Consider the following 57,671-nt stretch of genomic DNA (forward strand, 5'->3'; position numbering starts at 1 on the left):
ACGGACAGCTTCACCTACACGGTAGGTGACGGTAACGGAGGCTCAGCAACTGCAACGGTTAACGTTGAGGTTGCCGCAGTAAACGATGCGCCAGTTGCCGAAGATGACACAGCAACGACCGATGAAGACACCGCTGTTACGGTTGATGTGCTGGCCAACGACAGCGACGTAGATGGTGATGCCTTAACGGTTGCCAGCCTTGGCGCAGCCGCCAACGGTGAGCTGATCAACAACGATGATGGCACGGTGACGTACACACCGAATGCCGATTTCAGCGGCAATGATAGCTTCACCTACACGGTAGATGACGGCAACGGCGAAACCGCGACCGCTAAGGTGAATGTCGAAGTAGCGCCTGTCCCAAATCCGATGCCGGAACCGGAACCGGAACCAGAGCCGCAACCAGAACCAGAGCCGCAACCAGCACCGGAGCCGGAACCAGAACCAGAGCCACGCCCTGAGCTACCTGGCATCACTCCGCCGGTTTCAGTAACGCAGAATGTGGCACCTGTAGCGGGTGATGATGCCGTGGCTGGCAGGTTCGGTTGGCTGATGAGCGGTAATCTGCTGGCTGACAACGGTAGCGGGGCGGATCAGGATGGTGATGGTGACACCATTGCCATCACTCAGATCGAAGATCAGGCGGTTGTGTTTGATACCGAGATGGAGCTGGAGTCTGGCGCGACAGTGATTGTGCAGGAAAACGGTGACTTTGTTTACGACCAGCGTTCAGCGTTTGAAGGGTCGACTGAAGCGTCAGCCGTGGATACCTTCGAGTATTCCATTGAAGATAGTCAGGGAGAAGAATCATCAGCCACTGTGTCCGTTGAGCTAGCGGATGTGATTAATAGCGTTGAGGTATCAGCTGTTGAGGCGCTTTATCAGGAAGCATTTGATCGCGAGGCGGATACTGGCGGGCTGGAATACTGGACCGGTATTCGTGACGAGGGTAGCAGCATCTTCGAAGTGGCAGACTACTTCTTTGGGTCGGAGGAGTTTGTCAGCGAGCACGGAGATAGCCTGAGTGATGATGACTTCCTGACGCTGCTCTATGACAACGCCTTTGACCGTGCGCCGGATGCAGAAGGATTCGAACACTGGTCGGAAGGGCTTGAAACCGGACAGCTCGACCAAGGCGATGTGATGGCATATTTCGCCTCATCCGATGAAATGCAGACCAAGTACCTGGCGGAAGGTTTTATCTTCGCCTGATAGCGAACCTTAGGTAGTTAAATGTAGCAACACATAAGTGACTATTCTTCTTTGGTGTTTGTAAAAGCCAAGAAGGGTAGTCATTTTTTGCTTAGATCAGATAGTCGCAATAATAGCGCCGATGGCTAAACGCTGGGCGTGGGTATTCAGGAAGTATTCAGATAAGGAGTAGGGCTGGGAAGTGATGCAGCGGTAAAAAAATAAGAGACAGACTATCTAGGAGCGCGGTGATAGTGCTTACAAGCGTCGTGATTGAAGGATAATGCTGGGAAGGATGCTTTATGTCTCAACAGTATTGGTGCCCAGGAGAGGACTTGAACCTCCACGACCATACGGTCACTAGCACCTGAAGCTAGCGCGTCTACCAATTCCGCCACCTGGGCCTTAGATCTTGACTGAGTCTATCTAATGCTCTGACACATAGCTAAACAGTGTTCGGTTGGTGCCCAGGAGAGGACTTGAACCTCCACGACCATACGGTCACTAGCACCTGAAGCTAGCGCGTCTACCAATTCCGCCACCTGGGCGAACACTTGCTAAATTTTTTACTACTCAATAACCTTTGCTGCTACATCTTTGTTTCGTCAGCTTTTAGATAGCTGAACAAAAGATGTGGTGCCCAGAAGAGGACTTGAACCTCCACGACCATACGGTCACTAGCACCTGAAGCTAGCGCGTCTACCAATTCCGCCATCTGGGCAATTGGCGCGTATGATACCGAGATGGCCATGAAATGCAAGTGCTTTTCAGCTCAATTTGCTATCTCTTGCGCTTTAATGGAGCACGGGGTGTTGTTTGGCAACAATTCTTCTACTTACGTGGTTGGGTGATGCTGCCAGCAGCGCTATACTGCCTACATGATCAAACATAATTGTATAAATTTCAGCTGTATTGCCGCTGACCCCGCTTGTATGCGACACCTGACGCTTGCGAAATCTCACCGCGCCCCATTAGCTGAAGATAAAGAAGCCGAAGATAAAGAATCAAGGATGCCGACTTTATGAATAAGTGGACGCTGAGTGACGACCCGCACGCGAGCCGTGAAGCACAAAAATATGATAATCCGGCACCAAGTCGGGAATACCTGCTGGCCGCGTTGGAAAATTACGGTAAGCCAATTACCCATGAAAACATGAGCCGCCTGCTGGGATTGGAAGATGAAGACCATCAGGAAGCGGTGCGCCGTCGCCTGGCCGCCATGGAACGTGATGGCCAGGTGCTGCGTGACCGCCGAGGCGCCTATGCATTGATCAACAAGCTTGATCTGATCAAGGGTAAGGTGCTGGGCCACCGCGACGGTTTCGGGTTTGTGCTACGCGATGATGGCAAAAAGCCGGATCTGGTATTGCCGCCGCGTCAGATGCGCCGTGTCTTCCACGGCGACCATGTGCTGGTGCGCGTTAGTGGTCGCGACCGGCGCGGCCGCGATGAAGCTACCATTGCCGAGGTGATTGCGCGTAACACCCAGACCATGGTGGGTGTCTATCGTAGCAATACGCCTGAATTTGGCGTGCTGGTACCGGAAAATCCGCGTATCACCCAGGAAGTCATCATTCCCCATAGTGCTTCTGGCGGTGCCCAGGATGGCCAGGTGATTTCTGCCAGGATCACCCAGCAGCCTGCCACTCGAGTTCAGCCGGTGGGTGAGGTGATTGAGGTGCTGGGTGAGCGTATGGATCCAGGTATGGAAATTGATATTGCTATCCGCAGCTACGATATTCCGGCGGAGTTTCCGCCTGAGGTAATGGATCAGATCTCGACCATTTCCGCAGAAGTCGTTGAAGCGGATAAGCAGAACCGGGTTGATCTGCGCAATACGCCGCTAGTGACCATTGATGATGAGTCGGCCAAGGACTTTGATGACGCCGTCTGCGCTTGGAAAACCAAGTCGGGCAGCTGGAAGCTGGTGGTTGCCATTGCTGATGTGTCCCACTATGTGCGCCCTGGCGAGCCGCTGGATGATGAGGCGCGTACGCGCGGTACCTCAGTGTATTTCCCAGGGCAGGTCGTGCCCATGCTGCCAGAGCTGTTGTCCAATGGGTTGTGCTCACTGAACCCCCATGTTGATCGCCTGGTCATGGTCTGTGAGATGAATATCTCCAAGACCGGCGCGATCAGCCGTTATCGCTTCTATGAAGCGGTAATGAATTCCCATGCGCGGCTGACCTATAACAAGGTGGCGGCGATTCTGGATCCGGACAGTGACGAAGGCGAAACGCTGCGCAGGGAACATGCCAAGCTGGTCAAGCCGCTCAAGGATCTACATGAGCTGTATGGCATTCTGCACGACGCACGCATTGAGCGTGGCGCCCTTGAGTTTGACACGACCGAAACAGCGATCATCTTTAACGATGAGCGCAAGATTGAAAAAATTGTGCCGCGTAAACGTAATGACGCGCACAAGATGATTGAAGAGTGCATGCTGGCTGCTAACGTCGCTACTGCCCGTTTTCTGGACAAGCATGACCTTCCGGCCCTGTACCGTATTCACGAAAAGCCGACGCCTGAACGCCTCGACAAGCTACGTCTGTTCCTCAACGAGCTGGGGTTGACGCTGCCCGGCGGCGATGATCCGACACCGCAGGATTATCAGGCCCTGCGCGAGACGATCAAGGATCGCCCGGATGCGGATATCATCCAGACGGTGATGCTGCGCTCAATGAATCAGGCCGTGTATTCGCCCCAGAATGAAGGCCACTTTGGCTTGGCCTATCAGGCTTATGCACACTTTACCTCACCGATTCGCCGCTACCCGGATCTGCTGGTGCACCGCGCCATTCGCTCGGTGGTGCGCGGCCCTCGCCAGACCAATACAGTAATGCGGGTAGAAGGCGCACCGGTTGAGCCACCCAGCAAGTGGTGCCCGTATACCTTTGAGCAGATGGTCGAGCTGGGCGAGCACTGCTCGATGGCTGAACGCCGCGCCGATGATGCCACCCGTGACGTGGAAAGCTGGCTGAAATGCGAGTTCATGTCCGACAAGCTGGGTGAGACCTTTGACGGTACCATTGCCTCGGTGACCCAGTTCGGCCTCTTTGTGCGCCTGGATGAGTTCTATGTGGAAGGTCTGGTGCATGTGACGTCACTGCCATCGGATTACTACCACTACGAAGCAGAGAAGCACCGTCTTAAAGGTGAGCGTACCGGCACCACCTATCGTCTGGGTGACGGCGTTACCATTCAGGTGGCGCGGGTTGATATGGATGACCGCAAGATCGACTTCAGCCTGGCCGATGAGAAACCGCGTCCGCGTCGTCAGCCACGCAAGCGCCCGGCAGAGGCCAAGCCGTCGGGAGGCACCAAGGCAGCCGCGCCCAAAGAGACTGCCAGGAAGTCGGACGACAGCAAACCCAAGTCGAATCGCCGTGGCCCGCAGCGCTCACGCCGTTCGCGCAAGCCTGCTGATAAATAATGGCTGGTCAAGGTAAGGAACCTCGCGTAAGGAACAACATGAAGTCGGCATCTCGTCGTGGAGCCAAGGCTCCTCAAACGCCTAAAGCACCTCAGGGGCTTGAGGTTGTGTATGGCATCCATGCCTTGCAAAGCCTGCTGGATCGCGGTGAAGCCCCCCGCGAGCTATGGTTGCAGGCAGGGGTGGAAAAGCGCCTGGAAGAACTGGCTGTCAAGGCAGAACAGCTGGGCGCGCGTCTGGTTAAGCAGCCGCGCGAGATGCTCGATCAGATGACCCAAGGGGCGGCGCATCAAGGGGTAGTGGCATTCTGTAAGCCGTTGGTGGCGGAAGGGGAGGAATCCCTGTGGCTGAAGTTGCGTGCCTGGTCGGCGCCGACGCCACCTTTACTGCTGGTGCTGGATGGCGTCACCGATGTGCATAACTTTGGCGCCTGTCTACGTAGTGCTGATGCGGCCGGCGTGCACGGTGTGATTGTGGCCAAGGACAAGGCCGCACCGTTAAACGCAACGGTACGCAAGGTGGCCTGCGGGGCGGCAGAAGTTGTACCCGTCTATCAGGTCACTAACCTGACGCGCACCCTGGAGAAGCTCAAGCAGGAAGGTGTCTGGATCGCTGGAACGGCCGGTGAAGCGGCAACCAGCCTTTATGAGGTTGATTTTACCGGGCCGATGGCGCTGGTCATGGGGGCTGAAGGTAAAGGAATGCGCCGACTAACCCGCGAAGCCTGTGATCATCTGGTCAAATTGCCGATGGCAGGGCAGGTATCCAGCCTGAATGTTTCGGTGGCCACGGGTATCTGCCTTTTCGAGGCGGTGCGTCAGCGCCAGCTTGCAAGTTAATCCCCTGCCGACTAGAATGCATGCGCCCGTTTATCCATTAGGCGGGTGTTGCGTATGGCTGTTTTTAGCGACACTGTTCGTCCTAATAGAAACATTCATACGACAGGATCAGTGATAACCACTGTCTCCAGTTCTGTTTGATGCTCCAGCGTCGTTCGCGGCAAAGTTTGGGGTAACTTTTCAGTCAACTCCTTGCTTCCCTGACGCTCCATGGCTATGCCAGGGCGCTGAGGAAGCTGCCAAACCGTAAGGAGATTTTATGCGCCATTATGAAATCGTGTTCATGGTCCATCCGGATCAGAGCGAGCAAGTGCCGGCCATGGTCGAGCGCTACACCAGTATCGTTGCTGAAAATGCGGGTACTGTGCATCGTCTTGAAGATTGGGGCCGTCGTCATCTGGCCTATCCGATCAACAAGATCCATAAAGCCCACTACGTTCTGATGAACGTTGAATGTAACGCTGAGACGCTCGAGGAAATCGAGAATATCTTCCGTTTCAACGATGCCATCATTCGTAGCATGGTCGTGCGTTGTAAAGAGGCCATCACTGAAGCCTCTCCGATGATGAAGCCGGTTGAAGAGAAGCGTCAACGTCGCGAAGAAAGACCGCGTACTGAAAACGAGTCTGAATCCGAATCTGAATCAGCCTGATCTATCCACCGCACGCATAAGGAGCTTTATCCATGGCACGTTTTTTCCGTCGTCGCAAGTTTTGCCGCTTCACTGCTGAAGGCGTCAAGCAGATCGACTACAAAGATCTTGACACGCTGAAGGCTTATATCACCGAAACTGGCAAGATCGTTCCGAGCCGTATCACCGGCACCAAAGCACGCTATCAGCGTCAGCTGGCATCCGCCGTTAAACGCGCGCGTTACCTGGCACTGCTGCCCTATACCGATAGTCACCAGTAAGCGGATACGTAATGCTGGCACTTGCCCGATGGTTAATGAAAGGCACGCCATACGCCGCCGGTGGAGCCGCTTTGGCCACACTGGTGCCGTGGCTGTTCTGGTTGGGTGTTGCCATTGCCGGACTAGTAACGCTCAGGAAGGGATTTGCGCCTGCGCTTCCCGTCATCATCGCAGCGGCAGTACCCTCTGGTTGGTGGTGGGTTCAGGGTGACGTCATCCCGTTGGCCAGCTTACTGCTTGTCACGTTGATGGCCGTCGTGCTGCGAGAGCGTATGCGTTGGGGGTTTGCCCTGATTGCTGGCACTGTCGTGGCATCCGCCATGGTGCAGTTAGGCATTTTCATCCCGCCGCAGGGCACCGAGCTGATGCTTGAGCAACTGCGCCAAGGCTCTGAAGAAGTGAATGGCATGCTCACTGAGCTGACCAACCAGGGTTACGATACTCAGACACTGGCCTCGCTGGTGGTGGGGAATGTAACAGGGTTGGTGGTATTGCTGGCCTCCATTGCCTGTCTGACCCTGGCGCGTAGCTGGCAAGCCGGGCTGTATAATCCTGGCGGGTTTCGGGCTGAGTTCCATGCTTTCAGGCTGACCCCGAAAGAGCTTTTAACGCTCTTCGCAATTGGCGTTGCGGGAATGCTGTTGGGTGTCTATGCACTGGCGATGCTGAGCTGGATTCCATTGCTGATAGCTGGCATTGCGTTGGTACACGGTGTTATTGGATTAAAGGGGATGAATGGGCTATGGCTGGTCGCTTTCTATGTATTGCTGATCACCACCTGGCCTACGATTCTTATTGTGCTGCTTCTAGGGTTGATGGATACATTCGCGAACGTTCGCGCCCGTCTTGCCCGCAGCAATTGACAAGAGGTTTACGAGATGGAAGTCATTCTGCTCGACAAAATTGGTAAGCTGGGCGGCCTTGGTGACAAAGTCACTGTTAAGCCTGGTTACGGTCGTAATTTCCTGGTGCCTTACGGTCATGCCGTGCCGGCCACCAAAGAAAACATCGCTGCTTTTGAAGCCCAGCGTGTAGAGCTGGAAGCCCAGGCCGCTGAGCGTAAGGCTGAAGCTGAAGCCCGCGCTGAGCAGCTTAACGACATCGAACTGTCGCTGGTTTCCAAGGCAGGCGATGAAGGCAAGCTGTTTGGTTCAATCGGCCCGCGTGATCTGGCAGACGCCATTTCCTCTGCCGGGATCGAAGTGGCCAAGAGTGAAGTGCGCATGCCACAGGGTCCGATTCGCCAGACCGGCGAATACGATATCGACCTGCACCTGCATGCAGAGGTAGATGCTACCGTTCGTGTTGTGGTAATGGCTGAGTAAGCTTGCTCGGTTAACCACCATGCGGTACATGAAGGGCGCGGGCAATCCCCGCGCCCTTTGCTGTTATAGTAAAAATGATAGTGGCTGGAAAACGTCCGTGGATGTGTGAGTTAAGGAGTGCATGATGCAGGATCCCGCCGATCAGGAAACGGCTGCTCTCAAGCTGCCGCCCCATTCACTGGAGGCTGAGCAGTCTGTTCTGGGTGGGCTGATGCTCGACAACCAGGCCTGGGATAACGTGTCGGATCGTCTGGTGTCTGATGATTTCTATCGCTATGAGCATCGTCTGGTGTTCAACGTCATGACGCATCTGGCAGAGGCTGGGCAACCACTGGATGTGGTGACATTATCCGAGGCGCTGGATGGTCGAGATCAGCTGGACACCGTCGGCGGTCTCGGGTTTCTTGCCGAGCTTGCACGCAACACGCCGTCAGCCAGCAATATTCGCGCTTATGCCGATATCGTCCGCGAGCGGGCTACCTTGCGTAAGCTGATTCGTGCGGCCAACCAGATTGCTGAGGGGGCGTTTGCTCCTCAGGGGCGGCCCGCAGATGAGTTGCTCAATGAGGCCGAACGGCTGGTTTTCCAGATCGCAGAAGAGCGGCCCAAGACTGGCGGCCCGATCGGGATGAGCGAACTGCTGACCAAGGCAGTCGATCGTATTGACGAACTGTTCAATATGAAAGGCCAGATGACAGGGCTCTCCTCGGGCTTTCGTGATCTTGATGACATGACCTCCGGTTTACAGCCCTCTGATCTGGTGATCATTGCCGGAAGGCCCTCGATGGGCAAATGTTTGATGAGTGGCTCGCGACTGGTAGACCCGGAGAGTGGCGCTTTGGTCACAATTGATGAGCTGGTAGCACGACAGCAGGCTTCTCTGCTGACGTTAACCAATGACTTCAAATTGAAGAAAACCTGCGCGTCAGCCTTCGTCGATGACGGTCTTAAACCGGTTTTTCGTGTCCGTACTGCAACGGGAAGGGAGGTTGCAACCACCCTGACGCATCCGTTTTTAACGGGAGAAGGTTGGCAGCCTCTGGGGAAAATTGATGTCGGCGAGCGTATAGCAGTACCGCGTGAAATCCCAGTGTTTGGCCATGAAGTAATGCCTGAATATCAGCTCAAGATCTTGGCTTATATGCTGGGCGACGGTGGCACAACCCAGACATGCCCGATGTTCACCAACAGCAATGAAGCATTACGTGCTGATTTCGCTGACGCAGTGGGGCATTTTCCCGGTGTGACATGTCGCTTGGTGGATAAGGCAGAAAGAAAGACTGAGCGAACGCCTACCTTAAGGGTGAGCCGAGATGCAACACGTTTATACTCTTTAAGAGGGCAGTTTTCACACGTATTACGTGAAAAGCTTCAGGCAAAGGGGATGACGGGTGAGGCACTAGCATCGGTGTTAAATGTGAGCAAGGCAGCGGTGAGCGGTTGGTGTAATGGGAAAATTGTGCCTGTGCAGCCAACCTTTATGCGTCTTTGCGAGACGCTGGATATACCGATTACTAGTGACTTCTCTGCGTCTGACTATTCCTCTGTGGGGAAAAATAGCCCTAACCCGGTTAGGCGCTTTCTTGACGTGCACGGCGTGTGGGCTAAAAAAGCCTTGTACAAGCAGGTGCCAGACTGCGTATTCCGCCTGCCTAAACAGCAACTGGCGCTATTCTTGAACCGTCTTTTTGCCTGTGATGGTAGCGCTTTTGTGCAGGCGAATGGTCAGGGGCGGATTAGCTATGCGTCATCGAGCCGTGAATTGATTCGTGGTGTGCAGCATTTGCTATTGCGTTTTGGTATTTTGAGCAAGATTCGTGAGAAGCAGAACCGCTATGTCAATCTGCGTCAGTCCCCCTGGGAGCTTGAGATTCTTGATCAAACAAGTCAAAAACGTTTCATTCAGGATGTCGGCATCTTCAGCAAAGAGCAGGCATTAGCAGAACTGAGCGCCTGTATTAACGCCAAGCGAATGCATAGTAACTGCGATAGTTTACCTAAATCGGTCAACCATTACGTGCTTGCAAAAAAAGGCGAACGTTCGTGGCGCATGCTATTCGAGAAATCCGGTAAAACGTTACCTGCTGGCTATAACCCGCATTTGTCGGGTTCTGGCGAACGCTGTTTATCACGTCATCGAGCCGCTGAGTTTGCCGATTTGCTAGACGCCGATAGGTATCTTGAAAGCCTGGCTTCATCTGATATCTATTGGGATGAAGTGGTCGCTATTGAGCCGCTTGGAATGCAGCAGGTATATGATCTGACAGTGGACGATACCCACAACTTTGTTGCAGAAGATATCTGTGTGCATAACACCACGTTCGCGATGAATCTGGTGGAGCATGCGGTGATCGCCAGCGACAAGCCGGTGATGGTGTTTTCCATGGAGATGCCCGCGGATTCCCTGATGCTCAGGATGCTGTCGTCACTTGGGCGAATTGATCAGACGCGGGTGCGTACCGGCCAGCTTGAGGATGAGGACTGGCCGCGTTTGACCTCGGCGGTCAACCTGCTTAAGGACAAACAACTGTTTATCGATGATACCGCCGCGCTTTCTCCTAATGAGATGCGCTCGCGTATTCGTCGCGTCGTGCGTGAGCACGGCAATATGGCGATGATCATGATCGACTATCTGCAGCTGATGCAGATACCAGGGTTCTCGGAAAACCGGACCGGTGAAATCTCGGAAATTTCCCGCTCGCTGAAAGGGCTTGCAAAGGAATTCAACTGCCCTGTGGTTGCTCTCTCGCAGCTTAACCGCTCTCTGGAGCAGCGTCCTAACAAGCGCCCGGTGATGTCGGATCTGCGCGAATCAGGCGCTATCGAGCAGGATGCCGACGTGATTGCCTTTGTTTACCGTGATGAGGTGTATAACCAGGATAACCCGGATAACCAGGGTCTGGCTGAGCTGATCATCGGCAAGCAGCGTAATGGGCCGATCGGGACGGTACATATGGCATTCATCGGCAAATATACGCGCTTTGAGGATCTGGCGCCGGATAGCTATGGCGAAGCCTTTGGTAGCTAGCTTGAGCTCTGGAAAGCAGCTCGTATAATATTACTTTACTTTTTAACCTATTGGTTGGTAAAACAGGAGAAGACGTAATGGCAGGTGGTTTCCGGCGTGGTAACAAACAGCGAACCCCCAAGCTGCAGGCGCGTGGCGAGTTGCAGTCGCTTGAACGGGAAGGGCCTTTCAAGGAATGGCTGGGTATGCCGGATCTCTATCGCTATTTTCTAGTGGTCGATGGCGAAAAATACAGCTACCAGACCGAAGATAGTGAAGTGCCGGTAAGCGTTGGTGATCAAGTAGTATTTCGCTATAAGGAAACCAAGGCGGGTAACTGGATTGACCGTAATTCACTGGGTAAAGCGATTGACCCGTCAGAATATCAATAAATCCAGGTAGGGCTACCCGTTGGGTAAATGTTTGACCATGAACGCTTTCGGCTTATAAATGTCATATATCTGACACATTCAGGCAACAGGATCTTCACGCGGCGTTGTTAGGCTGTCCTGCAGTTTTAAACCGTGCCCATGAGCCTGTTTCCTGTGGGTGAAAGATGAACGATAAAATCAAAAAAGATGATATACGAAAGAGGTATTTATGGAACTCAAGGAACTGAAGCAATTCGTGGCAGGCCACGATAACTTTGAAATCAGGGTAATTACCCATTCAGGTAGCCGCTTCTACCAGGTTGAACTGGAAGATGTAGAAGGAGAGCGACACATGCTGACCCGCCGAGCCAAGCCGATGCTGTTTCGTTCGCTGGATGATGTCTATCTTGAGCTTAAGCGCGCAGGCATCCATCGGGCTTATCTGGTGCAGCATGTGCCTCAGGATGAAGTCATTGGCCGTGATGCGCATTACAGTGCGCCGTTGACATCGCGTATGCCGCTGGTGTTTTAATCACGTCATTTTATTTTATTGGCTGAATACACAGCAGTGAATGCTTGTTCATTTCATTCAGCCAATGGTGGCCGTTAGTGCTATCAACCACCATCAAATCAACTAATCGTAACGTTCGTTGCCTTCATTTCTTTTTGCGTTTTTCCCACCAGTTGCCCAGCCTAACCCGGTAGCGGGCAAACAACCGATACCCAACATCCATCATGCCGCTTATGATCGGCAGACACGAAAACCTGACCAGGCGCTGATACCCCAGAACGGCATAAAGGGCACGACTGGCATCCATACCGATGTACCAGTGTCCCGCGTTATCCAGCACATGCAATTTTCCCATCATGGTGTCAAAAGAAGCGCCATATTCACCTTCCAGAAAATCGGCCTGCTGGATATCCACCAACTGAATGCGCTGGTGATGGCGATGCTTGGCGAGCCAGTCAACCTCAACGCGGCAGAAAGGGCAGTGGCCGTCGTAAAAGAGGATGACGGGCGCTTTAGCGTTCAGAGTATCTCGTTGGCTCATCGTGGCCTCGTGGTTAAGTAATTAAAAAGTGTGCTGTATGTCATCTGTCAGTCAGAATAGTAACCGGCGGTATGCGTCGGCTGGCCATAGCCGGGTGCTGACGACAGCTCGCTAAGAAACTGTTCTGCCTGTTCGCGCATGGCAGTGCGCTTTTCGTCCTTCATGCGGTCAAGGGATCCATAGATCAGCTTCATACGCGGATTGTGGTTTAACGCAGGTCGGTGAGTTTCCAGGAAGTGCCAGTAAAGGCTATTCAATGGGCAGGCCTTGGGGCCGGTCACCTGCTTGGGCGAATAGCGGCAGTGCTGGCAGTGATCAGACATCTTGTCGATATACTTGCCTGATGCACAGTAGGGCTTGGAGCCCATCAAGCCGCCGTCGGCATGCAGCACCATGCCCAGGGTATTGGGCAGTTCGACCCATTCACACGCGTCGGCATAAACCGCCAGATACCAGTCGCATAACGCTTCTGGCTTGACGCCGCACAGCAGGGCAAAGTTGCCTGTCACCATCAGGCGCTGGATATGGTGGGCATAGCTGTTATCAATGGTCATCTCGATTGCGCGTTTAAGACAGCGCATATCCGTCTTGCTATCCCAGAAAAACGCCGGTAGCTCGCGTTGGAAACCGAGGCCATTGCGGGTTTTATATTCCGGCATCTGCGTCCAGTACAGGCCGCGCACATACTCACGCCAGCCCAGCACTTGGCGAATAAAGCCCTCAGCGGCGTTGATTGGCGCCTGGCCTTCTAGATAAGCCTGTTCAACGGCGTGGCACACTTCCCGAGGGGACAGCAGGCCGATATTCAGAGCGACGGAAATCCGTGAGTGGAACAGGTAGGGTTCAGCGTCGCTGATCGCATCCTGGTAACGGCCAAAATCACTGAGGCGATAGCTGATAAAGTCATCCAGTTCTGTCAGTGCCTGCTGGCGGGTCACGGGCCAGTTAAAGTTATTGATGCATCCGATATGCTCTGGAAAGTGGCGAGCTGCTACGTCCAGTGCTTCCTGGGTGATGTCATCAATGTCGTGTTGGCGTTGTTGGGGTGGGGTAAAGGTGTCCGGTAAAGGTTCACGGTTATCATGATCAAAGTTCCATTGCCCGCCCACTGGCTTTTTATCGGCATCCATCAGCAAGCCAGAGCGCTTGCGCTGCTCGCGATAGAAGTATTCAAGACGCAACTGCTTGCGACCCTGTGCCCATTGGCCAAAATCATCCGGGGTGGTGAAAAAGCGGTCATCTTCCACCAGTTGCCAGGGGATAGCGCCGTTGGCACGAGACTGTATGGCTTCCCATAAGCGCCATTCGCCGGGGCGTACCACCAGGATATGGTCGCAGTGGTAGGCGAGGGCCAGTCGCTCGGCTTCATCAATCAATGAATGGGTGTTATCGGGGTCATCCAGTGCGCTGAGGTGAACCTGCCAGCCAGCCTCACGCAGCTGTTGGGCAAAATGTCGCATAGCGGCCAAAAAAAGCCCAATCTTGTGAATATGATGAGGCACATAGGAAGCTTCATCGGCGACTTCGCAGAGCGCAACGACGGCGTTATCAGGCGCCTGGCGTAGCGTGGGCAACGCAAGTGACAGCTGGTCACCGAGTACCAGTATCAGCGGCTTGGACATGAGTTTACCTACTATTATACAAATGATGTTGATAGTATAACTTCATGCCGCCTTTTGGCTAACAGTGTTACCATTCGGGTTAGAAAAATTCTTTTAGTTGCAGGAGACTGAAATGACAGAACAGGTAGAGATGGATCATCCCGGTGAAGGCCGTCTGGCCCATGCGGACAGCGACCACCCGCCGGTGGTGTCACATGCCAAGGTAGGCGTTGTGCTGGCGAATCTGGGCACTCCCGATGCCACTGATTACTGGTCCATGCGCCGCTACCTGAGTGAGTTTCTGTCAGACAAGAGGGTGGTCGATTATTCAAGCTGGCTGTGGCAGCCCTTATTGCAGGGAATCATCCTGTCAAAACGACCATTCAGTTCAGGCGAGGCGTACCGCAGCATTTGGAACACTGAAAAGAACGAAAGCCCGCTGCTGACCACAACCCGTGCACAGACCGATAAAATTCGCGAACGTCTGAAGGCATTGTACGGAGACGACGTAGAAGTAGATTTCTGCATGCGCTATGGCAATCCTTCAACGCGGAGCGTGCTGAACCGTCTTAAGGAAAGAGGCTGCGAGAAAATTGTTTTCTTCCCTCTTTACCCACAATACGGCGGGCCGACCACCGCCACGGCTAACGATCAGGCGTTTCGCGTACTGATGGAAATGAAATGGCAGCCATATATTCGTACCGTGCCTGCATACTTTGAGCACCCTGCCTACCTTGAAGCGCTGACCAACTCGGTCAAGGAAGCCTATGAAGGTCTGGAAACTCGCCCGACCAAGCTGGTGGCCAGCTACCACGGTGTGCCCAAGCGCTACCTGATGGAAGGCGACCCCTACCACTGCCAGTGCCAGAAGACCACACGCCTGATGCGAGAAAAACTCGGCTTCAGCAAGGAAGAAGTGGACACCGCCTTTCAATCCCAGTTCGGGCCTGAAAAGTGGGTAGGACCGCAGACCGTTGACCACGTAGCAGAGCTGGCCAAGCAGGGTCATAAACATATTGCCATTCTGTCACCGGCCTTCTCATCTGATTGCGTTGAAACCCTGGAAGAGATCCAGGAAGAAATCTATGAGAGCTTTATCGAAGCCGGAGGGGAAACGTTTACATACATTCCCTGTCTTAATGACCGTGATGATCACATTGAGGCGCTGCTGCAGGTAGTCAACAACGAATTGTCAGGTTGGTTGTAACCCCAGGTCGCGTTGATAAACCAGTTGAAAAAGCGGCGAGCCATGGTTCGCCGCTTTTTTTATGTATGGAGTTTTGTGTATAGAATAAAGTCGTAACTGTTATTCAAAAGCTGGATATTCAAATGGTGAGGGTGTTGTTCATAAGGAGAGCAGCTTGATACAGCTAACCGTTATAGCAGGGTTTATCCTGGCAGCATCGGTACCTTTGCTGCATCGTTGGTTCGGTGAACGTACCAGCCTGATACTTGCCCTCTATCCGGCGCTATTGGCCGTCTGGTTATTTGAGCAGATGCCAGAGGTGCTGGCGCAAGGCAATCTGCTTTTCGAGTGGCAATGGGTGCCGTCCCTGGGCATCAGCCTGACCTTCATGCTCGATGGCCTGGCGTTGCTGTTTGGCTTGCTGATCAGCGTGATTGGCGTTTTCGTGCTGATCTATGCGGGAGTCTATCTCAGGAATCATACAGATCTGCCGCGTTTTCATATTGCCCTGATGGCCTTCATGGTGTCGATGTTCGGGCTGGTGCTGGCAGATGATTTACTGACGCTGTTCATTTTCTGGGAGCTGACCAGCATTACGTCCTATTTGCTGATCGGCTTCAATCACGATGATCTGGAAGCGCGCAAGTCGGCTCGCCAGGGCTTGTTTGTAACCGTGGCAGGGGGCCTGGCGTTAATGGCTGGCCTGGTGCTGTTGGGCGTTGCCAGTGGTCACTGGTCGCTTTCAGAGATACGTGCTGATGATACCGACCTGCGTGAACACGCTCTGTATACGCCGCTTTTAATCTGTCTTCTGATCGGTGCCTTTACCAAGTCAGCCCAGTTTCCGTTTCACTTCTGGTTGCCTAATGCCATGGCGGCCCCTACGCCCGTATCGGCTTACCTGCATTCAGCCACTATGGTAAAGGCCGGCATCTATCTGTTGGCCCGCCTCCATCCTGAGCTTGGTGGCACTGCCCTGTGGGTGACCGTGCTTTCCGTTGTTGGTGGCCTGACCATGTTCACCGGCGCTTTTCTGGCCATCCGTTTTACCAATATCAAAAAGCTGCTGGCGTATTCAACCGTGATGGCGCTGGGTGCGCTGACCATGCTGTTGGGGATTGGTACGCCTGCCGCCATGGTGGCGTTTGTGGCCTTCCTAATGGCTCACTCGCTCTACAAGGGGTCTCTGTTCATGGTGGCAGGTGCCCTAGATCACTCCACCGGCACCAAGGACGTTACCGCCATGGGCGGGTTGCGCTCATTAATGCCGGTGACCAGTGTGATTGCGTTTTTTGCCGCTCTTTCCCTGGCAGGTGTGCCCCCGCTGCTGGGCTTTGTCGGTAAGGAGCTGATGTTTGAGGCGGCCTTGGGGGCCAACGCCTTCCATTTGCTGTTGGTGCTGCTGGCGTTTGCTTCTGCGATTCTTACCATCGCCGTGGCGGCCATCATTGCGTTGCGTCCTTTCTACGGGCCGCGCTTGATCACTCCTCGGGTGCCGCATGAAGCACCGCTGAGCATGCTGCTTGGCCCTGGAATACTGGCGTCACTTTCCCTGCTGCTGGGTGTTTTTCCAGGCGTTGCCTCGGAGTTGACGGCGGCAACGGTTACCTCACTGACAGGCCAGCCTTCAGACGCCTATCTTTCCTTGTGGCACGGTTTTAATCTGCCATTGTTGATGTCGATCATCAGCCTGGCGCTGGGTTTTGTGGTCTTCAAGCGCTGGGATCGCCTCAGGCCCAAGCTGGCACTGCTGGCCCCCTTGATGCGCTATGGGCCGGAAGCGGGTTACGAAGCGTTGATGGAAAATATTGCCCGGTTTTCCGTCTGGCAGACCAAGGTGCTGCAGAACGGCTATATGCGTAACTACATTCTGGTCATGTTGCTGACTCTGATTGGCCTGCTGGTCAATTCGATTCTGGTGCGCCATTCACCGCTTATCAGCTTTTCACTGGATGTGCGCTTTTACGAGGTGATGGTGGTGGGTACCCTGGCAATGGGGGCGCTGTTTGCCACCTTGACCCGTTCACGCCTGGGCGCTGTGGTCTCGGTGGGCATTATGGGGCTTTCGATTGCGCTGACGTTTATCTTTTTCAGCGCGCCGGATCTGGGCATCACCCAGCTATTGGTGGAAACCCTGACCGTGATGTTGCTGGTGCTGGTGCTGTTTCGTTTGCCGCGTTTTACCAGCTTTTCGACAACTCTGGAACGCGTCCGCGATGGCCTGATTGCCGGTGCCATGGGCGCACTTATCTGTCTGTTGATCCTGACCGCCTGGAGCATTGATCAATTTGCGCCCATCTCAGGGTATATGATCGAAAACAGCGCTCCTCTCGCCTATGGGCGCAATATCGTCAACGTCATCCTGGTGGATTATCGTGCCCTGGATACGCTGGGTGAAATGTTTGTGCTGGCGCTGGCGGCCATCGGGGTGATCGCCATGCTGAAGTTTGACCATAAAAGCAGCCAAGGCCCCCAGGCTGAGCGCAAGGAGCCCTACGATGGTTAAATCCGGCACGGTGATTCTCAATACTGCCGCGCGGTTTCTGATGCCGTTGCAGCTGTTATTTTCAGTCTTTCTGCTGCTGCGCGGTCATGATGAACCGGGCGGTGGCTTTATTGCTGGCCTGGTGGCTGCCGGGGCTTTCACGCTTTATATGTTTGCCTTCGGCGTGAGTGCAACGCGAGGCGTATTGCGCATGATAGACCCCCGAGACCTGATTGGCGTAGGGCTTTTATTGGGCATGGTCTCCATCGTGCCAGCCTGGTTTGTCGGTGAAGCTTTCATGACGGCGCAGTGGTGGACGATTCCCGTGGTTGATTTCAAGGCATCCACGCCGCTGATTTTTGACATTGGCGTTTATCTTGCTGTGCTGGGGGCTGTTACAGGTATGGTCATGTCGTTGATGGAGGTGGATAAAGATGAGCCATAACCGTCGCTGTATCCAGATGCCAAAAGGAGGCTCTGTATGGAACCGCTAATGGCAGTTGCGATTGGAATACTCTATGCCACGGCTATTTTCATGATGCTCAGGCGTTCAATCGTCAAGCTGGTGATTGGGCTGATGCTGCTTTCCAACGCGGCCAACCTGCTGATTTTTACCACAGCAGGCATGACCCGAGGCGCGCCACCGTTAATACCTGAGGGGATGAGCGCCCCTGTGGGCAATGTGGCTGACCCGCTCCCTCAAGCCGTCGTATTGACCGCCATCGTGATTGCTTTCAGCGTGCTGGCGTTTGCCGTCGTACTGATCCGGCGTGCCTACGAAGTGGTCAAGGCAGATGACCTGGACAAGATGAAGGAAACTGACACGTGAGGCCTGAAGTAGCACTGCCCGTTCTATTACCTCTGCTATCCGGGGCTATTTCGCTACTGTTCTGGCGCTCGCGTCCGGTGCAGCGCTTTATCGGCATTGGCGGTAATCTGGCCCTGCTGGTGGTTAGCCTCTGGCTGTTTGTCGGCGTAATGGAAGAGGGTTATATCACCCTGGAAATGGGCGGCTGGCCGGCACCTTTTGGCATTGTGCTGGTGGCCGATGTGTTGAGCGCCGTCATGGTATTGATGACGGCCATTATCGGCTTGCTGATGGGGATCTACTCACTGGCAACCACGGGGCGCGGGCATGAAAAGTTTGGCTATTACCCCTTGATGCACCTGCTGCTGGCCGGTGTGGCAGGCGCCTTTTTGACCGGTGATATCTTTAACCTTTACGTCTGGTTTGAAGTCATGCTGGTGGCTTCCTTCGCGCTTATGATTCTGGGCGGTGAGCGGGCACAGATGGAAGGCGCGATCAAATATGTGACCCTCAACCTGCTGGCTTCGATCATCTTTCTGACTGCAGTGGGCCTGACCTACGGCACTGTGGGTACGCTCAACATGGCAGATATTGCCCTACGTCTGGACGCTGCCGAGCACAGCGGCATGGTGGAAGTGCTGGCGGTGATGTATATGGTGGCCTTTGGCATCAAGGCGGCGGCCTTTCCGTTATTTTTCTGGCTGCCCGCGTCTTATCACACGCCACCGGTCGCAGTCTCTGCGCTGTTTGCTGCCTTGCTGACAAAAGTCGGGGTCTATTCACTGTTTCGGGTGTTTACCCTGGTGTTTGATCAGAGCATGGAGTACCTGCAGGACATCATGCTCTGGGCAGCGGCCATTACCATGGTCACCGGGGTGCTGGGTGCTGCGGCACAGTTCGAGTTCAGGCGTATCCTGTCGTTTCATATCGTCAGCCAGATTGGCTATATGCTGCTGGGATTAGCGCTTTATACGCCTTTAGCCATCGCCGGGGGCGTTTTTGCGGTGTTGCATAACATGGTGGTAAAAACCAACCTGTTTTTGATCAGCGGGATTACCCATCGTCTGCTGGGCACCTACCAGCTTAAAAAGATGGGTGGCCTCTACCGTGAGCGCCCCTGGTTGGCAGTGGCCTTCTTTGTTTCGGCGTTTTCGCTGGCCGGTATTCCACCGCTATCCGGGTTCTTCGCCAAGTTTGTGATTGTGCGTGCCGGGATCGAGGCAGAAGCCTATGTCGTTACCGGTATTGCCCTGGCGGTCGGCTTCATGACGCTGTATTCCATGGTCAAGCTGTGGAACGAGGTCTTCTGGAAAACCCTACCGGAAGACAATAACGTGCCGGAAGATGCAACGCCCGGCGGGGATGACGGTCGGCTGATCAAACCAAGTCTGGGGATGATGTATTTCCCGGTGATGATGCTGGCTGCAGCAACCTTGATGATAGGGGTGTTTGCCGAACCCATCATGCAGACGATGAACCTGATCGGTGATCAATTGCTGGCACCAGAACATTATATTGAAGCGGTGCTGGGGGTGACGCCTGGTAATGAAGCTGAATGGATCGACCTGGTGACGGCGCCACAGGATGGCGCGCAAAGTGAAGGGGGTACACCATGACAGGGGCGATCTGGAACCTGCTGCTGGGGCTTGCCTGGGTGATGTTATCCGGTGATTTCAGCGGACTGAATCTACTGGTGGGGTTGGTGTTTGGTTATATCACCCTGGTGCTGATCGAGCCTCAGTTGGCATCCCTCAAGGGGTATCCGGCGCGCATTCCGCGGATTATAGGTTTTGTGGGCTTTTTTCTTAAAGAGCTGGTTCAGGCCAATCTGCGCGTTGCCTTTGACGTATTAACCCCGCCCTGGCATATGCGCCCCGGGGTGATTGCCATGCCGCTGAATGCCAAAACCGAGATGGAAATCACCATGGTGGCCAACCTGATTTCATTAACTCCCGGCACCCTGAGTCTGGATGTTTCCGATGACCGTAAAGTGCTGTATATCCATGCGATGTTTCTCGATGACGAGGAAGGTTTGCGTCGCAATCTCAAAGAGATGGAACACCGCGCACTGGAGCTTTTTCGCTGATGAATCATGTGTATCTTATTGGTCAGGTGATCATGAGCCTGGCATTGGTGTTAGCTTTTGTGCGCGTGGTGCGTGGGCCAAGCCTGCCAGACAGAGTGGTGGCGCTGGAGCTGTTTACAACCACCATCGTAGGAATGGTGGGGTTGCATGCCATCAAGTCAGGCGTGCCCAGCTTTCTTGATGCGGCGATTGTCATTGCCCTGATGGGGTTTCTGGCGGCAATTGGTTTTGCCCGTTTTCTGGAACGCGGAGGGCCAAGGGATGATTGATTTTATCAAGGGAACTTTCATTATTGCCGGGTCATTGTTCATGTTGCTGGCGGCGATTGGCATTCTGCGCCTGCCGGATCTGCTCACCCGTATGCACGCCACTACCAAGGCGTCAGCACTGGGTGTCATGTTGATCATGCTGGCAGCAGCCATGCATTTTGCCGAGACCAGCATTGCGGCCAGGGCATTGGCGATCGTTGTGTTTATCCTGATGACTGCACCGGTAGCGGCGCATGTCATAGGGCGGGCCGGGTATTTTGTAGGTTCCAAGTTATGGAGTGGTACCGTCAAGGACGAACTGCGCCCCAACTATGATCCGCTCACCCATGAGTTGAAAAGCGGTATGGAAACCCAAGAAAATGCCAAACGCCAGCCTCGCGATACCGACCCTGACTGAAGCGCTGTCAGTAGCGTTGCCACCCCAATAACTTCCTGTTAAGCCATTCATACGAATGGCTTTTTTAATATCTGTAAAATAAAAAGAAAACCACATCTTGGTGGTGCTCAAGATGTTTGACATGTACAATAATTGTACCAAATTGCTATTTTGTAGAATTTTTAATTAATCGACTAACTATAATGCGACGTAAAGCTGACTTACCCCAAAAAACCTGCGCTTTCTGTCAACGCCCTTTTGCATGGCGCAAAAAATGGGCCCGCGACTGGGATAACGTGCGCTATTGCAGCGAGCGCTGCCGCAGAACGGCAAAAAACAGCACAGCCAAAAATGCGCGGCGTGAAAAGGAGACAAACCCATGATTCGTTCCATCGTTGATATTGTCTGGTTGCATAATGATTTACGCATTGCCGACAACCCCTTGTTAAACTTCACATCTCGCCCGGAACAACTGCTGTGCGTTTATGTACTGGATGAGCGTTGGCTTGAACAGGCTATTCCCGGCCAGCAAGCCCCACGGATTGGCCCACCGCGGCTACGTTTTCTATGGGAAAGCCTGATGGAGCTGCGCGGTGAATTGTTGCAACGTGGCAGCGATTTACTGGTACGTATTGGCTCGCCTGCCGAGGAGGTGGCGCACCTGGCCAATCATTTTGCAGCCCGTTCTGTTCGGGTTTCCCATCAGTCAGGCAGCGATGAAAACCGCCAGATGTCGGCGATTGTGCCGCTGCTGGAAAACGGCACTGCACTTGAGGTGGTCGAAAATAACCGGCTGTTTGATCAAACTCAACTTCCCTTCAGGTTAGGCGCATTACCCGGCAGCTTTTCAGCGTTCAGGCGCAAGGTTGAAAAGCACTGCGAAGTACCCTCGGCTGCCCATGCTCCTATCACTTTGCCGCCCTGGCCTGAGGCAGCACCCAGAGGTTTTCCGCCACTCAAACAGGTCTGTGAACTGTCAGCAGGCTGGCATCCTGATGAGCGTAAAGATGTAGGCTGGGCGGGAGGGGAAGCCTCTGGGTTTAAGCGCCTGCGCGCTTTTGTCTGGGATCACAATGGCCCAGCCACCTATAAGCAGACGCGTAATGGCCTCTTGGGTGACTTTTTTTCGACCCATCTTTCGCCCTGGCTGGCGCACGGTTGCCTTTCACCCCGCCAGGTCGTACAGGAAGTTCGCGCCTGGGAAGCCCGCAATGGCGGCACTGAGTCCAGCTACTGGATCTTCTTTGAGCTACTGTGGCGTGAGTACTTTCACTTGGCAGCACAGCTTGAACAGCACCGGCTGTTCGGCCGGTTAGGCCTGCCAAATGCGGACGCCGCCTTTGTTGCCTGGCAGGAAGGCAAAACCGGCGTACCCTTTATTGATGCGGCCATGATTGAGCTTGCCAGCACTGGCTGGCTATCCAACCGGGCCAGGCAGAATGTGGCCAGCTTTCTGGTCAAGGATCTGAAGGTTGATTGGCGTCTTGGCGCTACCTGGTTTGAACATTGCCTGATGGATTATGATGTGGCCTCCAATTGGGGGAACTGGCGTTATGTTGGTGGTGTCGGAAGAGACCCGCGTCAGGATCGTTACTTCAACGTGCTCAAGCAGGCCAGCCAGTATGATCCCAACGGCGAATATGTTGCGCACTGGCTACCCGCCCTGGCAGAGTTGCCTAAAGGTGCGGCCCGGCATCAGCCTTGGCGTGCAGCGCCATCGCATTTTTCACCTCCCAGGGTGGAGCCGCAAGCCTGGCAACCCTGGCTGATTGATCAAGTCACTCCATGAGAGGTCGCTGAATGAGTTCAAGCGGATTTCCAGCGGCGTTGATGACGCGCCATCGCACCGCCTGGGGGCTCGGGCTGTCCGGGCTTATCCCTTTTATTGCCTGCCTTGTGGTGGCCTTTCTGGGCCCGACGGCCTGGCAAGTCACAGCGGTTTATGCCTTTGTGTATTACGCAGCAGTGATTCTGTCTTTTCTGGGGGGCGCCCATTGGGGCGCTGTGTTGCAGCGCGCTGACAAGGCACGCATGCCCGGTGATATTCGCCGCCTGGCCCTGGCGATGTTGCCCAGTCTGATTGCCTGGCCGTCCTTGATGCTTAGCCCGGTGATGGGTATCTGGGTATTGATGGTTGGTTTTGTGCTGATCTGGATATACGATCTCAGCCGGGAAGGGCGCTTTGGGTGGCCCAAGTGGTACCTGCTGCTGCGTTCAGTACTCACGGTCGTGGTGGTGCTGGCCCATGCCGGTATGGTCTTGCGCCTGGGCGAGAGTGCCTGGGGTTTTTGACGCGAACTGGCGTTGGCGTACGATGGATTTTTTTATTGACTGTTTAAAGGACTAACCTGATGGCCCCTTTCACTATGACCTTAAGGCCCTATCGCCCTTTGCTGCTGGGTGTTTCCCTGGTGGTTCCATTTACCTTGCTCTCGGCCTGCGCGTCGGCGCAGCCACCATCCGGCCAGGGGGAGGCACCTGATACGCTGGTATCGGCTGAACCATCGTCAATGCTGTTGGCGCAGAATACCCAGTCGTCAACGTCCGCACAGCCGTCTCGGTCAGAGGTGCAAGACCACGCCAGCTTCGATGCCTGGCTGGCAGACTTCAAGCGCGATGCGGCTGCCCAGGGGATCAGTCAGCGGGCGCTGTCGGCACTTGATAATGTTCGCTACCTGGAAAGGGTTGTCGAGCTTGACCGCTACCAGCCCGAGTTTGTGCGGCCCATCTGGGAGTATCTGGATAGTGCGGTTTCCAGCACCCGTGTGAGCAATGGGCGCGAAAAGCTGGCGCAGCATCGTCAGACGGCGGCACGTATGGAAGAGCGTTATGGGGTGCCTACTGAAGTGATCGTGGCTATCTGGGGGATCGAAAGTAATTATGGCGGCAACTTTGGCGACTTTTCGGCCTTAAACGCCTTTGCAACCCTGGCCTACGATGGTCGACGCAGCGATTTCGCCCGCAGTGAACTGCTGGCCGCCCTGCGGATTATCGACAGCGGTGATATCGCCGCGCAGGATATGATTGGTTCCTGGGCGGGTGCCATGGGGCATACCCAGTTTATTCCATCGAGCTTTGAAGCTTATGCCAAAGACGGCGATGGCGATGGTCGTCGTGATATCTGGGGGAGCATTCCCGATGTAATGGCCTCTACGGCCAACTACCTTGCCCGTGCCAATTGGCAGCCGGGCCAGCCCTGGGGCGTTGAGGTAACCTTGCCTGCGGATTATGACTACGCCCAGACCCAACGTCGCAGCAGTGCAGAGTGGGCAGCTCAGGGCGTGCGTGCCGCCAACGGCAGTAGCCTTCCAGCGTTTGACAGCGCGGCAGTGATCGTACCCGCCGGTGCTAAAGGGCCCGCTTTCATGGTGGGGCCAAACTTCCGTTCCATTCTGCGCTATAACAACGCCACCAGCTATGCGCTGGCAGTCGCCACCCTGAGTGATGCGATTGCTGGGCGTGAAGGCATTCAGCAGGCCTGGCCCCGGGATCAGGTGTCACTGACCCGTGCTGAGGTGCGTGAACTGCAGCGGGGGCTGAATGCACTGGGTTACAGCGTAGGCGGCGCCGATGGCATTCTGGGGCCGAATACGCGTAATGGCCTGCGTGCTTTCCAGCGTGATCAGGGCATGGTGCCGGATGGCTTTGCTAACCAAGCGGTTCTTGAGCGCATCAAACAGCGCTAATTAGCTGATTTCTAGCTTTATCCCAAGGAGGCTTATGGCAATTGCGCAATACATCGCCAAGCGTTTGAATGGCCTGGCAAAACCAGCAGGAAGCCTAGCGGAGTACGCCTGTGGGCTGCTGGTTTGTGGGCTGCTTGCGGCAAGTCTTGGGCTGACGGCTGCTCAGGCCGATACAAAGCAGCAGGATAACGCTGATGTAGCGCGCAAGGATGCCTTACAAGATACGCATCAAAAGGTGTTTGGTTGGGTAGAAAATGCCGTGATGATGCCCTGGGGAATCCAGGTGAAAGCCAAGCTTGATAGCGGCGCTCTGACCTCCTCGCTGGATGCCCGTGAGATTGAAACCTTTATCCGAAGTGGTGAGGAGTGGGTGCGCTTTCGCCTTAAGCTGGAAGACCAGGACAGTGGCGAGGTATTCAGTGATGAACTTGAGCGGCCGCTTTACCGTGACCTCAGGGTGCGTGGTGCAGGCGGGCGCGATGAGCGCCCAGTGGTACTGCTCGAAGTGTGTATTGGCGATACCACCTACGAAGAGCAGTTCAGCCTGCGCGACCGGGAAGAGATGAACTATCCCATGCTGCTAGGGCGTCGGACAATCAGCCACCTGGGGCTTCTTGATGTGCGCGAAACCTTTATGCATAAGACCCCAATCTGCAACGCGGATACCCCCTTTGTTCCCCACGAGCCGGATGACTAGCGGTTATCTAAACGGCTTAAGAGAGTTGCTTTGCTGAATACGGGTCAGAAAAGCCGCGCCAGCAAGGCCGTGACGGCGGTTTCAACGCGCAGGATGCGTGGTCCTAGATGAATGCCTTCGCAGCCAGCGGCCAGCAACTTCTCTACTTCCCATTCAATAAATCCCCCTTCAGGTCCGATCAATAAAAGGGTGTCACCTTCAATGCCGCGCGGGCAGGCATTTGGCATGCCTGGGTGCGCCAGCAGCCCGCGTCGATTGTGCAGCAAGCCAGGTAGTTCGTCTTCAACAAAGGGGCGGAAACCTTTAAGTAAGTTAACCCTTGGCAAGATGCTATCCTTGGCCTGTTCAAGCCCTAATAACAGGTGTTGATGGATCTTGTCGCTATCCAGCTCTGGCGATTGCCAATAGCTTTTTTCCACCCGGCGAGTGTGCAGCAGGGTGATGTCCTTGACGCCCAGCGCGGTGATGTGTTCCAGCGAACGCGCCAGCATGCGCGGCCTGGGCAGCGCCAGCACCAGATGCACGGGCAGGGCAGGCGGCGGCGGTGTGTCAAGTGTGTCTATTTTCAGCCGGGCATGGTCTTTATCGAGTGACTGCAAGGTTGCTTTGCCGAGCTGGCCGCCCAGCAAGCCAACGGAAAAGCGGTCCTGCGGTTGGGCCCGGTGGACATCCCGCAGGTGGCGCAGGCGCCGAGTGTCGCGAATGATAAACTCATCAGGCGTGATGGCATCTTCGGGGTCGAGTAAGATGACGTTCATGTGGCTCGCTGTGCTGATTCATTATAGGTTGAAAAGACGGATAATCATCTCTGTGCTTGCATGGTGGCGCAGGGCAGGCACAATAGCTGCAAAGAAAATAACAGCTTTTTTTGCGTTTCAAGGAGAGTCGCCGTGCGTGTGATTCGTAAGTATGCCAATCGTCGTTTGTATGATACCGAGCAAAGTCGCTATGTCACGCTGGAAGACTTGCGCAAACTGATTCTGGAAGAAGCCGCTTTTCGCGTTGAAGATGCGAAAAGCGGCGAGGATATCACGCGGACCATTCTGCTCTCGATTATTATCGAGCAGGAGCAGGCCGACGGTGAGTCGGAGGTTTTCTCCAATGACCTGCTGGCCCAGTTGATACGCGTCTACGATATGTCGTCTCCCTTGCCGCTGGCGCGTTACCTGGAGCAGGGAACCCAGCTGATGCTGGAACAGCAAAAACGCATGCAGGATCAATGGCAGAAAGCGATTCGCCATTCACCTATGGAGTTCATGCGCGAGCTGGCCGAAGAAAATATGCGTTTTTGGCAAAACACCATCAATAAGGATGACAACGCGCCGGGGATGGATACGCGAAAGAAAAAAAATGATGAAGCAGATAGCTGATTGGCGTACTGGCTAATAGGCGGACTGGGGGAAAGGCAGCCGACATCTACAGACACAAATAGGCTGTGGCATAATAGGCGTTTCTCCATATTACGATGATTCCTGCCGAAAAGGGCTCACATGAAGGTTTTGATGATAGGCGGCGGTGGCCGTGAACATGCGCTGGCCTGGAAGTTGGCGCAATCGGATAAGGTAGAAAAAGTCCTGGTAGCACCGGGTAACGCGGGCACGGCGGGTGAGTCCAAGCTTGAAAATATTGACCTTGCTGTCAGCGACCTGGAGGGCCTGTTGGCGCTTGCCAAGGCAGAGCAGGTAGGCCTGACGGTAGTGGGTCCTGAGGCACCGCTGGTGGAGGGCGTGGTGGATCTTTTTCAGGCAGCAGGGCTGGCCACTTTTGGCCCGACCCAGGCCGCTGCCCAGCTGGAAGGCTCCAAATCTTTCACCAAGGATTTTCTGGCCCGCCATCAGATTCCAAGCGCTGCCTATCAGACCTTTACCGAGGTGGAACCTGCGCTGGCTTATCTGCATGAAATGGGCGCGCCGATTGTTATCAAGGCGGACGGTCTGGCTGCCGGTAAAGGCGTTATCGTCGCCATGAACGAAGCCGAAGCGGAAGCGGCCATTCGCGATATGCTGGAAGCTAATGCCTTTGGTGATGCCGGTGCCCGGGTGGTGATCGAGGAATTCCTTGAAGGCGAAGAAGCCAGTTTTATCGCCATGGTCGACGGTGAGAACGTAGTGCCCATGGCCACCAGCCAGGATCACAAGCGTGCTTATGATGGCGATGAAGGCCCCAACACCGGTGGCATGGGCGCCTATTCACCGGCCCCTGTGGTAACGCCGGACGTTGATGCGCGCATCATGCAAGAAGTAATTTTGCCCACTGTGCAGGGCATGGCCGCTGAAGGCATGCCATATAGTGGCTTCCTGTACGCGGGCCTGATGATTGATTCAGCCGGCAACCCGAAAGTGATCGAGTTCAACTGCCGTTTCGGAGACCCGGAAACCCAGCCGATCATGCTGCGCCTGACGTCTGATTTTGCTGAGCTTTGCCTGGCCGGTGCTGAAGGCAAGCTTGCCGGATGTGTCTGTGAATGGGATCCGCGTGCCGCAGTGGGGGTCGTCATGGCTGCGGGTGGCTACCCCGGCAGCTATCGCAAGGGCGATGTGATTGAGGGAGTGGATGCTGCCGAACAGCGTGGCTGCAAGGTGTTTCATGCGGGCACGGCACTGTCAGCGGAGGGTGATGTCACCACGGCCGGTGGGCGTGTCCTGTGTGTTACCGCACTGGGCGAAAGCGTTTCCCAGGCGCAGCAGCTCGCCTACCAGGGCGTTGCCGAGATTCGTTGGGAGGGTGCCGAATACCGTTCGGACATTGCCTACCGGGCCATTACCCGCGAGCAGTCTCATTGATGACATGATTTTAACCTGCCAGACGTCGCCGCTGATCCTGTCAGACTGGACGTATCAAATGGAGCCTGAAAAATGGAGCGTGTAAAGCTCGACTTTCCCACTGATGCGGTGATCCATCATCATTCGATCAGTGTGCGGGTGACGGATATGAACTATGGCCGTCATCTTGGCCATGATGCTTTGGTATCCCTGCTGCATGAGGCCCGTTTGCAGGCGCTGATGGCTCTGGGGTTTCCCGAGTGGGATCTGGCAGGCTACCCAAGCGTGGTGGCGGATCTGGCCGTGCAGTATCAAAGCGAAGCGCGCTGCCCTGATGTCCTGGTGGTTGAGACCGCAATCCCTAATCCGCTGGGGAAGGCGCTGAGCGTCTATCACCGTGTGCTGGCGGATGAAGGTGCGCGGCTGGTCGCAACGGCACGCCTTAACCTCTTGGTGATCGACCCTGCCGAAGGCCGCCCGGTGGCGGTGCCGGCTGAGGTTGTTCAGGCCCTGGCAAAAGCGAGACTCTGCTGATGTCCCGCGAGTATCCGATCATCTCTGTCACGGGGTCCTCTGGGGCGGGTACCACCACAGTGCGGCGCAGCTTTGAGCGCATGTTCCAGCGTGAGGATGTGCATGCGGCCATGGTGGATGGCGATGCCTTCCACCGTTATACCCGTAAAGAGCTGCACCGCATGTTTCGCGAAGAGCCGGAGCGCAAGGATGAACTCTCGCACTTTGCGGTGGAGGCCAACCTGCTTGATCGTCTTGAGGGGCTGTTCAGCGAATACGGTGAACACGGCACGGGGCAGTTCCGTCACTATATCCACGCAGAAGATAAACAGAAGATCGAAGCGGGCTACCGGGTAGGCACCTTTACTGAATGGCAGTCGTTACCCTGTGGCACGGATCTGCTGTTTTATGAGGGGTTGCACGGCGGCCTGGTAACGGAAGACTACGATATTGCCCGCCATGTGGATCTGATGATTGGTGTGGCGCCGACCATGAACCTGGAGTGGATCCAGAAGATTGACCGCGACACCAAGATGCGCGGTTACTCTCAGGAAGCCGTGATTGACACCATTCTGGGGCGCATGGACGATTATGTGCGTTACATCCAACCGCAGTTCTCGCGCACCCATATCAATTTTCAGCGGGTGCCGACGGTGGATACCTCCAACCCCTTTGAGGTGCAGGATATTCCCACCGATTCGGAGTCCTTTGTGGTTATCCGCTTCCGTGATCCTTCTAAGGTGGATTTTCCCTGGCTGCTGGCGATGATCCAGGACGCCTTTATGTCCCGCCCGCATACCCTGGTGGTGCCGGGGTCACGAATGTCACTGGCGATGGAACTGATTCTTGCTCCGCTGGTACGTCATTTGCTCGCCCAGCGGCGTTTTCGCTAAGCTGGAATCCTTACGCTCGCTGCAACTGCTGACCAATAACCTGCTGTATCCAGATCAAGGAGCTTTCCATGGATTGTCTGTTCTGCAAAATCATCAAGCGTGAAATACCGGCGGATATCGTTTATGAAGACGATGAGGTGTTGGCCTTTAATGACATCAACCCCCAGGCACCCACGCATATCCTGATCATCCCCAAAAAGCATATTGCGACCCTCAATGATATTGAGGAAGCCGATCTGGCCATTATTGGCCGCCTGCAGTACACCGCCGCCAAGCTGGCTAAAGAAAGAGGCTTTGCCGAAGACGGCTATCGGGTAGTGATGAACTGCAATGAAATGGGTGGCCAGACGGTCTATCACCTCCATATGCACCTGATGGGCGGACGCGAATTCACTTGGCCAGCAGGCTGATCACGACGTCACGAGGTGGGTAGCCTCCGATACCTTGTCTCTCGGCCAGAGAGGCAATTGGCGATCCAGTGCTGAGCAGTGCTTGCACTGCTCATTAAAAACAATTCTTTAAACCTAGAAAATATTTGAACTTGAAAACGTCAGTTCACGTTCAGAATGCGACACAGGGGTATTCTTTAGGCGATCAAGGTCTATTCTTATTTATGAATATAACAAAGCCTTGTCCCACCCCGCAGTCAAAACGCATGCATTACGGTTGGCAGGTCAATAATAACAACGCCCATAAGGGCTCCCTTCATAGTAATAGAGGCAGCCATGACTCTAAGACCCGATCCTACCTTTCACGCCACCGCCCAGCTGGCGATGCAGGCCCCCACCGAGAAATACGGCTTCACTGTCATGTTGAGCCCAGATGGTTCTCAGCCGGATGGTATCGCTGTGGTGGACCTTGACCCAGATTCCGACCATTACGGCACTATCATCAACACCCTTGTCATGCCCTATACCGGTGACGAGTTCCATCATTTTGGCTGGAACGCCTGCTCATCTTCTCTGTCGCCCTTGAGCGGCCATGCCTTTCTTGAGCGCCGCTATCTGATTGTGCCTGGCATTCGTTCATCGCGGATTTACGTCATTGATGTCAAGAACCCTGTAAATCCTGAAATTCACAAGATCATCGAACCGGAAGAGGTCTTTGCCAAGACCGGCTATTCGCGTCCGCACACTATTCACTGCGGCCCAGAGGGCATTTACGTTTCTACTCTGGGAGGCGGCGGCGAGGACGGCACAGACGGCCCTCCTGGCATCTTCATCATGGACTGTCAGACCTTCGAGATCATTGGCCGCTATGAGATGGATCGTGGCAAGCAGGACAAACACTATGACTTCTGGTGGAATCTGCCCCAGGATTACATGGTGAGTTCGGAGTGGGGCTTGCCGCCGCAGTTTGAGAACGGTCTGGTTCCTGAAGACCTGCTGTCGAACAAGTACGGTCACTCGATCCACTTCTGGGATCTGCGTCGGCGCAAGAATATCCAGACCATGGATTTCGGCGAAAACTATCAGATGGCGCTTGAGATTCGCCCCGCTCATGATCCCAAGAAATCCTACGGGTTCTGCGGCGTGGTGGTCGACACCCAGACATTACAGGGCGTGGTCTTTACCTGGTGGCGGGGTGAGGACGGTACCTGGCAATCGAAGAAAACCATCACTATAGATCCACGCCCGGAAAAAGCTGAAAATCTGCCGCCGCTGCTGAAAGGCTTTGAAGCGGTTCCGCCGTTGGTCACCGATATCGACCTCAGTCTGGATGATAAATACCTCTATGTGCCCTGTTTCGGCCTGGGCGAAGTGCATCAGTATGATGTCACCGACCCCCTGAACCCGGTATTCGTCGACAAGATCGAGCTGGGTGGCATCGGGCGCGGCACCCGGCATCCCAGTGGCAATGATTTTGTCTTCGGCCCTCAGATGGTAGAGATCAGCCGCGATGGCAAGCGTGTCTACTTTACCAATTCACTGTATTCGAGCTGGGACGACCAGTTCTATCCGGGAGAAGAAGGCGGCCAGATGGTCATGGCGCGGGCCGGTGAAAATGGCGGGCTGACACTCGATGAGGACTTCTACATCGATTTCCCGGCGGGCTATCGGGCTCACCAGATTCGTCTGGAAGGCGGCGACTGCTCTACTGACAGCTTCTGCTATCCCAACGTCTGAATGGGCGTTAGTACTGACACCGCGATGGCGCTGTGGGGAGCGGTGATCTTTTCAGGGATCTACCACGGTATTAACCCCGGCATGGGCTGGCCGCTTGCCGTTTCGGCCGGGCTTATGGAAGGCAACCGCCGCGCCATGCTTAAGGCCATTGGGGCATTGGCCGTTGGTCATTTGCTGGCCATGCTGGCGATCCTTCTGCCGTTTTCAATGCTAAGTGCCCTGGTGATCTGGGAAACCCAGATCCGCGTGATGGCAGGGGCGGTGGTGGTAATCATGGGGGTGTATCTGCTGATCAATCGCCGCCATCCAAGGTTTCTGGCCAGGGTGGCGCCTAGCCGCCTGGTGCTGTGGTCGTTCCTCGCGGCCATGGCACATGGTGCTGGCCTGATGCTGGTGCCCATCTACCTAGGTATGTGCAGCGTTGCTCCCAGTGATGGCGGCCACGTTGCGGCCGAAGCGCTTATGAACCAGAACCTTCAGTCAGCCTTCCTGGTGGCGCTGGCGCATACTGCTGCCATGACCCTTGCGGGTGGTATCATTGCCGCCGCCATTTATTTCTACTTCGGCCTCAAATTTTTGTCGCGCACCTGGTTCAATCTGGATGTGGTCTGGGCACTTAGCCTGGTGCTGGTTGGCGCTTTCGGAATTTATTCTGCGCTGAATGGACACTAGCTACGCTCAGCACGCGTTGAGCCCAGCAAGACGGCATCCATACCTCGGCTCGTCAGTATGCGTCTTAATACTGTGAAGATTCTGGTCGGCAAGGTGACAGCGTAGCGAGCCTTTGGGCGTGGGTGCTCGAGTGCGTGAATCAATCGGTCAACGACAGCATCAGGTTCAAGGGTGAAGGGCGTCTTGCCTCCGCCTGCCCCTGCCAATCGGGCTTCAACTTTCCGATAGGTGGAGGCGTGAGCACTATGAGCAGTATCAATGTTGGCCTGAAATGCGCGATAGGCATTATCACGAAAACGGCTGTTGATCGGGCCAGGCTGGATCAGGCTGACATGGATGCCACTGCCATAAAGTTCCAGGCGCAGGGTGTCGGTCAGCCCTTCAAGAGCAAATTTTGAGCATACATAAGCGCCCCGATAAGGCAGTGCAGCAAACCCCAGTACGGAACTGTTCTGCACAATTCGGCCGTGGCCCTGGGCGCGCATCATCGGCAGCACCCGAGCAGTCAGTTCATGGGTGCCCAGCAGGTTGACCTCGAGCTGTTGGCGTAGCACGTCTCGGCTCAGGTCTTCTACTGCTCCTGGCTGGCCGTAGGCGCCGTTATTGAAAAGTGCATCGAGCTTGCCTCCGGTTCGCTTCATCAGTTCTGCCACACCGGCTTCGATCGAGGCGCTGTCGGCAAGATCAATCTGAAAGGCTTCGAGGCCTTCTTGCGTTAATCGTTGCACGTCGGCGGGTTGTCTGGCGGTTGCCAGCACTCGCCAGCCACGTGATTGAATGGTGTGCGCAGCGGCGTGACCAATGCCGCTTGAGCAACCTGTGATCAAAAGAGTGGGTGGCGAACCTGTTTGCTTGTCAGCCATAGGAAACTCCCTGGAGGGTGGGTACCAAAGGCGTCAGTAGTCCAATGGGACGTAAAGTCAGCATTAAAAAAAGCACCCCGGTGTCCTGTTCCTGACGGGAAGAAGGGCCGGGGTGCCAGTCAGCAGTAGTGTCAAACGCCTGGATCAGGCGTCGATACGCTTGTACTTCATGCGTTTCGGGGTGTCGTTGCCGACGCGTTTCTTGTGATCTTCTTCATATTCGGTGTAGTTACCGTCAAAGAACACCACCTGAGAATCCCCTTCGAACGCCAGAATATGGGTGGCGATGCGGTCAAGGAACCAACGGTCGTGCGAGATCACCATGGCACAGCCAGGGAAGGCCAGCAGGGCTTCTTCCAGGGCGCGCAGGGTTTCAATATCCAGGTCGTTGGAAGGTTCGTCCAACAGCAGCACGTTGGCGCCCTGTTTCAGGGTCTGTGCCAGCTGCAGACGTCCACGTTCACCGCCGGAAAGTTCATCCAGGCGCTTTTGCTGATCATTACCCTTGAAGTTGAAACGCCCGACGTAAGCGCGCGACGCTACTTCATAGCCGTTGATATTGAGAATATCCTGGCCCCCTGATACAGCTTCCCAAACGGTCTGCTTGTCATCCAGAGCATCGCGAAGCTGTTCAACGTAAGCGATGTCGACGGTTTCACCGATCACCACTTCGCCGGCATCGGGCTGTTCCTGGCCGGTAATCAACTTGAACAGCGTCGATTTACCCGCACCGTTGCCGCCAACAATACCGACAATGGCGCCGGGCGGAATGGTAAATGACAGGTCTTCGTAGAGCAGCTTGTCATCAAAGCGCTTGGTGACATTGTGGAACTCGATGACCTTGTCACCCAGGCGTGGGCCAGGCGGAATATAGATCTCGTTGGTCTCGTTACGCTTCTGGAAATCTCCGGACTGCATTTCCTCAAAGCGGTTGAGGCGCGCCTTGCTTTTGGCCTGACGCCCTTTGGCGTTGGAGCGCACCCACTCAAGCTCCTGCTTGATGGCTTTCTGGCGCGAGGCTTCCTGCTTGGCTTCCTGATTAAGACGCTGATCTTTCTGTTCGAGCCACTGAGAGTAGTTGCCTTCAAACGGAATGCCCTGGCCGCGGTCAAGTTCAAGAATCCAGCCGGCCACGTTATCCAGGAAGTAACGGTCGTGGGTAATGGCGACGACAGTGCCGCTATAATCGTGCAGGAAGCGTTCCAGCCAGGCGACGGATTCGGCGTCAAGGTGGTTGGTTGGCTCGTCAATCAGCAGCATGTCCGGGTTTGAGAGCAGCAGACGGCACAGGGCTACCCGGCGGCGCTCACCGCCCGATAGATTACCGACCCTGGCTTCCCACGGCGGTAGACGTAGCGCCTCGGAGGCAACGTCCAGCTTGCGCTCCATGTTATGCGCATCAGCGGCCTCGATCATGTTTTCAAGGCGTGCCTGTTCGCTGGCCAGGGCATCAAAATCGGCGTCCGGCTCGGCATAGGCGGCATAAACGGCATCGAGCTGTTCCTGGGCTTCTTTCAGGGCGCCCAAGGCTTCCTCGACGGCATCGCGGACGTTCTTGTCGTCATCCAGCTCCGGCTCCTGGGGAAGATAGCCGACATTGATGCCTGACATCGGGCGGGCTTCGCCTTCAAACTCCTGGTCAACACCGGCCATGATGCGCAGCAGGGTTGATTTACCCGCGCCGTTCAGGCCGAGCACACCAATCTTGGCGCCAGGGAAGAAGGACAGTGAGATATCTTTAAGAATCTGTTTCTTGGGCGGCACGATTTTGCCGACCCGGTTCATGGTAAATACGTATTGCGCCATGGAAATCCGATAGGTTGGGAAATGAAAGTTACTGATTAAACGTTACTGAATAAAAGTCATCGGCTGCTTGATAATCAAAAAGGCTATAAAAGTAAAGCCGTGATACCAAGCAGATCTCATATGATGATAGTGCCGAGCGTGACTAAAGGCCAGAACCGTATCTCAGAACCGCGCGTTACGCCAGGCAGCAGTAGGGGAGGCGATGCTCAGTCGTCGTCGCTGTACCAATCGTCGTCAAGGGCCTTACGCAGGCGACGCTCTTCAAGCAGGGCCTCAACGCGACGCCGGGCTTTCAGCGTATCGCTTTTGCTCGAACGGCTGCGTCCGTAATGCTCGTCGTTGACTGCTTCCTGGGAATCCAGGTCATCGCTATCGAGAAAGTCCGAGGAATGATCAGACGGATAGTGGTGGGTATTACGATCAATGGGGTCACGGCGCATATCGAGGCTCTCCAACCCAAGCCGGTAAACCGGCAGCTTGAGACTTCACCATGGTGAAGGGCTGTGTCATATAGCGACAGCCACCCATAATGTGGCTGCGTTTATCGCTATATAACGCCGTCGAGGTTGGAGATCAAGCCCCTGAAGCATTTTTCCTGACAATGGTGGCTAAATGCACCCTGTCCGTCGTCACTGTGGCGTGTCTTCCTGCTGTTTACGCAGGGCATCCAGTGCCATCTGGGCTTCGACCCGTTCCGTGACGTCTTTCTGAACGCCGATGTAATACATCAGCTTGTCGTCTTCATCGTAAACAGGCGTGATGGACAGCTCATTCCAGAAGGTGCTGCCATCTTTACGGTAATTACGCAGCACTTCCCGGGAGGGCCGCCCTTCTTTCAGTGCTTCGCGAATTGCCTGAAGCGCCTCCTGGTCACGGTCGTCATTCTGTAGAAAACGGCAATCGCGATAGAGGATTTCGTCTGCGCTGTAGCCTGTCAGTCGCTCAAAGCCTTTGTTGACGTAGATCAGAATATTTTCATCGCCTTCCTGTTCGGCAACTACTATGCCGTCTTCGGAAGCGTCAACAATCCGCTCGAGTAATTCCGGGCTGATCAAGGGAGATCGTTTCATTAAGAGTTTCCTGTTGCAGCTCCAGTCCTTTCCGCCGACCATTTTATGAGTGAGCCATGGCCAGTCGGCACTTCTTTGGGTGCTTGTCGGTTTGTTTAACAGTGTATCAGAACCAGAATAGCAAATGTCGCCTTGTCTGGCTTGCTTACCCTGCTACCTATATTGTCGAGCTATACTGGGTAATGCAATCCATGCTTGAAGTCTTGACTTGTTGGCAGCCTGTGAAGCCACTATTCCACCTCCGGCAATTGCCGGGCACTAAGAACGGCGCCAAGGGCCGCCACAGCAAGCACAACCAGTAGGGCTGCGCTGCCCAGCCATTGCGCAAGCCCGCCCAGAACGCCGCCGACGATCAACATTAAGACGCCGGTCAGGGTGTTGGAAAGCGCCACATAAAGGGCGCGGTTATCTTGGCTGGCCATATCCACCAAATAGGTTTTACGCCCCAGACGCACCCCGTGATGAACAATGACCAATAACCCATAGATCAGCGCATAAGGCCAGATTTGCGTGGTCCAGTCGGCTGGTAACCAGGCCAGCAGGGCACCCAGCAGGCAGCAGATCAGGGTGCCAATGGCCGCATCACGCATGACCCGGCGACTGGAGGCGTCTGCCCGCTTGCCCCAAACAGGGTCGGCCAGCATGCCTGCCAAACCGGATACCACCACCAGCAGACCCAGGCCCCCCAGCTGAGCGCCGCTCTGCTGCTGGCCGAGTAGCGCGATATAGGGCAGGGCCAGAGCACTTGACAGCAGTAGGGCGCGGGCCAGGTTGAAGTGTAGAAAGGTACGGTCTTCTTTAAGCAGCGAAAGACCAAGCTTCAGGCTGTCCCAGGCGTTTTCGCCGCCGTCGATAGCCCCCGGTGTTTCCTGAATACGCGCCGCACAAAAAGCGTTAAGTGCCCAGCCAAGTGCCGCTATGCCAAGCAATATCGCCAATGCCAACTGGCCAGGGCGGTCTTCAAACAGCATCAGTACGCCACCGGCCAGCAGGGTGGCCGCACCGGCAACGCTGCCGCTCCAACCCATCAGGGTGCCACGGCGCTTTTTGGCAATGGTCTTACCCATTACATCCTTGGTGGCAATGGATGAAAGCCCACGGGCCAGAGATAAGGCCACCAGCGCGACCAGTACCAGCGTACCCCCTAGCGTGCCACTGCCCATAAGAGCCAGCAGGGCCAGCGCCAGGGCGCTCAGCGCCTGCAACAGCCCACCGGCCACCCAGACCCATTTGCGCTGGGGTTTGAGGCGGATAAAACCGGCAACAAACACCTGCGGCAAAAGGGCGCCCGACTCGCGAATGGGCACCAGCAGACCGACCATCCAGACCGGGGCACCAATTATTCCCATTAGCCAGGGCAGCACCAGCCGGGCACTGGAGAGCTCATCAGCCAGCTTGTTGCCCAGCGATGCCCACAGGTGGCGCATGAAGTTTTGGGGTTGATCCTTACAGGCGCTGTCAGGAATGTCATCGCACATCCGGGTGTTTTCATCGCCGGTCAGCCATTCATAGATCTGCGTCTGAGAAATGTCAGGTCCTGCCATTACGCCTCCACGGCTGTTATGTTAGGGCCATCACAAGCCCAGAGCTTAAAATCTTGCCTGCCAACTATATGTATATGGAATGAAAAAAATAATGAAGCCTACTTCTCAGCCTAGCAAGCTTTTTGCCCACTTAGGAGCGGCGTGATGTCTCGTCTTGTGTGCCGCTTACCCGCTACAGACAGCTTAACTGGCGCTTGTGTCAGTCCGCTGACTGAGAGCACCTCGAAGGGTTTTTGCGAGGGTGAAGCATGAATCAGGATAGACAGGCAATCCTCTATGGCCTGGGCGCGGTCATGCTGTGGTCGACGGTGGCGACGGCCTTCAAGGTGGCGCTTGAATGGATGACCCCGCTTGAGCTGATGTGGGTGGCGGCACTGGTGTCCTGGCTATTGATGGGCGCCCTGGTGGTATGGCGTGGCCAGGGGCGCCAGGCGTTGATGTCTGGCTGGCGCACGGCGGCCTGGGCCGGTTTGATGAATCCGGTGGCCTACTATCTGGTGCTGTTTGCCGCCTACGACCGCTTGCCTGGGCAAGAAGCCATGGCGCTCAACTACACCTGGGCGCTGGCGATGGCCCTGCTGGCCGTGCCGATTCTGGGCCAGCGGCTGACGCGCATGGATATCGTCGCCGGGCTGGTGGCCTATGCGGGCGTTTGGGTGATTGCCACCCGCGGGCAGGTGTTGAACGTGCAGTTTGCCGATTCCCTTGGGGTGCTGCTGGCCCTGGCCTCAACCCTGCTGTGGGCACTTTACTGGCTACTCAACGCGCGGGATGCCCGCGAGCCGCTGGTGGGCCAATGGCAGAACTTCAGCGTCGGCCTGCCGGTGCTGACAGCGCTATTGCTGTTCGGGCCGGGGTTTAACTGGCATGGCTGGCCCGCCTTGGGGGCGGGCGTTTACGTAGGGCTGTTTGAAATGGGAATTGCTTTTATTCTTTGGCAGCTTGCGGTGCATAAGGTCTCGCGCACCGCCAAGGTCTCCAATCTGATCTTTCTTTCGCCGCCTATTTCACTGCTGTTGCTGTTCTGGGTGGTCGGTGAACCGATTCTGCCGTCTACCCTGGTCGGGCTTGTACTGATACTGGGCGGGCTGGGGCTGCAGCAACGCCAGAAAACCGCTGCCTGATACGCAGCCTCAGTCGTTGGCCTGCTGGGCGAGCTGCTGCTCTACGCTGGGAGCCAGCAATGGCCAGACGTTTTCCAGAATAATGGGCTGTGCTTCTGCTGTAGGATGAATGTCATCGTCCTGCATCAGCTCATCATTTAGGGCAACTCCCTCAAGCAGGAAGGGAAGGAAAGCAACATCGTAATTGTCGGCCAGTTGGGTGAAAACGTCTTTGAACGCCTCGCGGTAGGCAGAACCGTAGTTCGGCGGTATATCAATACCCAAGAGGATTACCTCGGCATCAGCGGCCTGGCTCTGTTCGATCATCTGGGCCAGGTTGTCATGCATCTGCTGTGGCGAAAGGCCGCGCAAACCATCGTTGCCGCCAAGCTCAAGAAGAACCATGTTAGGCTCGTGCTGTCGCAGCAGGTCAGGAAAGCGTTGAGCCCCGCCACTGGTGGTTTCGCCGCTGACGCTGGCGTTGATCACATCGACATCATCGCCCAGGCGTTCAGCCAACAGGGCGACCCAACCCTGTTCCTGCTCCATATTGTAGGCAGCGCTGAGGCTATCACCCATCACCATCAGGCGCAGACGCTCATCTGCCTGGGCCGTGGCCGGTATCAAGAGGACAAACATCATTAGCAGTACCACAAGCGGCCATGTCACACTTGTGGATCTAGGGTTTTCCCAACCCACATTTATTGAAAAAGTCTTTATTAAAAAAGCACTTATTGAAAAGGTACTCCGCTTCATGTCCGATTCCTCTGATTCATCATCCAGGGTTACGCCTGAAACGTTGACCGCTTCTGGCCAACAAGGTGCAGAAAATACGGTGCTCCAGGCAACATCGTTATGCAAGACTGTCACCAGTGGTGAACGTACCTTATCCATACTACAGAACCTATCGCTAAACGTCGTGGCAGGTGAAAGTGTTGCCATACTGGGCAAAAGCGGGGCGGGTAAATCTACTCTATTGGGGTTGTTGGCAGGTCTGGATATCCCTAGTGAAGGCGAGCTGATCATGTTTGGTCATGCTCTTGGCCGCCTTGATGAAGATGGCCGGGCAGGGTTGCGCGCTGGAAGGGTCGGGTTCGTTTTTCAGAATTTTCAGCTGTTGCCGACCCTTAGCGCGGTTGAAAACGTGCTGTTGCCGCTTGAACTTTCGCCGCGCTCCGGGGAGCTGAAGACAGCCCAACACTGGTTGGAGCGGGTTGGACTTGGCGAGCGTACCAGCCACCTTCCCAAGCAGCTTTCCGGCGGCGAACAGCAGCGGGTCGCAATTGCCCGTGCCTTTGTGACCGACCCGGAACTGGTCTTTGCCGATGAACCCACCGGCAACCTTGACCCGGAAACGGGCGCTCAGGTGATAGATCTGTTGTTTACCCTGAATCAGGAAGCCGGTACAACCCTGATTCTGGTAACTCATGACCATGCCCTGGCGCGCCGCTGCAGCCGCTGCCTGCGCCTTGAAAACGGCTATCTCAGCGAATTTCAGCCCGAGGCTGAAGCGTCCAGTGAGGAAAGTGCATGAATGCCAACAACGTTCGCCTTGCAGGGCGCAGCCTGAAGCGTGATTTACGCGCAGCGGACGTGCGTGCCCTGTTTGCCGCCCTGGTACTGGCCGTTGCGGCATCGACCATGATTGCTTTTTTTATCGACCGGATCGAGCGTGGCCTGGAGCGTCAGGCCAGCCAGCTGCTCGGCGGTGATCTGGTGATTGAGCAGCGTGACCCCTTTGCCCCTGAAATACGTGAAGCGCTACAGGGCGCCGGGTTCACCCTGAGCGATCAGGTTGATCTGGTATCGATGATTCGCAAGGGCGAACGCTTCCAGCCGGCCAGCCTCAAGGCGGTGGATGATGTCTACCCGCATTACGGGGTGTCTCAGGTTGAGCGTGGAGACGGCGTGGAATCCCTGGCCTCCGGCCCGTCTGCCGGAGAGGCCTGGGCAGACCCGCGCCTGGCCAATCTGATTGATCTGGCGTTGGGGGATGAGGTCAAGGTGGGCGATACCACTCTGACTGTCACAGGCTTTATCGAACGGGAAGCCGATCAATCGGCCGGTTTTGGTAGTTTCAACCCGCGCCTGATGGTGCATGTTGATGACCTTGAAGCAACTGGGCTGATTCAGGAAGGCTCGCGGGTGGAATTTGAGATTCTCGCCGCAGGGCCGCCGGAAGCGCTCGACGCCGTGCAGCCGTTATTGAATGAGCTACGCCGTGAAGGCGTTGAAGTACGTGATATTCGTGCCGATCGGCCCCAGCTGGGCAATGCCCTTGAGCGAGCGGAAAGCTATCTGGGCATTGCCGGGCTGGCGGCAGTGTTGCTGGCCGGGGTTGCCGTGGCGATGTCGACCCGCCGCTATGTCGAGCGCCACTTGGATACCGCTGCCTTGCTACGCTGCTTTGGCGCCAGCCAGCAGCAGCTGGGTATCATTTTCGGGTTGCAGCTGATCGGCCTGGCTCTGGTGGCCTCATTGTTAGGGGCACTGCTGGGTCTGGTGGGGCAGGCGATTCTGCTGGCGTTGCTGGCTAATTTCCTGCCCATGACGCTGCCGCCGCCGGGTATCATGCCGCTGCTGCTGGGTGTCTTTACTGCCATTGCCGTGCTGGTGGGGTTTGCCGGCCCTACTCTTTTACGCATCCAGCGGGTCAGCGCGCTCAAGGTGCTGCGCCGGGAACTTGACCCGCTGCCCCCGTCGGCCTGGCTGGTGGTGGTGTTTGCGGCCCTGGTGTTTGGGGGCCTGCTATGGCTTTATTCCGGCAGTGCGGTGCTTTCTTTGGCGTTGCTGGCCGGTGGTGGGGTGATGCTGGCGCTGTTGTGGGCGCTGAGCGCCTTGTTGCTGAATGCTGTGCTCCGTCTGGTGCAAACCCTGAAGGGGCATGGTGAATGGCAGCAAGCGTTACGCCTGGGGGGGCGCCAACTGGCCAGGCGGCGTCAGGCCGGGCTTGGCCAACTGCTGGCATTTTCGGTGACCTTCTTTGCCATGGCCATGATGGTGCTGGTGCGCGGTGACCTGCTGACCACCTGGCAAGCTCAGCTGCCTGAAAATACCCCCAACTATTTTGCAATCAATATTCAGCCCCCCGAGCGTGACCCTTTTGAAGAGGCCATTGCCCCGCATGTGGCGGCGCAAAGCACCCTCTACCCCATGGTGCGCGGGCGGATTACCCAGATTAACGATATGCCACCCCAGCAAGCGGTCGACCCTGAGGCGCGCGGCGATAATGCTCTGCGCCGCGAGCTGAACCTGACCTGGCAGGCAGAGCTTCCTGAAGGTAACGAAGTGGTGGCCGGGGAATGGTTCGACGTCGATCCCAGCGAAGAGGTGCCATCCATCGGCTGGATGGCCGAGCTGGATGCCGTTGAGCAACTCCCGCCGGTGCCTGTTTCCATGGAAGACGGCCTGGCCAATCGCTTGGGGTTAGGGTTAGGGGATGCCCTGACATTCAGTGTTGGTGGTCGTGATATCAAGACCCAATTGACCAGTTTGCGTAGCCTCAACTGGGACAGCTTCAAGCCGAACTTCTATGTGATTTTCCCCCCAGGCGTGCTGGAGACCTTTGGCCATAGCTTTATTACCGCCTTTTATCTGCCCGAAGATGAGCAGAACCTGACCCGTGAGCTGGTTGAGCGCTTTCCGGGCGTCACCTTGTTAAACGTTGACGCCATTCTTGGCCAGGTGCGCGATGTGCTGACCCAGGTCACCCGGGCGATTGAGCTGATTCTGGTGCTGGTATTGCTGGCCGGAGTGAGCGTGCTGTATGCCGCCCTGACGGCCAGCCGCCCGGTACGTGCCCATGAAAGTGGCCTGCTGCGGGTGTTCGGGGCTGGCAACCGGATGATTTCACGTATTCAGGGCGCCGAGTATGCGCTGTTGGGCGTTGCCAGCGGTTTGATGGGCGCGGCCCTGGCCGAGCTTGCGACCGCGGTGCTTTATATCTACTGGCTGGATCTGCCGCCGCGCCTGCATGGCATGCTGTGGCTAGTGCTGCCCCTGGGTGGCGCCCTGCTGATCGGTGTGATTGGCCACTGGCTGTCGCGTGGGCTGCGTCGCCAGGCGCCTGCGGCCAGCCTTGGGTTATTGGGAGAGGCGTAACCATGACGGGTCTGGATGAAAAAGCGCGGCGCTATGCGTTGCTGAAAGCCCAGCTGGATATGGCGCAGCGTGAAGACAAGGCGGTGATGCTGGTGGTGGCGGGTCACGCCGCTACCCATAAAAGCGTGCTGGTCAACCAGCTCAACCACTGGTTGGAAAACCGCCAGACCGAGGTTCATGCCCTGGCCCCCAGCGAGGAAGACCGCCTGCGGCCCTACTGGTGGCGCTACTGGCGCAGGGTGCCTGCCCGTGGCCGAGTAGGCGTTTTCGTGCATGGTTGGTATGGCGATGTTCTGTTTTCCCGTGTGGAACAGCGCATTCAGGCGGGGGCCTTTGCCGATCGGCTGGATGAGATCAATCGCTTTGAAGCCACTCTGGCGCATGACAACGTAGTAGTGGTGAAAGTCTGGCTGGATATCGGCGAGGCGCAACAGGCAGAGCGCTTACACCATCTTCAATCTGACCCGACGCATGCCTGGCAGGTCAGCGAAAGGCACTGGCAGCGTCATGCCCAGTACGCGGCCATCCAGCAGTGTGCTGAGCAGATGCGTGCAGCTACTCACACCGCGCATGCGCCCTGGCACTGCATTGCCAGCGAGACACCGTCACAGCAGTTGAAGGAAATCACGGCCTTGTTGCAGGATGCCCTGTCTCAACCCGTGCCATTGCCTGCTACGTCTGAAGGGAGACTATTGCAGGGGGCAAGCAGGCGGCTCAAAGGCGATAAGGCCCGCTTGGCGCCACAGCGTTTAGCCATTGATGACGAACTCGCTTCTGAGGGGAGTGCCAAGAATTCAAAAATCCCTAAAAAGCGCTATCGCCAAGCCCTTGATGAGCTGCAGGCCCGGTTAGCCAACAACCACAGGCGCTGTCTGCAGCGCGGCATACCTGTGGTGCTGGCGTTTGAAGGCCATGATGCTGCCGGGAAGGGCGGCAGTATCCATCGGGTAACGACCGCCCTGGATGCCCGCTACTACCGGGTTTACAGCGTATCGGCGCCAAGCGATGAAGAGCGCTTGCAGCCTTGGCTGTGGCGCTTCTGGCGGCGTTTGCCCCAGGATGGCCGCGTGGCGATTTTTGACCGCACCTGGTACGGGCGCGTGCTGGTTGAGCGAGTGGAAGGCTTTGCCAGGAAAAGTGCCTGGCAGCGCGGCTTCACGGAAATCTGCCATTTTGAAGACCAACTGCTAGCCCATGGTGCCGTGGTGGGCAAGTTTTTTCTGGCTATCAGCAAGGACGAACAGTTGCAACGCTTCAAGGCCCGCGCCAATACGCCGCACAAGCAGCACAAACTCACCGATGAAGACTGGAGGAACCGCCAACGTTGGGACGATTATCAGCAGGCGCTTGAGGATATGCTGGCCCATACCCACACCCAGGGCGCCCCTTGGCAGCTGGTCAACACTGACGATAAGCGCCGGGCACGCTTGACCGTATTGAGCCAGCTTAATGACCTGTTGGAAGCCCGCCTGGAAAGCCCATGAGCAGGATTCATGGTCGACTTGATCAACAAGCAATGAAACCCTTGCTCGCCTGCGTTATGATAGCGGCCCTAACTGTTTTTCCAGTCTGACCTTTCGCTATGAGGTTTACCGCCGATGTTCAGCCGCGACATGAAAATTGCCGGATTCGATGATGTGCTGTTTGATGCCATGCAGAAAGAAGTGGAGCGCCAGGAAGCCCACATCGAACTGATCGCGTCCGAAAACTACGCTAGCCCCCGGATATTGGAAGCTCAGGGTAGCCAGCTGACCAATAAATACGCAGAAGGCTACCCGGGCAAACGTTACTACGGCGGCTGTGAGTTTGTGGATATTGCGGAAAACCTGGCGATTGATTACGCCAAGGAACTGTTCGGCGCCACTTACGCTAACGTACAGCCGCACTCCGGTTCCCAGGCGAACAGCGCCGTGTTCCAGGCGTTGGTCAAGCCCGGTGACACCATTCTGGGCATGAGCCTGGATGCCGGTGGCCACCTGACCCACGGTGCCAAGCCCAATTTCTCTGGCAAGCATTACAATGCCATTCAGTATGGCCTCAATGAGCAGGGGCTGATTGACTATGATCAGGTGGCTTCCCTGGCGCGTGAGCACCAGCCGAAGATGATCATTGCCGGTTTCTCTGCCTACTCACAAATTGTTGATTGGGCAAAGTTCCGTGAGATTGCCGATGAAGTGGGCGCCTACCTGCTGGTTGATATGGCCCACGTGTCTGGCCTGGTCGCCGCAGGTGTTTACCCCAGCCCACTGCCGCATGCCCATGTGGTTACCTCGACAACTCACAAGACCCTGCGCGGCCCACGTAGCGGCGTGATTCTGTCCGCTGAAGGCGATGCCGACATCGAGAAGAAGCTGCAGTCAGCGGTCTTCCCCGGTGGCCAGGGCGGCCCCTTGATGCACGTTATCGCGGCCAAGGCGATCTGCTTCAAGGAAGCCATGGAGCCTGAGTTCAAAGCCTACCAGCAGCAGGTCATCAAAAACGCCCAGGTGATGGCCGAGGTGTTTATGGAACGTGGGTTCGACATCGTTTCCGGCGGCACCGAAGATCACCTCTTCTTATTGTCCCTGATCAAGCAGGGTGTCACCGGTAAGGACGCAGACGCGGCCCTAGGGCGTGCGCACATTACCGTCAACAAGAACGCCGTGCCTAACGATCCGCAAAGCCCCTTTGTGACCTCTGGCCTGCGTATCGGAACGCCTGCGGTGACCACCCGCGGCTTTGGTGAAGACCAGTGCCGCCACTTGGCAGGCTGGATCTGCGATATTCTTGATGTGTTGGCACGCGGTGAAGATACCAGTGAAATCGAGCAAGCGGTCAAGAGCAAGGTCGAGCAGGTATGTTCGCGCTTCCCGGTTTATCAGTGAAAGCAATTTGCTGATTAATTCGATGATTGGATGATTCAAGGGCGCCTTTTGGCGCCCTTGATGTGTTATAGGACTATCAAAATACCTTGGTTACTAATACCCTAGATAATGTAAAATTGCATTTAACATTATTGTGATCAATTGCATGACGTTAAAAGGATAATGCGTGGCGTCACCCAGGAACTTGAACATATTTTCTTGGCTGCTCACTTTGCGCGGACGACTGGTTTTCGGGTTGGCGCTTACCTGGCTGGTCATTGTGGCCTTGGTACTGGCGATGGGCTGGTACCTTGGGCAATCCATGCTGCAACAAAGCAATATGGCCCACCTGAGTTATGAATCCAGCATGCTGGCGGATGAAATATCCCAGCATATGAACGCTCGCATCAATGTTCTTGAACGGGTAGCTGAAAGCCTTGATAAGCAAGACAGTACGGTGCAGGCCGAGCAGGTGCTGGCAGAAAACGATGTACTGCTGGAGTGGTTTGAAGGCCTGCTGGTCGCCGATGCCAACGGGGTGATCATCGCTGATTGGCCGATACTTGATAACCGCATAGGGCTTAAAAGCGCCGGAACGGAGTTCTTTCGCATGCTCAAAGGCAGCCGCAAGGCCTATGTCAGCGAGCCCTTTGTCGGCCCGGTCAGCCACTACCCTATGGTGATTGTGGGTATTCCAAGGCTTGATGAAAATGATGAGTTCGTCGGCTATGTGGGGGGAATCATCAGCCTGAAAACCAGCGGCCTGTTTTCACGCCTGGCACGCATGCAGCCCAGTGCCGGCAACTATGTGGTGGTTATGACGGCATCTGGCAAACTACTTTATCACCCTGATCGACAGAAAATCATGGATGATGTGCCGCCCCCGGCCGATAACTCCTGGTTGAATCAGGCGTTGGATGGCTGGCAAGGGCAAGTGGTTGGCCCTCTGATTGATGGCGAGCATGGTTTGCAGTCTTACAGTCAGGTGTGGTCAGCCGGTTGGGTGGTAGGGCGTTTTCTTACCATGGAAGAGGCTCAGACCCCTCTGGCGGGCTATATTCAGACGCTATGGTGGGCCTGGTTGGTGCTTGCTTTCTTGATGATGCCTCTGTTGTGGTGGATTCTTGGTCGTATGTTGCGTCCCTTGCGCCAACTGGAATACCAGATAGGTGAAGTCGGTTTGGGGCGGCGCAGCAAAGTCACTTTGATGACGACCATGTGTGAGCTTAAAGATGTGTCGCTGACGTTTAACCGCGTCGAAGATGAGCGCCAGTTGCTGTTAACCAGCCTGCAGGAGCGGGAAGCGTTTCTGGACTCCGTGCTGAATGCCACGCCTCAAGGTATGTTTGTCGCCAATTTTGATGGTGATATCACCTACATGAATCCGGCTCTGCTCGATATGCTGGGTATTGCTGCCACCATGCCAATGTCTGCCTGGTTACAGCAAGTCCACGCGGATGACCGCCAAGGCGCGATTGATATGTGGCAACACAGTCTGAAAACCCATCGTGACTTTATTCGCCAATTGCGCTTTGTGCGTGCCGATGACGAAACCCTGTGGCTAGATGTGCATGCGCGGGTTGTCATGGTATCCAAGGCTGAGCACTCGCTGGGGATGGTGGGAGTCGTCAAGGATATTACCGCACGCCGCGAGCAGGAGGCCCTGCAGCGCTGGGAAGCCGAGCACGACCCACTGACGGGGCTTTTGAACCGACGGGGCTTTGAGCGTCGTCTTGAAGAAGCCTTTGCGGAATATCAGAAAACCAGTACTCCATCGGCCCTGCTGCTTTTTGATCTGGATCATTTCAAACCGATTAATGATGAAGGCGGCCACGCCCTGGGCGATGAAATGTTGCGCCGGATTGCCCAGGTGGTAGCCTGGGAAGTGCGCCGCAGCGACCACGTGGCGCGCCAGGGTGGCGATGAATTCGGCGTGCTGCTGCCCAGCTGTACGTTAAATCAGGCCAGTACGATTGCTGATTCGCTACGCAAGGCCGTCAGTGAAATTTCCGTCACTCATCAGGGTAAGGAATATACGGTGACGTTGAGTCTTGGCGTCACGGCCTTTGATGAAGACGATCATATCATCCAGGATGTCATGGCTCGGGCGGACGCGGCGAGCTACGAGGCCAAGGGGGAAGGCCGTAACGCCTTGATTGTCAGAATACCCGGCAAGCCGGATGTTGAAGCATTGTTTGATTAAGTAACCTCGTGTGATTGAGAAAATCCTAGTCATTGAGAAAACCAGTGTGATTGAACCGGGAGGGTGGGGCCTGTGAGCCTGTTGGAACTGTTTGCACGGACGCTGGATGTCACTCTGCCTGTGTTCGTTATGGTGTTTCTGGGGGTTGTGCTCAAACGCCTTGGCTGGGTGGATGGCGCCTTTATCAATACAGCCTCTGCGCTGGTGTTCAAGGCGACCTTGCCCACGCTGATCTTTATGAGCCTGATACAGGCTGACCTGAGCGTGGCGCTGAATGTGTCGCTGCTGGTGTTTTTCGCGCTTGCCACGGTTGGGCAGTTGCTGCTCAGCTGGCTATGGGCGTGGCGGCGGGTGCCTTACGCTGATCGTGGGGTGTATATACAGGGGGCCTTTCGTGGCAACTGTGGCATTGTCGGCCTGGCGCTGGCCGCCGCCATGTATGGCAATTACGGGCTGTCTGCTGGCGGGGTGCTGCTGGGCGTGGTGATCCTGACTTACAATATCCTATCGGTGATCGTGCTGACGGCGTTTCATCCTGATAAACGCCTAAGCTGGCGCCCGTTGCTGATCAGTATTGCTAAAAACCCGCTGATCCTTTCCGTTGTGCTGGCCATTCCCTTTGCCGCCTTTGCAGTCCCCTTGCCTGATTGGGTGCTGACATCGGGTGAATATTTTGCCTCCCTGACGCTGCCGCTGGCGTTGATCTGCATTGGAGCGACCCTGTCAGTCACCTCATTGCGCCGAGGGAGCCAGGCAGCGGTAGGTTCCAGCCTGCTGAAAATGGTGGTGCTCCCGATCGTTTCCACGCTAGCGGCCTGGCTGATCGGCTTTTCGGGGCGTGAGTTGGGGCTGTTGTTCCTGTTCTTCGCCAGCCCGACCGCCGCCGCCAGTTTCGTGATGGTCAAGGCGCTGGGCGGCAACACGGCCTTGGCGGCCAATATCGTCGCCATCACCACCCTGATGGCCAGCCTGACCATTACCTTAGGAGTCTTTGTATTACGCCTAATAGGGTGGATTTAACCCGCTGATCATAGAGGTGTTTCGTACCCGGAGGTTGGCGCTGGCGCCATCAGTCGTTATACTATTGGCCCTTTCGTTATGTCCCTGTAGCTCAGCAGGATAGAGCAGCCGCCTCCTAAGCGGCAGGTCGCAGGTTCGAATCCTGCCAGGGACGCCATTGAAACCATTTCTTAGCTATATTCTTCCTGTTTGATTTCTTACTGGCTCAGGTTTTCCTGTTTCAGACGCTTACCAGCTTTTTCTTACCGATGATATTTCCGTCACGCACAATTAGTTCATAGTGTGCAGACTGTTTGACCGCCTGGATAATGCGCGGGGTAAATAGCCCCCAGCAGGTAGCGCCGGGTTGGCGTACAGAGTGATATTGAATGCCTGGTGAGCCGTTTGCACGACACTCACTGCCCAGGGCGCGGGCGGCGGCGTAGCTGTCAGGGTGGTAGATGTCATGGTCGATGGGCAGCTGTGTGGCATCGTGAACATTATCAGCGGTAAAGGTGCAAGCCAGCCCGCGTAATACAATGCGGTCAAATTTCAGATCTTCGATATTGGCCAGGTAGTGGCGTTGATGGTGGGTTACCTCTGCAAGGGCGGTCTGCAGGGTATCCGCAATATACAGCACGCCATAGTCGCCATTGCTGAATCGGCTGCCTTCAGGGTTAACGTGGGTAAATGGCGCCACTGCGTAATGGCAACCCGCTATGCCCCAAGGTATCTCGTCCAGGTCGATGTAGTTCAAGTCGCCGGTTTCTTGCTGCAACCGGGGGTTAGTCATGGCTTGTAGCGCGTATAGATCTGCAAACTCTTCCGGGCTTGCCACATCATTGAAGATGGCAATGGGCGGCAGCTTGGAGTTGATCAACCGGAAACCCTGTGTTTCAGGTAGGGTGATTGTTGGGAGAGTCAAGGTGGTCATCGCTGCTCTCTTACCACAGGCCGCTTCTGAGGTGATCCACCCGTTTGAAGGTTTCGTAAAGCGCAGCAAAGTCTCCGTTACCGATGACATCTAGCGGAGCTCTACCGTGGAAGTAGGCGTTGTGGTTGCGCTTGGTCATAAAGCCATAGACGTTGTCCGGGTTATCGAACACGATGCGCAGTGCTTGATGGATGTTCAGTAGGTAGCTGATACGAGTGAGTTGATCTTGATCCAGACGAGCGCTTTCGGGGTGGCTGCGATATTTGTAAAACGTGGCCCTGGGCAGGCGCAAAATTGCCTGCATCTGCTCTGCATTGCAGCCCCATTTTTCGAGGATATTCAGCGCCGCTTTCAAACCACTTGCCCCCATTTTCGCTGTGGGAGCAGACGGTCTGTCAGTCGTGGAGGTATTCATAACGCTTTCTCCCATTGCATGGCGTAGGCAATATCAATTACGTTGCTCACCTTCTTAATGTAGAGTAGTTAAGTATACATGTCTATATAGAGAAAGGGCGATAAGGCGGCACGGATGTATCCAGGTGCTTCTCTTCCAGGCTCCATGGCGCTTCCAAGCCCAAGCTAAGCGTTAGAATCCAGGTAACAAAATCTTCGCTTCACTCCGGTTTTGCCAACGATGATGGCGGACGTTGAAATCAGCTCTAACTTAATTGCTATTACTGGTCCGACCACGCCATCGCTCCAACCCGCCATCACCCGAAGCGGCGTTGGCTGATGGCGATGCCGAGTAGAATCATTACCAGGGCCACATAGCGGTCGGCGGTGGCGGCTTCGCCCAGAAAGGTGACGCCAGCGGCGAACGCGATCACCGGTATGATGTAGTTGATCATGGACAGAAAGCTCGGGCCCTGGCGCTTAACGATCGTAAAGAAGACCCAATTGGCCAGCCCCGACGAGAACACCCCGAGTATCACCACTGCCCCCAAGGGCACCCAGTGGATCTCCAGCGTCCAGGGGCGATCTACCACCAGCGCCACTGGCCACAGCATCAGGCTGCCCGCCACCAGGGTGCCGGTACCGGCCACCAGCACGGATAGCTTCGGCAGTCGTTTGGTGTAGATGCTATTGACCGAATAGCAAACGGTGGCTGCAATAATCGCCATCTGCGCCCAGAAGGCATCCCCGCCGAGGTTGGCAAGCGCCTCAGCACCGACCAGTATCAGCACACCAAGAAAGCCAAGAACAAACCCGATTGCCTTGCGCAACGACATGGGTTCGTTGGCAATAAAGAAATGTGCCAGAATCATCACATTGATCGGCATCAAGGCCATCAGGATGCCGGCCAGGCTGCTGGAGACATACAGTTCGCCCCAGGAAATCAGCGAGAACGGCACCACATTGCCAAGCACTGCCAAAGCGGCGAATCGCTGCCACCAGCCTTTATCCGCTGGTAGCCGCAAGCCTGCAGCGCGCATGATGATATACAGTGTCAGAGCGCCAAGGCTAAGCCGCACTGCCACCAGCGTCAGCGGTGGAAACGACGGCAGCGCCAGGGCGATCAGCATGAACGCCATCCCCCAGGCTATCGAGAGGTACAGCAATAGAATCCAATCCAGCGGTGTGCGTATCGGCATCTTGGGCAACAAAGCTATGTTAGTCATTTTGAAAGAAGCGCCGAGTGTAGTGCATCCGTTGTTGGCCAACCAGTAATCACACCGCGTTTTAACGCCTTTGACGTCAGGGAAGGAGGCGGCTAGAACTATTTTTGATCCACCTTCTGAATAACAGCGAGTCCTGTGATGTATTTTGATGACTATCGGCAATATGATGCCACTGGCCTTGCTGAGCTGATTCAGCGCGGTGAGGTCAGCCAGAACGAGGTTTTTGAGGCGGCGGTTAGCGGTATTGAGGCGCTGAACCCGAGCCTTCATGCGGTGGTGAGAACGCGCTTTGCCAAGGCGCAGCAGGAAAGCCAGCAATGCCCGCAAGGTGCAGTATTTGCCGGTGTGCCTACTTTGAGCAAGGATCTGCTGATGGCGATTGCCGGTGAGCCGCTGGCTTTTGGCAGCGCGGCGCTGTCGGCGTGGTGCCCCAGTGAAGACTCGCTGATCATTCACCGGGCGAGGGCGGCAGGGCTGGTGATAATGGGGCAGACTGCCACACCCGAGCTTGGTTTGATGGGCATTACCGAACCCAAAGCTTTTCCCCACCCGCAAAACCCCTGGCGGGAAGGCTATTCCCCCGGTGGCTCCAGCGGCGGGTCGGCCACGGCGGTGGCTAGTGGCATGGTGCCGATTGCCCTGGCGGGAGATGGCGGCGGCTCCATTCGTATTCCGGCCAGTTATTGCGGGCTGTTTGGTTTCAAACCGTCACGCGGGCGAGTGCCCTTGGCGCCGCATCACGCTGAGGTGTGGCAGGGTGCTGTGATTGAGCACGCCCTGACCCGCAGCGTGCGCGATAGCGCGGCGCTTTTGGAGCAGGTCAACGGTATGGCCTCCGCTGGCCCTTATCCCATCCCGCGTGAAACCGGCTATGTGGCGGCGTTGGCGGCGGCTCCCAAGCCGTTGCGTATCGCGGTGTCGATGGGGGATTTTCTCGGCCAGGGGCTGGGCACCCAGGTCAGCGCGGACGTCAAAACGGCGGTGGAGAAGGCCGCCAAGGCGTTGGAATCCATGGGCCATGCGGTTGAGTGGTGTTCTCCGCCGGTGAATGGCGATGTGTTGGCGGACAGCTACCTGACGCTTTATTTGGGGCATCTGGCAGCGGATCTGCAGTGGATCAGCCAGCAGACCGGCGTGGCGGTGTCGCGTCTGGACATTGAGCCTTCCACCCGGGCGGTAGGCCGTTTGGGTGCAAGGCTGTTGGCGCGGGATTACGAAATGGCAAAGCGCTATTGGCAAGTGGCGGCTGAGCAGATGAGCCGATTCCATCAGCGCTATGATGCCTTGATCATGCCGGTCGCGGCGGGCACAGCCCCCAGAATCGGAGAGCTTTATCCTTCACCGGCGCGGGAGCGCTTGATGTCGTTACTGGCCATTCCGGGCGTGCCTGCTCTGGCCTTGAAGGCGGGTATATTGAAACGGCTGGCAAGCGATGCCTTGCAGTACACGCCCTTTACGCAGCTGGCCAACCTCACCGGGCAGCCAGCCATGTCTGTACCGTTTCATGCGGCGGACAACGGTTTGCCCATCGGGGTGCAGGTGTTGGGGCGCCTGGGCGATGACAAGCTTATGTTGCAACTGGCTGGTGCCTTGGAGCAGCATGAAAATTGGCGTCATATGTCCTACTCGTTATAGAGGGGCTTGGCTCAGACTTAGGTTGACCTATAGGGCAACCATTTGTCTAAGTCCTTGGAAGGGTAGGAATTGCGGTTTTGTGAGTAAAATATTTGCCAGTTTTAAAGCTTTTTTGTACAACTAGTGGTAACTTTTGTAAAAGTTATGAACGGCAAACAAAGGTGTCCAAAAAATGACTTCGACAACATCCACCGCTGATATGAAAAAATCAGCAGCGGCAGAGCTCTTTCCGCGTACTGTCATGCTCGCAGGTCAAGACCCCGAGGCGACGCGTAAAGAGATCGAGGCCTGCTTCACCGCGACCTTCGACCGCTACGAGTCGCTGTTTACCACCCTGGTCAGCGAAGAATCCTATATTCGCAAGTCAATCCCCCTCAGGCACCCGCTGATTTTCTATCTTGGCCATCCCGCCACCTTTTACGTCAACAAGCTGGTGCTGGCCAAACTGCTGCCATCGCGTATTGACCCCAGGATGGAATCCACCTTTGCCGTTGGCGTGGATGAAATGAGCTGGGATGACCTCAACGAGGATCATTACGAGTGGCCGACGGTGGATGAGGTCATGGCCTACCGTGGCAAGGTCCGCGCTGCCGTACTGCAGCTGATTCGTGAGTTGCCGCTGACCCTGCCGATTGGCTGGGACAGCCCCTTCTGGCCGATTGTGATGGGCATAGAGCACGAGCGAATTCACCTGGAGACATCGTCGGTATTGATCCGTCAGCAGCTGCTCCACCTGGTCACTCCCCAGAAAGAGTGGGAGCCGCTGCGCATCAGCGGTGAGCCGCCGGAAAACAGTCTGATTACCGTGCTGGGGGGCGAGGTCACCCTGGGCAAGGATTTCGATGATGCCTTTTACGGCTGGGATAACGAGTACGGCCATCACAAGGCTGAAGTGGACGAATTCAAGGCCAGCCAGTTCCTGGTCAGCAACAGTGAATTTCTCGAATTTGTCGAAGCCGGTGGTTATCTGAGCGATGAATTCTGGTCGGAAGAGGGGTTGGGCTGGCGCAATTTTGCCGAGGCCAAGCACCCGACCTTCTGGGTGTGGAAAAACGAGTGGCATCTGCGCCTGATGACCGAAGAAGTGGAAATGCCTTGGGATTGGCCGGTAGAAGTTAACTTCCACGAAGCCAAGGCATTTTGTAACTGGAAGAGTGCACAGCTCGGCCAGCCGGTGCGCATGCCCACCGAAGATGAGTGGCACCGTCTGGCAGAGGAGGCTGGGGTGTCCGAGCTGGAAAACGATACTCCTGCCAACGCCAACCTGCACCTGGATCACGGCGCTTCTTCCTGCCCGGTAACCCGCTTCCAGCACGGCCAGTGGTTTGATGTGGTGGGCAACGTCTGGCAGTGGATCGAGACGCCGACCTATCCGTTCCCGGGCTTTGATGTTCATCCGCTGTACGATGATTTCACTACGCCGACCTTTGATAACCAGCATAACCTGATCAAGGGAGGTTCCTGGATTTCCTGTGGCAACGAAACGCGCCTCAGCGCCCGCTATGCGTTCCGTCGTCACTTCTTCCAGCACGCCGGCTTCCGCTACGTGGTGTCGGATGCCGAAGTCAAGATGCCCAGCGCCTACTATGAAAGCGATGCCCGCATGGCCGAGTACGCTGAATTCCATTATGGCGATGAGTGGTTCGGGGTTGCCAACTTCCCACAGGCGCTAGCCAACAAGGCGTTGGCCAGCATGGCCGGCCGCCAGAAAGCTCGTGCCCTGGATCTGGGGTGTGCCAGCGGGCGCTCCAGCTTCGAACTGGCCCGTGAGTTTGAACACGTGGATGGGGTCGATTTCTCGGCTAACTTTATCCGCCAGGGTGTGGAAATGGCGGAGCAGAAAGTGCTGCGTTACACCCGCGTAGAGGAAGGCGAGCTGGTCAGCTATCAGGAACGCACCCTGGCGAGCCTGGGGCTGGAAGATTCAGCCGAGCGCGTCAGCTTCCATCAGGGCGATGCCTGTAATCTCAAGCCGCAGTTCAACCACTATGACCTAGTGCTGGCCGCCAACCTGATCGATCGCCTGTACAAGCCGTCACAGTTTTTGCAGAGCATCCATGAGCGCATCAATGCCGGGGGCATTCTGATGATTGCCTCGCCCTATACCTGGCTGGAAGAGTACACGCCCAAGGAAGAGTGGATTGGCGGATTCAAGCGCGACGGGGAGAATGTCACCACCCTGGAAGGCCTGAAGGAACTGCTTGAACCGCACTTCCGGATGATCAGCGAGCCTGAGAAGGTGCCCTTTGTGATCAGAGAGACCATGCATAAATATCAGCATAGCCTCTCGGAAGTGACCCTCTGGGAGCGTCGCTCCTGAAGCCTCTGATGGGCGGCTAGCCAACCAGAGACTCAATCGCCCGGTTAATCGACGCCTGTTCGGTTAATCGGGCATATAAAACTTCATCAGCCGCTTCAGCGTTGATCAGCCCCAGCAAGACCCCCAGTACGGCGCCTCTGTGAACGTTGTCACCCCCCACTTCAGCATTGATCTGCAAGGCTTTCATCGGGTGATCGTGGTGTTTGCACGCCAGGTAGAGTACGGCTGGCCAAGCATCGGTGATGTAGCAGGCCGTTGATAGCACCCCACCAATCACTTCCCGCTCGCTATGCTGGCTTTTTACCAGAGTAGTCAGTTCACGCTTTGCCAGGCTGCGGGTGGCGTTAAGCAGCGCTTCCTCAATGTGGTCGTCCGTATCTCTGAACAGCAGGTTATCGATCAGCTCCACATAGGCATCACACACGTCCGCCAGGAAGGTATCCGGGTGGGTCAGGGCGAGATGCTGACGGCAAAGTTTGCGGGTATCTGCCAAAGAGGTGCCCTTCAGGCGTTCACCAATGGCCAGCGGCGCTATGGTTACCAGCCCACCAATCGACGGGGTGTCGTGGGTGACGGCGCCACACTGCTTGGGCGGCAAGCCTTTTTCCAGGTTGGCAAAAAAACCGCGATGGTAGGATTCCGCGTAGGTATCCGGGTGGGCGGGCGTTTCGGCGGTCATCAGCTGGATGTAAGCTTCCAGAAAGGCATCGCTGTCATAATGCCGGTCAGTGTCTGCCATGCTGTGCATCAGGGTTAACGCACAGTGGGCATTCAGGGTGTTGTCACCGGGCTGCATGCCCTGATGATAGTGAACATTCGGGCGATTCCAGTAGCCCTGTTTGCCCTTGAGTATGACGTCGCCGACGATCTCGGGCTGCGGGCTGCCGGAGCGCTTGCGGCCGCCGCTGCTGGTGGAGTGCATCGACATGATTGACGATGGGTGAAACTCAGGCGGTGCTTCAAAGGTGGTGATGCCATCTGGAAAAGCACGGTCAATATCGTGAACGTTGTAGAACCAGTGGACGGGCATGGCTAATGCATCGCCAATAAACAGGTTCTTGAGTGCAGCGCTTGCGCGGTCAGTTACCTTGGGGGTCATTTAACGCATCCTCTGGCGGTATGTTGGAAGCAGTGCAGCTATTGACGTTCAACCCTTGGCCTCTATGGCATAATTGTCGTCCGTGTTTATTTCCTCAAGCTTATCAATTTAAGGGGCGGTATGAGTGACTTTTTGATGGGGGAGGTGGCGTCATTGGCATGACGCCACGGTACAAGCATTGCCGCGAGGGCTTGTCTCATTCGAGGGTAAAGGGCGTGCTCGTCAGCACCTCGCCGCTGTCGGACGCCTTGTAGCGGATCTCATAGTTACCCGCTGCGCTGGGGGCGAAAAGTTGCAGGGGGCTGCCTTGGGATGCACGTGCTTCGCGGATGGCGGCGGTGTCACTGGGACTGTCAGCTTCGACGATCTGGATAAAGTCTTCGTAGCGCCCCGGCCCCTGCCAGTTCACTGTCACGACGCCACCCACCTCTGGAGTACCCTCTATACTCAGGCTGACGTCGCCAGCCCCGACGCTGACGGGGACGCTTTCCAGGGTCCGGCCTGATTGCTGAATCACGTAGCGCACCTCATAGTCACCTGGTTCAGCGGGAGCATCAAGCGTGACGGTTGAGCCTGTGCGGGTACGTTCGTAGTCGGTATAACTGCCTTCAGGAGCACCGGCTTCAACGATAGTGATGTAGTCCCTGGGGTTATCAGGGCCTAGCCACTCCACCTGAAATGTTCCATCTGGGAGAATAGGCTCATCGACCATCAGCTGAGCCGTGGCGGGCGTCAGGCTGATGGGTTGATTGGCCAGGGTGCGCCCGGATTGCTGGAGTACGTAGCGGATCTCGTGATTACCCAGCGCATCCGGGGCGGTAATCGTCAGCGGCGAGCCTGTGCGGGTGCGTTCATAGTCGAGGTAGCTGCCTTCCGGGGCGCCGGCTTCAACGATGGTAATATAGTCCTTGGGGTTATCGGGACCTTCCCATTCGACGTCGATGACTGAGCCAACAACGGCTTCCTCGGGGGCTGTGACGCTGGCAGATGCCGGGATCAAAGAGATGGGTTGACTGGCCAAAGTGCGCCCGGATTGCTGGATGACGTAACGAATCTCGTGATTACCCAGCGCATCCGGGGCGGTAATCGTCAGCGGCGAGCCTGTGCGGGTGCGTTCATAGTCGAGGTAGCTGCCTTCCGGGGCGCCGGCTTCAACGATGGTAATGTAGTCCTTGGGATTATCAGGGCCTTCCCATTCGACGTCGATGACTGAGCCAACAACGGCTTCCTCGGTGGCAGAAA

At 55.9% G+C, this 57,671-nt stretch carries 53 protein-coding genes and 4 tRNA genes (2 of these 57 cut by a window edge); 40 read left to right on the top strand and 17 right to left on the bottom strand.

Going from position 1 to position 57,671, the window contains the following annotated elements; translation table 11 throughout:
* On the top strand, positions 1-1,212 hold the final stretch of the coding sequence (locus OR573_05205; protein ID XGA81052.1) for a BspA family leucine-rich repeat surface protein. Its footprint begins 1,998 nt before the window's first position; only the last 1,212 of its 3,210 coding nucleotides appear in the window; its start codon lies off the left edge, out of view; its stop codon occupies positions 1,210-1,212.
* 296 nt (positions 1,213-1,508) lie between these two features.
* Here the strand turns inward: OR573_05205 and OR573_05210 are convergent.
* The 3 genes from OR573_05210 to OR573_05220 form a co-directional block, all read right to left on the bottom strand.
* A tRNA-Leu gene (locus tag OR573_05210) sits at positions 1,509-1,595 on the bottom strand.
* Positions 1,596-1,652: 57 nt separating this feature from the next.
* Positions 1,653-1,739, bottom strand: a tRNA-Leu gene (locus tag OR573_05215).
* Between the two features lie 86 nt (positions 1,740-1,825).
* A tRNA-Leu gene (locus tag OR573_05220) sits at positions 1,826-1,912 on the bottom strand.
* A gap of 300 nt (positions 1,913-2,212) precedes the next feature.
* On the opposite strand from OR573_05220, the gene rnr reads away from it, so the two are divergent.
* The 9 genes from rnr (at position 2,213) to OR573_05265 (ending at position 11,610) form a co-directional block, all read left to right on the top strand.
* Positions 2,213-4,624 (top strand): ribonuclease R, encoded by a 2,412-nt coding sequence (gene rnr, locus OR573_05225; protein XGA81053.1) that lies wholly within the window; start codon positions 2,213-2,215, stop codon positions 4,622-4,624.
* A gap of 38 nt (positions 4,625-4,662) precedes the next feature.
* Entirely contained in the window at positions 4,663-5,463 is an 801-nt protein-coding gene (gene rlmB, locus OR573_05230; protein XGA81054.1) for a 23S rRNA (guanosine(2251)-2'-O)-methyltransferase RlmB, read from the top strand.
* A 259-nt stretch (positions 5,464-5,722) separates the two neighbouring features.
* Positions 5,723-6,115: a 30S ribosomal protein S6 gene (gene rpsF, locus OR573_05235; protein ID XGA81055.1), complete on the top strand. Its 393-nt coding sequence runs from the start codon at positions 5,723-5,725 to the stop codon at positions 6,113-6,115.
* Positions 6,116-6,147: 32 nt separating this feature from the next.
* Positions 6,148-6,375: a 30S ribosomal protein S18 gene (gene rpsR / locus OR573_05240; GenBank protein ID XGA81056.1), complete on the top strand. Its 228-nt coding sequence runs from the start codon at positions 6,148-6,150 to the stop codon at positions 6,373-6,375.
* Positions 6,376-6,386: 11 nt separating this feature from the next.
* Positions 6,387-7,238, top strand: a complete 852-nt coding sequence (locus tag OR573_05245; protein ID XGA81057.1) for a hypothetical protein — start codon at positions 6,387-6,389, stop codon at positions 7,236-7,238.
* A gap of 15 nt (positions 7,239-7,253) precedes the next feature.
* Positions 7,254-7,700: a 50S ribosomal protein L9 gene (rplI, locus tag OR573_05250; protein ID XGA81058.1), complete on the top strand. Its 447-nt coding sequence runs from the start codon at positions 7,254-7,256 to the stop codon at positions 7,698-7,700.
* A 124-nt stretch (positions 7,701-7,824) separates the two neighbouring features.
* Positions 7,825-10,728, top strand: coding sequence for a replicative DNA helicase (gene dnaB, locus OR573_05255; GenBank protein ID XGA81669.1), 2,904 nt, complete (start codon positions 7,825-7,827; stop codon positions 10,726-10,728).
* Positions 10,729-10,805: 77 nt separating this feature from the next.
* Positions 10,806-11,099, top strand: a complete 294-nt coding sequence (locus OR573_05260; GenBank protein ID XGA81059.1) for a hypothetical protein — start codon at positions 10,806-10,808, stop codon at positions 11,097-11,099.
* A 208-nt stretch (positions 11,100-11,307) separates the two neighbouring features.
* A complete protein-coding gene (locus OR573_05265; protein XGA81060.1) occupies positions 11,308-11,610 on the top strand; it encodes a DUF6482 family protein in 303 nt (100 codons plus the stop codon).
* Positions 11,611-11,734: 124 nt separating this feature from the next.
* On the opposite strand, the gene OR573_05270 is transcribed toward OR573_05265, so the two are convergent.
* Positions 11,735-12,130 carry a DUF393 domain-containing protein gene (locus tag OR573_05270; GenBank protein ID XGA81061.1) on the bottom strand — a complete coding sequence of 132 codons (396 nt, stop codon included), beginning with the start codon at positions 12,128-12,130 and terminating at the stop codon, positions 11,735-11,737.
* A gap of 47 nt (positions 12,131-12,177) precedes the next feature.
* Positions 12,178-13,752, bottom strand: a complete 1,575-nt coding sequence (locus OR573_05275) for a cryptochrome/photolyase family protein (GenBank protein XGA81062.1) — start codon at positions 13,750-13,752, stop codon at positions 12,178-12,180.
* 112 nt (positions 13,753-13,864) lie between these two features.
* Between OR573_05275 and hemH the strand changes: the two genes are divergently transcribed.
* From hemH to OR573_05340, 13 genes are all read left to right on the top strand, one after another.
* Positions 13,865-14,938, top strand: a complete 1,074-nt coding sequence (gene hemH / locus OR573_05280) for a ferrochelatase (protein ID XGA81063.1) — start codon at positions 13,865-13,867, stop codon at positions 14,936-14,938.
* Positions 14,939-15,095: 157 nt separating this feature from the next.
* Positions 15,096-17,423 carry a putative monovalent cation/H+ antiporter subunit A gene (locus OR573_05285; protein ID XGA81670.1) on the top strand — a complete coding sequence of 776 codons (2,328 nt, stop codon included), beginning with the start codon at positions 15,096-15,098 and terminating at the stop codon, positions 17,421-17,423.
* Positions 17,416-17,847, top strand: coding sequence for a Na+/H+ antiporter subunit B (locus tag OR573_05290; GenBank protein ID XGA81064.1), 432 nt, complete (start codon positions 17,416-17,418; stop codon positions 17,845-17,847). Before OR573_05285 ends, OR573_05290 begins: the two co-directional genes overlap by 8 nt.
* Before the next feature lie 36 nt (positions 17,848-17,883).
* Entirely contained in the window at positions 17,884-18,231 is a 348-nt protein-coding gene (locus OR573_05295; protein XGA81065.1) for a Na+/H+ antiporter subunit C, read from the top strand.
* Entirely contained in the window at positions 18,228-19,826 is a 1,599-nt protein-coding gene (locus OR573_05300) for a Na+/H+ antiporter subunit D (protein ID XGA81066.1), read from the top strand. Before OR573_05295 ends, OR573_05300 begins: the two co-directional genes overlap by 4 nt.
* Entirely contained in the window at positions 19,823-20,296 is a 474-nt protein-coding gene (locus OR573_05305; GenBank protein ID XGA81067.1) for a Na+/H+ antiporter subunit E, read from the top strand. The genes OR573_05300 and OR573_05305 overlap by 4 nt, the downstream gene beginning before the upstream one ends.
* Entirely contained in the window at positions 20,296-20,565 is a 270-nt protein-coding gene (locus tag OR573_05310; GenBank protein ID XGA81068.1) for a cation:proton antiporter, read from the top strand. Before OR573_05305 ends, OR573_05310 begins: the two co-directional genes overlap by 1 nt.
* Positions 20,558-20,962: a monovalent cation/H(+) antiporter subunit G gene (mnhG, locus tag OR573_05315; protein ID XGA81069.1), complete on the top strand. Its 405-nt coding sequence runs from the start codon at positions 20,558-20,560 to the stop codon at positions 20,960-20,962. Before OR573_05310 ends, mnhG begins: the two co-directional genes overlap by 8 nt.
* A 182-nt stretch (positions 20,963-21,144) precedes the next feature.
* Positions 21,145-21,324 (top strand): DUF2256 domain-containing protein, encoded by a 180-nt coding sequence (locus OR573_05320; GenBank protein ID XGA81070.1) that lies wholly within the window; start codon positions 21,145-21,147, stop codon positions 21,322-21,324.
* A complete protein-coding gene (locus OR573_05325) occupies positions 21,324-22,730 on the top strand; it encodes a DASH family cryptochrome (protein ID XGA81671.1) in 1,407 nt (468 codons plus the stop codon). Before OR573_05320 ends, OR573_05325 begins: the two co-directional genes overlap by 1 nt.
* Positions 22,731-22,741: 11 nt before the next feature.
* Positions 22,742-23,233 (top strand): DUF3429 domain-containing protein, encoded by a 492-nt coding sequence (locus OR573_05330; GenBank protein ID XGA81071.1) that lies wholly within the window; start codon positions 22,742-22,744, stop codon positions 23,231-23,233.
* 59 nt (positions 23,234-23,292) lie between these two features.
* Complete coding sequence (locus OR573_05335) at positions 23,293-24,627, top strand: lytic murein transglycosylase (protein ID XGA81072.1); 1,335 nt, start codon at positions 23,293-23,295, stop codon at positions 24,625-24,627.
* 34 nt (positions 24,628-24,661) lie between these two features.
* Positions 24,662-25,324 (top strand): ATP-dependent zinc protease, encoded by a 663-nt coding sequence (locus OR573_05340; GenBank protein XGA81073.1) that lies wholly within the window; start codon positions 24,662-24,664, stop codon positions 25,322-25,324.
* Between the two features lie 44 nt (positions 25,325-25,368).
* On the opposite strand, the gene OR573_05345 is transcribed toward OR573_05340, so the two are convergent.
* Positions 25,369-26,082: a 16S rRNA (uracil(1498)-N(3))-methyltransferase gene (locus OR573_05345; protein XGA81074.1), complete on the bottom strand. Its 714-nt coding sequence runs from the start codon at positions 26,080-26,082 to the stop codon at positions 25,369-25,371.
* 132 nt (positions 26,083-26,214) lie between these two features.
* Here OR573_05345 and phaR point away from each other — a divergent pair, with 132 nt between their 5' ends.
* The 7 genes from phaR to OR573_05380 all read left to right on the top strand — a co-directional run bounded on the left by phaR (position 26,215) and on the right by OR573_05380 (position 32,290).
* On the top strand, positions 26,215-26,694 hold the full coding sequence (gene phaR / locus OR573_05350; GenBank protein XGA81075.1) for a polyhydroxyalkanoate synthesis repressor PhaR: 480 nt from the start codon (positions 26,215-26,217) through the stop codon (positions 26,692-26,694).
* Between the two features lie 120 nt (positions 26,695-26,814).
* Positions 26,815-28,107 carry a phosphoribosylamine--glycine ligase gene (gene purD, locus OR573_05355; protein XGA81076.1) on the top strand — a complete coding sequence of 431 codons (1,293 nt, stop codon included), beginning with the start codon at positions 26,815-26,817 and terminating at the stop codon, positions 28,105-28,107.
* A gap of 72 nt (positions 28,108-28,179) precedes the next feature.
* Complete coding sequence (locus OR573_05360; protein XGA81077.1) at positions 28,180-28,620, top strand: thioesterase family protein; 441 nt, start codon at positions 28,180-28,182, stop codon at positions 28,618-28,620.
* Positions 28,620-29,492, top strand: coding sequence for a phosphoribulokinase (locus OR573_05365; GenBank protein XGA81078.1), 873 nt, complete (start codon positions 28,620-28,622; stop codon positions 29,490-29,492). The genes OR573_05360 and OR573_05365 overlap by 1 nt, the downstream gene beginning before the upstream one ends.
* A gap of 68 nt (positions 29,493-29,560) precedes the next feature.
* Complete coding sequence (locus OR573_05370) at positions 29,561-29,902, top strand: histidine triad nucleotide-binding protein (GenBank protein ID XGA81079.1); 342 nt, start codon at positions 29,561-29,563, stop codon at positions 29,900-29,902.
* 315 nt (positions 29,903-30,217) lie between these two features.
* Positions 30,218-31,618, top strand: coding sequence for a hypothetical protein (locus OR573_05375; protein XGA81080.1), 1,401 nt, complete (start codon positions 30,218-30,220; stop codon positions 31,616-31,618).
* On the top strand, positions 31,619-32,290 hold the full coding sequence (locus OR573_05380) for a hypothetical protein (protein XGA81081.1): 672 nt from the start codon (positions 31,619-31,621) through the stop codon (positions 32,288-32,290).
* Here OR573_05380 and OR573_05385 read toward each other — a convergent pair.
* From OR573_05385 to OR573_05405, 5 genes are all read right to left on the bottom strand, one after another.
* Complete coding sequence (locus OR573_05385; protein ID XGA81082.1) at positions 32,287-33,153, bottom strand: SDR family NAD(P)-dependent oxidoreductase; 867 nt, start codon at positions 33,151-33,153, stop codon at positions 32,287-32,289. The genes OR573_05380 and OR573_05385 overlap by 4 nt on opposite strands.
* Positions 33,154-33,297: 144 nt before the next feature.
* The gene (gene ettA, locus OR573_05390) at positions 33,298-34,959 is read right to left on the bottom strand and encodes an energy-dependent translational throttle protein EttA (protein XGA81083.1); all 1,662 of its coding nucleotides are present in this window, start codon (positions 34,957-34,959) and stop codon (positions 33,298-33,300) included.
* A 206-nt stretch (positions 34,960-35,165) separates the two neighbouring features.
* Positions 35,166-35,399, bottom strand: coding sequence for a hypothetical protein (locus tag OR573_05395; GenBank protein XGA81084.1), 234 nt, complete (start codon positions 35,397-35,399; stop codon positions 35,166-35,168).
* A 189-nt stretch (positions 35,400-35,588) separates the two neighbouring features.
* Positions 35,589-36,029 (bottom strand): PAS domain S-box protein, encoded by a 441-nt coding sequence (locus OR573_05400; GenBank protein XGA81085.1) that lies wholly within the window; start codon positions 36,027-36,029, stop codon positions 35,589-35,591.
* Between the two features lie 230 nt (positions 36,030-36,259).
* The gene (locus tag OR573_05405; GenBank protein XGA81086.1) at positions 36,260-37,573 is read right to left on the bottom strand and encodes an MFS transporter; all 1,314 of its coding nucleotides are present in this window, start codon (positions 37,571-37,573) and stop codon (positions 36,260-36,262) included.
* Positions 37,574-37,821: 248 nt separating this feature from the next.
* On the opposite strand from OR573_05405, the gene OR573_05410 reads away from it, so the two are divergent.
* The gene (locus tag OR573_05410) at positions 37,822-38,697 is read left to right on the top strand and encodes a DMT family transporter (protein ID XGA81087.1); all 876 of its coding nucleotides are present in this window, start codon (positions 37,822-37,824) and stop codon (positions 38,695-38,697) included.
* 9 nt (positions 38,698-38,706) lie between these two features.
* Here the strand turns inward: OR573_05410 and OR573_05415 are convergent, their stop codons facing one another.
* A complete protein-coding gene (locus OR573_05415) occupies positions 38,707-39,318 on the bottom strand; it encodes an arylesterase (GenBank protein XGA81088.1) in 612 nt (203 codons plus the stop codon).
* 112 nt (positions 39,319-39,430) lie between these two features.
* Here OR573_05415 and OR573_05420 point away from each other — a divergent pair, with 112 nt between their 5' ends.
* The 7 genes from OR573_05420 (at position 39,431) to OR573_05450 (ending at position 49,000) form a co-directional block, all read left to right on the top strand.
* Positions 39,431-40,210, top strand: a complete 780-nt coding sequence (locus OR573_05420; GenBank protein ID XGA81089.1) for an ABC transporter ATP-binding protein — start codon at positions 39,431-39,433, stop codon at positions 40,208-40,210.
* The gene (locus tag OR573_05425; GenBank protein ID XGA81090.1) at positions 40,207-42,777 is read left to right on the top strand and encodes an ABC transporter permease; all 2,571 of its coding nucleotides are present in this window, start codon (positions 40,207-40,209) and stop codon (positions 42,775-42,777) included. Before OR573_05420 ends, OR573_05425 begins: the two co-directional genes overlap by 4 nt.
* A 2-nt stretch (positions 42,778-42,779) precedes the next feature.
* Complete coding sequence (locus OR573_05430; protein ID XGA81091.1) at positions 42,780-44,261, top strand: polyphosphate kinase; 1,482 nt, start codon at positions 42,780-42,782, stop codon at positions 44,259-44,261.
* A 114-nt stretch (positions 44,262-44,375) separates the two neighbouring features.
* Entirely contained in the window at positions 44,376-45,641 is a 1,266-nt protein-coding gene (locus tag OR573_05435) for a serine hydroxymethyltransferase (GenBank protein ID XGA81092.1), read from the top strand.
* Positions 45,642-45,918: 277 nt separating this feature from the next.
* Positions 45,919-47,823: a diguanylate cyclase gene (locus OR573_05440; protein ID XGA81672.1), complete on the top strand. Its 1,905-nt coding sequence runs from the start codon at positions 45,919-45,921 to the stop codon at positions 47,821-47,823.
* A gap of 72 nt (positions 47,824-47,895) precedes the next feature.
* Positions 47,896-48,843, top strand: coding sequence for an AEC family transporter (locus tag OR573_05445; GenBank protein ID XGA81093.1), 948 nt, complete (start codon positions 47,896-47,898; stop codon positions 48,841-48,843).
* Positions 48,844-48,923: 80 nt separating this feature from the next.
* Positions 48,924-49,000, top strand: a tRNA-Arg gene (locus OR573_05450).
* Between the two features lie 63 nt (positions 49,001-49,063).
* Here the strand turns inward: OR573_05450 and OR573_05455 are convergent.
* From OR573_05455 to OR573_05465, 3 genes are all read right to left on the bottom strand, one after another.
* Entirely contained in the window at positions 49,064-49,756 is a 693-nt protein-coding gene (locus OR573_05455; protein XGA81094.1) for an RES family NAD+ phosphorylase, read from the bottom strand.
* A 10-nt stretch (positions 49,757-49,766) separates the two neighbouring features.
* Positions 49,767-50,171, bottom strand: a complete 405-nt coding sequence (locus OR573_05460) for a hypothetical protein (GenBank protein ID XGA81095.1) — start codon at positions 50,169-50,171, stop codon at positions 49,767-49,769.
* A 295-nt stretch (positions 50,172-50,466) separates the two neighbouring features.
* The gene (locus OR573_05465; GenBank protein XGA81096.1) at positions 50,467-51,375 is read right to left on the bottom strand and encodes a DMT family transporter; all 909 of its coding nucleotides are present in this window, start codon (positions 51,373-51,375) and stop codon (positions 50,467-50,469) included.
* A gap of 138 nt (positions 51,376-51,513) precedes the next feature.
* Between OR573_05465 and OR573_05470 the strand changes: the two genes are divergently transcribed.
* Together OR573_05470 and ovoA are read left to right on the top strand one after the other, a co-directional pair.
* On the top strand, positions 51,514-53,010 hold the full coding sequence (locus OR573_05470; GenBank protein XGA81097.1) for an amidase family protein: 1,497 nt from the start codon (positions 51,514-51,516) through the stop codon (positions 53,008-53,010).
* A 172-nt stretch (positions 53,011-53,182) separates the two neighbouring features.
* Positions 53,183-55,330, top strand: a complete 2,148-nt coding sequence (gene ovoA, locus OR573_05475) for a 5-histidylcysteine sulfoxide synthase (GenBank protein ID XGA81098.1) — start codon at positions 53,183-53,185, stop codon at positions 55,328-55,330.
* A 16-nt stretch (positions 55,331-55,346) separates the two neighbouring features.
* On the opposite strand, the gene OR573_05480 is transcribed toward ovoA, so the two are convergent.
* Positions 55,347-56,429, bottom strand: coding sequence for an ADP-ribosylglycohydrolase family protein (locus OR573_05480; GenBank protein ID XGA81099.1), 1,083 nt, complete (start codon positions 56,427-56,429; stop codon positions 55,347-55,349).
* 196 nt (positions 56,430-56,625) lie between these two features.
* A protein-coding gene (locus OR573_05485; GenBank protein ID XGA81100.1) for a VWA domain-containing protein crosses the window boundary here: on the bottom strand, positions 56,626-57,671 show its 3' portion. It continues 949 nt past the right edge of the window; 1,046 of the gene's 1,995 nt are visible here — the last part of the coding sequence; its start codon lies beyond the right edge, outside the window — the gene reads right to left on this strand; its stop codon occupies positions 56,626-56,628.

Origin of the sequence: Halomonas sp. CH40 (assembly GCA_041875495.1) — a bacterium.
Lineage (GTDB): Bacteria > Pseudomonadota > Gammaproteobacteria > Pseudomonadales > Halomonadaceae > Vreelandella.

Bases quoted from the DNA above. Each gene is read 5' to 3' on its own strand.
- rnr (XGA81053.1), top strand. From the start codon at position 2,213: ATGAATAAGTGGACGCTGAGTGACGACCCGCACGCGAGCCGTGAAGCA.
- rlmB (XGA81054.1), top strand. From the start codon at position 4,663: ATGAAGTCGGCATCTCGTCGTGGAGCCAAGGCTCCTCAAACGCCTAAA.
- rpsF (XGA81055.1), top strand. From the start codon at position 5,723: ATGCGCCATTATGAAATCGTGTTCATGGTCCATCCGGATCAGAGCGAG.
- rpsR (XGA81056.1), top strand. From the start codon at position 6,148: ATGGCACGTTTTTTCCGTCGTCGCAAGTTTTGCCGCTTCACTGCTGAA.
- OR573_05245 (XGA81057.1), top strand. From the start codon at position 6,387: ATGCTGGCACTTGCCCGATGGTTAATGAAAGGCACGCCATACGCCGCC.
- rplI (XGA81058.1), top strand. From the start codon at position 7,254: ATGGAAGTCATTCTGCTCGACAAAATTGGTAAGCTGGGCGGCCTTGGT.
- dnaB (XGA81669.1), top strand. From the start codon at position 7,825: ATGCAGGATCCCGCCGATCAGGAAACGGCTGCTCTCAAGCTGCCGCCC.
- OR573_05260 (XGA81059.1), top strand. From the start codon at position 10,806: ATGGCAGGTGGTTTCCGGCGTGGTAACAAACAGCGAACCCCCAAGCTG.
- OR573_05265 (XGA81060.1), top strand. From the start codon at position 11,308: ATGGAACTCAAGGAACTGAAGCAATTCGTGGCAGGCCACGATAACTTT.
- OR573_05270 (XGA81061.1), bottom strand. From the start codon at position 12,130: ATGAGCCAACGAGATACTCTGAACGCTAAAGCGCCCGTCATCCTCTTT.
- OR573_05275 (XGA81062.1), bottom strand. From the start codon at position 13,752: ATGTCCAAGCCGCTGATACTGGTACTCGGTGACCAGCTGTCACTTGCG.
- hemH (XGA81063.1), top strand. From the start codon at position 13,865: ATGACAGAACAGGTAGAGATGGATCATCCCGGTGAAGGCCGTCTGGCC.
- OR573_05290 (XGA81064.1), top strand. From the start codon at position 17,416: ATGGTTAAATCCGGCACGGTGATTCTCAATACTGCCGCGCGGTTTCTG.
- OR573_05295 (XGA81065.1), top strand. From the start codon at position 17,884: ATGGAACCGCTAATGGCAGTTGCGATTGGAATACTCTATGCCACGGCT.
- OR573_05305 (XGA81067.1), top strand. From the start codon at position 19,823: ATGACAGGGGCGATCTGGAACCTGCTGCTGGGGCTTGCCTGGGTGATG.
- OR573_05310 (XGA81068.1), top strand. From the start codon at position 20,296: ATGAATCATGTGTATCTTATTGGTCAGGTGATCATGAGCCTGGCATTG.
- mnhG (XGA81069.1), top strand. From the start codon at position 20,558: ATGATTGATTTTATCAAGGGAACTTTCATTATTGCCGGGTCATTGTTC.
- OR573_05320 (XGA81070.1), top strand. From the start codon at position 21,145: ATGCGACGTAAAGCTGACTTACCCCAAAAAACCTGCGCTTTCTGTCAA.
- OR573_05330 (XGA81071.1), top strand. From the start codon at position 22,742: ATGAGTTCAAGCGGATTTCCAGCGGCGTTGATGACGCGCCATCGCACC.
- OR573_05335 (XGA81072.1), top strand. From the start codon at position 23,293: ATGGCCCCTTTCACTATGACCTTAAGGCCCTATCGCCCTTTGCTGCTG.
- OR573_05340 (XGA81073.1), top strand. From the start codon at position 24,662: ATGGCAATTGCGCAATACATCGCCAAGCGTTTGAATGGCCTGGCAAAA.
- OR573_05345 (XGA81074.1), bottom strand. From the start codon at position 26,082: ATGAACGTCATCTTACTCGACCCCGAAGATGCCATCACGCCTGATGAG.
- purD (XGA81076.1), top strand. From the start codon at position 26,815: ATGAAGGTTTTGATGATAGGCGGCGGTGGCCGTGAACATGCGCTGGCC.
- OR573_05360 (XGA81077.1), top strand. From the start codon at position 28,180: ATGGAGCGTGTAAAGCTCGACTTTCCCACTGATGCGGTGATCCATCAT.
- OR573_05365 (XGA81078.1), top strand. From the start codon at position 28,620: ATGTCCCGCGAGTATCCGATCATCTCTGTCACGGGGTCCTCTGGGGCG.
- OR573_05370 (XGA81079.1), top strand. From the start codon at position 29,561: ATGGATTGTCTGTTCTGCAAAATCATCAAGCGTGAAATACCGGCGGAT.
- OR573_05375 (XGA81080.1), top strand. From the start codon at position 30,218: ATGACTCTAAGACCCGATCCTACCTTTCACGCCACCGCCCAGCTGGCG.
- OR573_05380 (XGA81081.1), top strand. From the start codon at position 31,619: ATGGGCGTTAGTACTGACACCGCGATGGCGCTGTGGGGAGCGGTGATC.
- OR573_05385 (XGA81082.1), bottom strand. From the start codon at position 33,153: ATGGCTGACAAGCAAACAGGTTCGCCACCCACTCTTTTGATCACAGGT.
- ettA (XGA81083.1), bottom strand. From the start codon at position 34,959: ATGGCGCAATACGTATTTACCATGAACCGGGTCGGCAAAATCGTGCCG.
- OR573_05395 (XGA81084.1), bottom strand. From the start codon at position 35,399: ATGCGCCGTGACCCCATTGATCGTAATACCCACCACTATCCGTCTGAT.
- OR573_05400 (XGA81085.1), bottom strand. From the start codon at position 36,029: ATGAAACGATCTCCCTTGATCAGCCCGGAATTACTCGAGCGGATTGTT.
- OR573_05405 (XGA81086.1), bottom strand. From the start codon at position 37,573: ATGGCAGGACCTGACATTTCTCAGACGCAGATCTATGAATGGCTGACC.
- OR573_05410 (XGA81087.1), top strand. From the start codon at position 37,822: ATGAATCAGGATAGACAGGCAATCCTCTATGGCCTGGGCGCGGTCATG.
- OR573_05415 (XGA81088.1), bottom strand. From the start codon at position 39,318: ATGATGTTTGTCCTCTTGATACCGGCCACGGCCCAGGCAGATGAGCGT.
- OR573_05420 (XGA81089.1), top strand. From the start codon at position 39,431: ATGTCCGATTCCTCTGATTCATCATCCAGGGTTACGCCTGAAACGTTG.
- OR573_05425 (XGA81090.1), top strand. From the start codon at position 40,207: ATGAATGCCAACAACGTTCGCCTTGCAGGGCGCAGCCTGAAGCGTGAT.
- OR573_05430 (XGA81091.1), top strand. From the start codon at position 42,780: ATGACGGGTCTGGATGAAAAAGCGCGGCGCTATGCGTTGCTGAAAGCC.
- OR573_05435 (XGA81092.1), top strand. From the start codon at position 44,376: ATGTTCAGCCGCGACATGAAAATTGCCGGATTCGATGATGTGCTGTTT.
- OR573_05440 (XGA81672.1), top strand. From the start codon at position 45,919: ATGGGCTGGTACCTTGGGCAATCCATGCTGCAACAAAGCAATATGGCC.
- OR573_05455 (XGA81094.1), bottom strand. From the start codon at position 49,756: ATGACCACCTTGACTCTCCCAACAATCACCCTACCTGAAACACAGGGT.
- OR573_05460 (XGA81095.1), bottom strand. From the start codon at position 50,171: ATGAATACCTCCACGACTGACAGACCGTCTGCTCCCACAGCGAAAATG.
- OR573_05465 (XGA81096.1), bottom strand. From the start codon at position 51,375: ATGACTAACATAGCTTTGTTGCCCAAGATGCCGATACGCACACCGCTG.
- OR573_05470 (XGA81097.1), top strand. From the start codon at position 51,514: ATGTATTTTGATGACTATCGGCAATATGATGCCACTGGCCTTGCTGAG.
- ovoA (XGA81098.1), top strand. From the start codon at position 53,183: ATGACTTCGACAACATCCACCGCTGATATGAAAAAATCAGCAGCGGCA.
- OR573_05480 (XGA81099.1), bottom strand. From the start codon at position 56,429: ATGACCCCCAAGGTAACTGACCGCGCAAGCGCTGCACTCAAGAACCTG.